The 57,671-nt window shown below is 33.1% G+C and carries 61 protein-coding genes (1 of these 61 only partly in view); 21 read left to right on the forward strand and 40 right to left on the reverse strand.

Annotated elements, in window-relative coordinates; translation table 11 throughout:
• A protein-coding gene (locus AC2D6V_RS02235) for an Mrp/NBP35 family ATP-binding protein (RefSeq protein ID WP_484646414.1) crosses the window boundary here: on the forward strand, positions 1–41 show its end. The gene continues 1,096 nt to the left of window position 1, outside the view; 41 of the gene's 1,137 nt are visible here — the last part of the coding sequence; the start codon falls outside the window, past its left edge; it ends in the stop codon at positions 39–41.
• 3 nt (positions 42–44) lie between these two features.
• Positions 45–290, forward strand: coding sequence for a NifU family protein (locus tag AC2D6V_RS02240; RefSeq protein ID WP_484646415.1), 246 nt, complete (start codon positions 45–47; stop codon positions 288–290).
• A 116-nt stretch (positions 291–406) separates the two neighbouring features.
• On the opposite strand, the gene AC2D6V_RS02245 is transcribed toward AC2D6V_RS02240, so the two are convergent.
• The 3 genes from AC2D6V_RS02245 to AC2D6V_RS02255 all read right to left on the reverse strand — a co-directional run bounded on the left by AC2D6V_RS02245 (position 407) and on the right by AC2D6V_RS02255 (position 5,090).
• Positions 407–784, reverse strand: a complete 378-nt coding sequence (locus tag AC2D6V_RS02245; protein ID WP_484646416.1) for a HEPN domain-containing protein — start codon at positions 782–784, stop codon at positions 407–409.
• A gap of 103 nt (positions 785–887) precedes the next feature.
• Positions 888–4,418, reverse strand: a complete 3,531-nt coding sequence (gene nifJ, locus AC2D6V_RS02250) for a pyruvate:ferredoxin (flavodoxin) oxidoreductase (RefSeq protein ID WP_484646417.1) — start codon at positions 4,416–4,418, stop codon at positions 888–890.
• Between the two features lie 321 nt (positions 4,419–4,739).
• Positions 4,740–5,090 carry a 4Fe-4S dicluster domain-containing protein gene (locus tag AC2D6V_RS02255; RefSeq protein WP_484646418.1) on the reverse strand — a complete coding sequence of 117 codons (351 nt, stop codon included), beginning with the start codon at positions 5,088–5,090 and terminating at the stop codon, positions 4,740–4,742.
• A gap of 140 nt (positions 5,091–5,230) precedes the next feature.
• On the opposite strand from AC2D6V_RS02255, the gene AC2D6V_RS02260 reads away from it, so the two are divergent.
• Positions 5,231–7,099 (forward strand): 2-oxoacid:acceptor oxidoreductase subunit alpha, encoded by a 1,869-nt coding sequence (locus tag AC2D6V_RS02260; RefSeq protein WP_484646419.1) that lies wholly within the window; start codon positions 5,231–5,233, stop codon positions 7,097–7,099.
• 2 nt (positions 7,100–7,101) lie between these two features.
• Positions 7,102–8,115, forward strand: coding sequence for a 2-oxoacid:ferredoxin oxidoreductase subunit beta (locus tag AC2D6V_RS02265; RefSeq protein WP_484646420.1), 1,014 nt, complete (start codon positions 7,102–7,104; stop codon positions 8,113–8,115).
• A 12-nt stretch (positions 8,116–8,127) separates the two neighbouring features.
• Here the strand turns inward: AC2D6V_RS02265 and AC2D6V_RS02270 are convergent, their stop codons facing one another.
• From AC2D6V_RS02270 to AC2D6V_RS02300, 7 genes are read right to left on the reverse strand one after another with little or no spacing between them, the layout of a single operon-like run.
• The gene (locus tag AC2D6V_RS02270) at positions 8,128–8,703 is read right to left on the reverse strand and encodes an electron transport complex protein RnfA (RefSeq protein WP_484646421.1); all 576 of its coding nucleotides are present in this window, start codon (positions 8,701–8,703) and stop codon (positions 8,128–8,130) included.
• A gap of 2 nt (positions 8,704–8,705) precedes the next feature.
• On the reverse strand, positions 8,706–9,311 hold the full coding sequence (locus tag AC2D6V_RS02275; RefSeq protein ID WP_484646422.1) for an RnfABCDGE type electron transport complex subunit E: 606 nt from the start codon (positions 9,309–9,311) through the stop codon (positions 8,706–8,708).
• A 5-nt stretch (positions 9,312–9,316) separates the two neighbouring features.
• Positions 9,317–9,913 carry an RnfABCDGE type electron transport complex subunit G gene (locus AC2D6V_RS02280; protein ID WP_484646423.1) on the reverse strand — a complete coding sequence of 199 codons (597 nt, stop codon included), beginning with the start codon at positions 9,911–9,913 and terminating at the stop codon, positions 9,317–9,319.
• Positions 9,914–9,915: 2 nt separating this feature from the next.
• The gene (locus tag AC2D6V_RS02285; protein ID WP_484646424.1) at positions 9,916–10,926 is read right to left on the reverse strand and encodes an RnfABCDGE type electron transport complex subunit D; all 1,011 of its coding nucleotides are present in this window, start codon (positions 10,924–10,926) and stop codon (positions 9,916–9,918) included.
• 2 nt (positions 10,927–10,928) lie between these two features.
• The gene (gene rsxC / locus AC2D6V_RS02290) at positions 10,929–12,257 is read right to left on the reverse strand and encodes an electron transport complex subunit RsxC (RefSeq protein ID WP_484646425.1); all 1,329 of its coding nucleotides are present in this window, start codon (positions 12,255–12,257) and stop codon (positions 10,929–10,931) included.
• Positions 12,250–13,140, reverse strand: a complete 891-nt coding sequence (locus AC2D6V_RS02295; protein WP_484646426.1) for a Fe-S cluster domain-containing protein — start codon at positions 13,138–13,140, stop codon at positions 12,250–12,252. Before AC2D6V_RS02295 ends, rsxC begins: the two co-directional genes overlap by 8 nt.
• Positions 13,141–13,142: 2 nt before the next feature.
• Complete coding sequence (locus AC2D6V_RS02300; protein WP_484646427.1) at positions 13,143–13,571, reverse strand: SoxR reducing system RseC family protein; 429 nt, start codon at positions 13,569–13,571, stop codon at positions 13,143–13,145.
• Positions 13,572–13,803: 232 nt separating this feature from the next.
• Here AC2D6V_RS02300 and AC2D6V_RS02305 point away from each other — a divergent pair, with 232 nt between their 5' ends.
• Both AC2D6V_RS02305 and AC2D6V_RS02310 read left to right on the forward strand, forming a co-directional pair.
• Positions 13,804–14,133 carry a 2Fe-2S iron-sulfur cluster-binding family protein gene (locus AC2D6V_RS02305; protein WP_484646428.1) on the forward strand — a complete coding sequence of 110 codons (330 nt, stop codon included), beginning with the start codon at positions 13,804–13,806 and terminating at the stop codon, positions 14,131–14,133.
• A 55-nt stretch (positions 14,134–14,188) separates the two neighbouring features.
• On the forward strand, positions 14,189–14,530 hold the full coding sequence (locus AC2D6V_RS02310; protein ID WP_484646429.1) for a YegP family protein: 342 nt from the start codon (positions 14,189–14,191) through the stop codon (positions 14,528–14,530).
• A gap of 6 nt (positions 14,531–14,536) precedes the next feature.
• Here the strand turns inward: AC2D6V_RS02310 and AC2D6V_RS02315 are convergent, their stop codons facing one another.
• The 3 genes from AC2D6V_RS02315 to AC2D6V_RS02325 all read right to left on the reverse strand — a co-directional run bounded on the left by AC2D6V_RS02315 (position 14,537) and on the right by AC2D6V_RS02325 (position 17,866).
• On the reverse strand, positions 14,537–15,436 hold the full coding sequence (locus AC2D6V_RS02315; RefSeq protein WP_484646431.1) for a metallophosphoesterase family protein: 900 nt from the start codon (positions 15,434–15,436) through the stop codon (positions 14,537–14,539).
• A 32-nt stretch (positions 15,437–15,468) separates the two neighbouring features.
• The gene (locus AC2D6V_RS02320) at positions 15,469–16,647 is read right to left on the reverse strand and encodes an acyl-CoA dehydrogenase family protein (protein WP_484646432.1); all 1,179 of its coding nucleotides are present in this window, start codon (positions 16,645–16,647) and stop codon (positions 15,469–15,471) included.
• Positions 16,648–16,777: 130 nt separating this feature from the next.
• Positions 16,778–17,866 (reverse strand): SRPBCC family protein, encoded by a 1,089-nt coding sequence (locus tag AC2D6V_RS02325; RefSeq protein ID WP_484646433.1) that lies wholly within the window; start codon positions 17,864–17,866, stop codon positions 16,778–16,780.
• Between the two features lie 74 nt (positions 17,867–17,940).
• Between AC2D6V_RS02325 and AC2D6V_RS02330 the strand changes: the two genes are divergently transcribed.
• Together AC2D6V_RS02330 and AC2D6V_RS02335 are read left to right on the forward strand one after the other, a co-directional pair.
• The gene (locus tag AC2D6V_RS02330; protein ID WP_484646434.1) at positions 17,941–19,248 is read left to right on the forward strand and encodes an amino acid permease; all 1,308 of its coding nucleotides are present in this window, start codon (positions 17,941–17,943) and stop codon (positions 19,246–19,248) included.
• Positions 19,249–20,127, forward strand: coding sequence for a dimethylarginine dimethylaminohydrolase family protein (locus AC2D6V_RS02335; RefSeq protein ID WP_484646435.1), 879 nt, complete (start codon positions 19,249–19,251; stop codon positions 20,125–20,127). It abuts the gene before it with no gap.
• Here AC2D6V_RS02335 and AC2D6V_RS02340 read toward each other — a convergent pair whose 3' ends face one another.
• The 7 genes from AC2D6V_RS02340 to AC2D6V_RS02370 all read right to left on the reverse strand — a co-directional run bounded on the left by AC2D6V_RS02340 (position 20,128) and on the right by AC2D6V_RS02370 (position 27,788).
• Complete coding sequence (locus tag AC2D6V_RS02340; protein ID WP_484646436.1) at positions 20,128–20,865, reverse strand: tRNA1(Val) (adenine(37)-N6)-methyltransferase; 738 nt, start codon at positions 20,863–20,865, stop codon at positions 20,128–20,130.
• Between the two features lie 86 nt (positions 20,866–20,951).
• The gene (gene rimM, locus AC2D6V_RS02345) at positions 20,952–21,476 is read right to left on the reverse strand and encodes a ribosome maturation factor RimM (RefSeq protein ID WP_484646437.1); all 525 of its coding nucleotides are present in this window, start codon (positions 21,474–21,476) and stop codon (positions 20,952–20,954) included.
• 30 nt (positions 21,477–21,506) lie between these two features.
• Positions 21,507–23,276 (reverse strand): MutS-related protein, encoded by a 1,770-nt coding sequence (locus AC2D6V_RS02350; protein WP_484646438.1) that lies wholly within the window; start codon positions 23,274–23,276, stop codon positions 21,507–21,509.
• 77 nt (positions 23,277–23,353) lie between these two features.
• Complete coding sequence (locus AC2D6V_RS02355; RefSeq protein ID WP_484646439.1) at positions 23,354–24,049, reverse strand: zinc metallopeptidase; 696 nt, start codon at positions 24,047–24,049, stop codon at positions 23,354–23,356.
• A gap of 81 nt (positions 24,050–24,130) precedes the next feature.
• Positions 24,131–24,382: a SemiSWEET family sugar transporter gene (locus tag AC2D6V_RS02360; RefSeq protein WP_484646440.1), complete on the reverse strand. Its 252-nt coding sequence runs from the start codon at positions 24,380–24,382 to the stop codon at positions 24,131–24,133.
• Between the two features lie 11 nt (positions 24,383–24,393).
• Positions 24,394–24,699, reverse strand: coding sequence for a DUF6370 family protein (locus AC2D6V_RS02365; protein WP_484646441.1), 306 nt, complete (start codon positions 24,697–24,699; stop codon positions 24,394–24,396).
• Between the two features lie 116 nt (positions 24,700–24,815).
• On the reverse strand, positions 24,816–27,788 hold the full coding sequence (locus tag AC2D6V_RS02370; protein ID WP_484646442.1) for a leucine--tRNA ligase: 2,973 nt from the start codon (positions 27,786–27,788) through the stop codon (positions 24,816–24,818).
• A gap of 152 nt (positions 27,789–27,940) precedes the next feature.
• On the opposite strand from AC2D6V_RS02370, the gene AC2D6V_RS02375 reads away from it, so the two are divergent.
• From AC2D6V_RS02375 to AC2D6V_RS02385, 3 genes are all read left to right on the forward strand, one after another.
• Positions 27,941–28,846, forward strand: coding sequence for a DMT family transporter (locus tag AC2D6V_RS02375; RefSeq protein WP_484646443.1), 906 nt, complete (start codon positions 27,941–27,943; stop codon positions 28,844–28,846).
• 103 nt (positions 28,847–28,949) lie between these two features.
• Positions 28,950–29,828 carry a cell division protein FtsX gene (locus AC2D6V_RS02380; protein ID WP_484646444.1) on the forward strand — a complete coding sequence of 293 codons (879 nt, stop codon included), beginning with the start codon at positions 28,950–28,952 and terminating at the stop codon, positions 29,826–29,828.
• Between the two features lie 69 nt (positions 29,829–29,897).
• Complete coding sequence (locus tag AC2D6V_RS02385; protein ID WP_484646445.1) at positions 29,898–30,152, forward strand: DUF3098 domain-containing protein; 255 nt, start codon at positions 29,898–29,900, stop codon at positions 30,150–30,152.
• 47 nt (positions 30,153–30,199) lie between these two features.
• On the opposite strand, the gene AC2D6V_RS02390 is transcribed toward AC2D6V_RS02385, so the two are convergent.
• The 5 genes from AC2D6V_RS02390 to AC2D6V_RS02410 form a co-directional block, all read right to left on the reverse strand.
• Positions 30,200–31,324, reverse strand: coding sequence for a glycerate kinase (locus AC2D6V_RS02390; RefSeq protein WP_484646446.1), 1,125 nt, complete (start codon positions 31,322–31,324; stop codon positions 30,200–30,202).
• 18 nt (positions 31,325–31,342) lie between these two features.
• Positions 31,343–32,989: a sodium:solute symporter family transporter gene (locus AC2D6V_RS02395; RefSeq protein ID WP_484646447.1), complete on the reverse strand. Its 1,647-nt coding sequence runs from the start codon at positions 32,987–32,989 to the stop codon at positions 31,343–31,345.
• 10 nt (positions 32,990–32,999) lie between these two features.
• Complete coding sequence (locus AC2D6V_RS02400; protein ID WP_484646448.1) at positions 33,000–33,605, reverse strand: GNAT family N-acetyltransferase; 606 nt, start codon at positions 33,603–33,605, stop codon at positions 33,000–33,002.
• A gap of 6 nt (positions 33,606–33,611) precedes the next feature.
• The gene (locus tag AC2D6V_RS02405; protein ID WP_484646449.1) at positions 33,612–34,913 is read right to left on the reverse strand and encodes an MGH1-like glycoside hydrolase domain-containing protein; all 1,302 of its coding nucleotides are present in this window, start codon (positions 34,911–34,913) and stop codon (positions 33,612–33,614) included.
• Positions 34,914–35,009: 96 nt separating this feature from the next.
• Positions 35,010–37,727 carry a TonB-dependent receptor domain-containing protein gene (locus AC2D6V_RS02410; RefSeq protein ID WP_484646450.1) on the reverse strand — a complete coding sequence of 906 codons (2,718 nt, stop codon included), beginning with the start codon at positions 37,725–37,727 and terminating at the stop codon, positions 35,010–35,012.
• A 125-nt stretch (positions 37,728–37,852) separates the two neighbouring features.
• On the opposite strand from AC2D6V_RS02410, the gene AC2D6V_RS02415 reads away from it, so the two are divergent.
• Genes AC2D6V_RS02415 through AC2D6V_RS02430 form a run of 4 tightly spaced genes read left to right on the forward strand, consistent with a single transcriptional unit; the run spans position 37,853 to position 41,212 of the window.
• The gene (locus tag AC2D6V_RS02415) at positions 37,853–38,875 is read left to right on the forward strand and encodes a LacI family DNA-binding transcriptional regulator (protein ID WP_484646451.1); all 1,023 of its coding nucleotides are present in this window, start codon (positions 37,853–37,855) and stop codon (positions 38,873–38,875) included.
• A gap of 51 nt (positions 38,876–38,926) precedes the next feature.
• Positions 38,927–39,721 (forward strand): undecaprenyl-diphosphatase UppP, encoded by a 795-nt coding sequence (uppP, locus tag AC2D6V_RS02420; protein ID WP_484646452.1) that lies wholly within the window; start codon positions 38,927–38,929, stop codon positions 39,719–39,721.
• A gap of 1 nt (position 39,722) precedes the next feature.
• Entirely contained in the window at positions 39,723–40,439 is a 717-nt protein-coding gene (gene truB, locus AC2D6V_RS02425; protein ID WP_484646453.1) for a tRNA pseudouridine(55) synthase TruB, read from the forward strand.
• A gap of 53 nt (positions 40,440–40,492) precedes the next feature.
• Positions 40,493–41,212 (forward strand): hypothetical protein, encoded by a 720-nt coding sequence (locus tag AC2D6V_RS02430; RefSeq protein WP_484646454.1) that lies wholly within the window; start codon positions 40,493–40,495, stop codon positions 41,210–41,212.
• Here the strand turns inward: AC2D6V_RS02430 and AC2D6V_RS02435 are convergent.
• Positions 41,196–41,813, reverse strand: a complete 618-nt coding sequence (locus tag AC2D6V_RS02435) for a thioredoxin family protein (protein ID WP_484646455.1) — start codon at positions 41,811–41,813, stop codon at positions 41,196–41,198. The two genes, AC2D6V_RS02430 and AC2D6V_RS02435, sit on opposite strands and share 17 nt — an antisense overlap.
• Before the next feature lie 131 nt (positions 41,814–41,944).
• Here AC2D6V_RS02435 and AC2D6V_RS02440 point away from each other — a divergent pair, with 131 nt between their 5' ends.
• Positions 41,945–42,508 carry a DNA-3-methyladenine glycosylase I gene (locus AC2D6V_RS02440; protein ID WP_484646456.1) on the forward strand — a complete coding sequence of 188 codons (564 nt, stop codon included), beginning with the start codon at positions 41,945–41,947 and terminating at the stop codon, positions 42,506–42,508.
• 86 nt (positions 42,509–42,594) lie between these two features.
• Here AC2D6V_RS02440 and aat read toward each other — a convergent pair whose 3' ends face one another.
• The 3 genes from aat to AC2D6V_RS02455 form a co-directional block, all read right to left on the reverse strand.
• A complete protein-coding gene (gene aat, locus AC2D6V_RS02445; RefSeq protein WP_484646457.1) occupies positions 42,595–43,224 on the reverse strand; it encodes a leucyl/phenylalanyl-tRNA--protein transferase in 630 nt (209 codons plus the stop codon).
• A 98-nt stretch (positions 43,225–43,322) separates the two neighbouring features.
• Positions 43,323–43,700 carry a DUF3127 domain-containing protein gene (locus AC2D6V_RS02450; protein WP_484646458.1) on the reverse strand — a complete coding sequence of 126 codons (378 nt, stop codon included), beginning with the start codon at positions 43,698–43,700 and terminating at the stop codon, positions 43,323–43,325.
• Positions 43,701–43,744: 44 nt separating this feature from the next.
• Positions 43,745–44,614, reverse strand: coding sequence for a flavin reductase family protein (locus AC2D6V_RS02455; protein WP_484646459.1), 870 nt, complete (start codon positions 44,612–44,614; stop codon positions 43,745–43,747).
• Positions 44,615–44,734: 120 nt separating this feature from the next.
• On the opposite strand from AC2D6V_RS02455, the gene AC2D6V_RS02460 reads away from it, so the two are divergent.
• Complete coding sequence (locus tag AC2D6V_RS02460; protein WP_484646460.1) at positions 44,735–45,889, forward strand: sensor histidine kinase; 1,155 nt, start codon at positions 44,735–44,737, stop codon at positions 45,887–45,889.
• Between the two features lie 2 nt (positions 45,890–45,891).
• Complete coding sequence (locus tag AC2D6V_RS02465) at positions 45,892–46,242, forward strand: hypothetical protein (protein ID WP_484646461.1); 351 nt, start codon at positions 45,892–45,894, stop codon at positions 46,240–46,242.
• On the opposite strand, the gene AC2D6V_RS02470 is transcribed toward AC2D6V_RS02465, so the two are convergent.
• Both AC2D6V_RS02470 and greA read right to left on the reverse strand, forming a co-directional pair.
• Positions 46,237–46,626, reverse strand: a complete 390-nt coding sequence (locus AC2D6V_RS02470; RefSeq protein ID WP_484646462.1) for an HIT family protein — start codon at positions 46,624–46,626, stop codon at positions 46,237–46,239. The genes AC2D6V_RS02465 and AC2D6V_RS02470 overlap by 6 nt on opposite strands.
• A gap of 7 nt (positions 46,627–46,633) precedes the next feature.
• Positions 46,634–47,107, reverse strand: coding sequence for a transcription elongation factor GreA (gene greA, locus AC2D6V_RS02475; protein WP_484646463.1), 474 nt, complete (start codon positions 47,105–47,107; stop codon positions 46,634–46,636).
• Positions 47,108–47,362: 255 nt separating this feature from the next.
• Between greA and AC2D6V_RS02480 the strand changes: the two genes are divergently transcribed.
• Positions 47,363–47,785 carry a hypothetical protein gene (locus tag AC2D6V_RS02480; protein WP_484646464.1) on the forward strand — a complete coding sequence of 141 codons (423 nt, stop codon included), beginning with the start codon at positions 47,363–47,365 and terminating at the stop codon, positions 47,783–47,785.
• 51 nt (positions 47,786–47,836) lie between these two features.
• On the opposite strand, the gene AC2D6V_RS02485 is transcribed toward AC2D6V_RS02480, so the two are convergent.
• The 8 genes from AC2D6V_RS02485 to AC2D6V_RS02520 all read right to left on the reverse strand — a co-directional run bounded on the left by AC2D6V_RS02485 (position 47,837) and on the right by AC2D6V_RS02520 (position 55,175).
• A complete protein-coding gene (locus AC2D6V_RS02485; RefSeq protein WP_484646465.1) occupies positions 47,837–50,086 on the reverse strand; it encodes a TonB-dependent receptor in 2,250 nt (749 codons plus the stop codon).
• 369 nt (positions 50,087–50,455) lie between these two features.
• The gene (gene arfB, locus AC2D6V_RS02490; RefSeq protein WP_484646466.1) at positions 50,456–50,863 is read right to left on the reverse strand and encodes an alternative ribosome rescue aminoacyl-tRNA hydrolase ArfB; all 408 of its coding nucleotides are present in this window, start codon (positions 50,861–50,863) and stop codon (positions 50,456–50,458) included.
• Positions 50,863–52,416 carry a DUF4301 family protein gene (locus AC2D6V_RS02495; protein WP_484646467.1) on the reverse strand — a complete coding sequence of 518 codons (1,554 nt, stop codon included), beginning with the start codon at positions 52,414–52,416 and terminating at the stop codon, positions 50,863–50,865. The genes arfB and AC2D6V_RS02495 overlap by 1 nt, the downstream gene beginning before the upstream one ends.
• Positions 52,413–52,982: an AAA family ATPase gene (locus tag AC2D6V_RS02500; protein WP_484646468.1), complete on the reverse strand. Its 570-nt coding sequence runs from the start codon at positions 52,980–52,982 to the stop codon at positions 52,413–52,415. The genes AC2D6V_RS02495 and AC2D6V_RS02500 overlap by 4 nt, the downstream gene beginning before the upstream one ends.
• On the reverse strand, positions 52,943–53,575 hold the full coding sequence (gene pnuC, locus AC2D6V_RS02505; protein ID WP_484646469.1) for a nicotinamide riboside transporter PnuC: 633 nt from the start codon (positions 53,573–53,575) through the stop codon (positions 52,943–52,945). Before pnuC ends, AC2D6V_RS02500 begins: the two co-directional genes overlap by 40 nt.
• Entirely contained in the window at positions 53,559–53,819 is a 261-nt protein-coding gene (locus tag AC2D6V_RS02510) for a hypothetical protein (RefSeq protein WP_484646470.1), read from the reverse strand. Before AC2D6V_RS02510 ends, pnuC begins: the two co-directional genes overlap by 17 nt.
• Positions 53,820–53,822: 3 nt before the next feature.
• Positions 53,823–54,548: a phosphoglycerol geranylgeranyltransferase gene (locus AC2D6V_RS02515; RefSeq protein WP_484646471.1), complete on the reverse strand. Its 726-nt coding sequence runs from the start codon at positions 54,546–54,548 to the stop codon at positions 53,823–53,825.
• Positions 54,549–55,175 (reverse strand): 4'-phosphopantetheinyl transferase family protein, encoded by a 627-nt coding sequence (locus AC2D6V_RS02520; protein WP_484646472.1) that lies wholly within the window; start codon positions 55,173–55,175, stop codon positions 54,549–54,551.
• Between the two features lie 134 nt (positions 55,176–55,309).
• Between AC2D6V_RS02520 and ahcY the strand changes: the two genes are divergently transcribed.
• Positions 55,310–56,626, forward strand: coding sequence for an adenosylhomocysteinase (gene ahcY / locus AC2D6V_RS02525; RefSeq protein ID WP_484646473.1), 1,317 nt, complete (start codon positions 55,310–55,312; stop codon positions 56,624–56,626).
• Between the two features lie 133 nt (positions 56,627–56,759).
• On the opposite strand, the gene AC2D6V_RS02530 is transcribed toward ahcY, so the two are convergent.
• Complete coding sequence (locus tag AC2D6V_RS02530) at positions 56,760–57,032, reverse strand: hypothetical protein (RefSeq protein WP_484646474.1); 273 nt, start codon at positions 57,030–57,032, stop codon at positions 56,760–56,762.
• Between the two features lie 95 nt (positions 57,033–57,127).
• Between AC2D6V_RS02530 and AC2D6V_RS02535 the strand changes: the two genes are divergently transcribed.
• On the forward strand, positions 57,128–57,598 hold the full coding sequence (locus AC2D6V_RS02535; RefSeq protein WP_484646475.1) for a DUF1569 domain-containing protein: 471 nt from the start codon (positions 57,128–57,130) through the stop codon (positions 57,596–57,598).
• Positions 57,599–57,671: the final 73 nt, after the last annotated feature.

Genomic DNA, 57,671 nt, shown 5'->3' on the forward strand with positions numbered 1-57,671 from the left:
AAATAACCACTATGGCTGGATGTTCAGCGGTTAAAAAATAAAATATGACTTCAGAAGAACTTAAAATAAACGTTGAAAAAGCTTTAGATGAAATTCGTCCATTTCTTCAAAGTGATGGAGGTGATATTTCATTATTATCTATTGAGGAAAACAATACCTTGGTTAAAGTTCAATTGTTAGGTGCATGTGTTGGCTGTAGCGTAAATCAAATGACATTAAGGTCGGGAGTTGAAATGACTATAAAAAAATACGCACCTCAAATTAAGCAAGTTGTTAATATTCAAACTTAAATTATTAGTTCAAAATATTTATGCATTGAAAGCCGATAGGTTTAAAATGAAATAACCAATTAAATAATAATTCCTTTCAAAATCACATTTTTTATTATTCTAAAAAACGTTCTTGATTAAATTATTTTTTCTCTCCTAAGAAACGAATCTAAACTATCAGCTGCATCAAAGCATTTATTGACTTTTGAAACTGAATTGCAGAAGTTTGCACTTAAATCTTTATAAGATTTGCAATCAAAATCTGATAAATCAACTTTTTCAAAACCTTTATTGATTCTTACACATTGTTCATAAAGACTGTTTATAGTTTTGTAATCTCTTGGTTCAAAACCTTTTTTTAAAAGATAACCTCTTAAATAATTTTCAATGGCATACTGGGAGTTTTTGCAGACTAAAAAAGTTACAATATCTTCTTCTGGTTTGAATAACTCTTTGTTCGCTTGATTCAATTTTTGAGCAGCCTTAACAAAGAATTGGATGGCTTCGGTTTCCATAATAAATTAATAAATAGTTAATAATTAATAGTCTTCATTCACCATACTGTATTATAGAATGGTGAATGAATTTTACACATAACATGCCTTAAACAAAGGATGTTTACATATCTCTATAAAGTTCTAAACGTTCCCATTTAGAATTTACTTCACTTTGAGCTTGCTCAAGAAGCTTAGCTCCAAGTTCTGCATCATCTTTTACTACTCTAGAAAAACGTGTTTCATTATACATGAAGTCTTTTAGAGGAATAGAAGGTGCTTTAGAATCTAATTTAAACTTCTTCCCTTTTGGCTTAGAAGGATCAAATCTAAATAATGGCCAATATCCGCTCTCTACAGCTTTTTCTTGTTGTGAAGCGCCATTTGCTAAATCGTATCCATGTTCTCCACAATGCGAGTAAGCAATTATTATTGATGGTCCAGGGTATGCTTCAGCTTCTTCAATAGCCTTAAGGGTTTGAAGATCTTTAGCCCCAATAGCGATTTGAGCAACATAAACATTTTCATAAGAAACAGCTTGTAATGCCAAACTCTTCTTGCTAGTACGCTTACCAGAAACTGAAAATTTCGCACTAGCTCCTAATGGTGTAGCTTTAGACGTTTGTCCACCTGTGTTAGAATACACTTCGGTATCCAATACCATAATATTGATATCCTCTCCAGTCGCTAAAATGTGATCTACACCACCATATCCAATATCGTAAGCCCATCCATCTCCCCCTAATATCCACACTGATTTTTTACGAAGATATTCCGTTAGTTGAGACAATTTTTTTGCCTTATCGTTGTCGATACTAGCTAGTTTAATTTTTAATTTGTCTAAGTTTTTGAAGTTTTCTGCCTTTTCAGTTTCTGTTTTTTCAGAATTATTTAATATCGCATCAACTAGTTCTTTTCCAACTTCATTTTCAATCGATTTAAGTAAGTTAGCCGAAATTTCTTGTTTTTTACTTAAAGCTAATTTCATACCTAAACCAAATTCAGCGTTGTCTTCAAACAAAGAATTAGCCCAAGCGGGGCCTCTTCCAAATTCATTCGTTTTATACGGTGTTGTTGGTAAATTACCACCATAAATTGAAGAACATCCTGTTGCATTTGCAATCAATATGCTATCTCCGTAAAGCTGCGTGAGTAATTTAATATATGGTGTTTCACCACAACCAGAACACGCTCCAGAGAATTCAAATAAAGGCTCTAGGAATTGAGATCCTTTTACGTTTGTTATTTGTAACTCTGCTCTATTATAATCAGGTAAATCAATAAAGTAATCCCAATTGGCGTCTTCTACAGCTTCAACTTTAAGCTTTTTGTGCATATTAATTGCTTTAAAATCTGGATCTTCTTTACTTACGGCAGGGCAAACAGCAACACAAAGGTCACAGCCTGTACAGTCTTGAGGCGATACTTGAAGCACATAAGATTCTTCATCTTTATTAAAAGGTCTACCTTTTGCTGCAACTGCTTTTAAGGAAGCGGGTCTATTTGCTAATTCGTCATTATTAACAACTTTTGCTCTAATGGCAGCATGCGGACAAATAGCAACACACTTATTACATTGTGTGCATAAATCTATATCATCCCATACTGGAACAATATCAGCAATACCACTTTTTTCATATTGCGTGGTTCCTGTTGGAAATGTGCCATCTACAGGAAACGCACTTACTGGTAATTCATCTCCAAATCCACCTAATATTTTTTCGAGTACTTCAGTAACAAATCCATCAGGTGCATTGTGCATTGCCGTTTCTAAATATCTTTCGCTAGTAGCTTCTTTTGGATATGCTACTTTTTCAAGATTAGCAAGCGAATTATCAACCGCTGTAAAATTCATTTTAACTATACTTTCTCCTTTATGAGAGTAAGATTTTACAATGGCATCTTTAATCCTTTGAATGGCTTGCTTTTTTGGTAAAATCCCTGAAATTGCAAAGAAACAAGTTTGTAATACGGTATTAGTACGCTTACCAAGCTTAGATTCTGCAGCTACTTTTGTGGCATCAATCACATAAAAATTAGCTTCTTTTTCGATAATTTCTTTTTGAATTCGCTTTGGTAAATGATTCCATATTTCATCTTTGGAATATGGTGAGTTTAATAAGAAGGTGCCTCCATGTTTTAAATCTGCAACCATATTATACTTTTTAATAAACTTATATTGATGACTAGCAATAAAATCTGCTTTATCAATTAAGTATGAAGAGTAAATTGGTTTTGGACCAAAACGTAAATGGGAAATGGTTTGAGCTCCAGCTTTTTTAGAGTCGTATACAAAGTATCCTTGTACAAAGTTATCTGTAGTATCTCCAATAATTTTAATAGAGTTTTTATTAGCTCCAACAGTACCATCTGACCCTAATCCATAGAACATACAATTAATAGTATTACGTTCTATGGTGAAAGATTCGTCAATTGGTAAACTTGTATAAGTTACATCGTCATTAATGCCAACGGTAAAATGATTTTTAGGCTTGTCATCTAATAATTCGTCATAAACACCTTTAACCATTTGAGGCGTAAACTCTTTTGAAGATAGTCCGTAACGGCCACCAACTAAAACAGGCATGTCTCTGTCACTTTCAATCAATGCGGTTACAACATCTTGGTATAGAGGTTCGCCAACACTTCCTGGTTCCTTAGTTCTGTCAAGAACAGCTATTTTTTTAACGGTTTCAGGTAATTCTTTAACAAAGTGTTTGATTGAAAATGGTCTAAACATGCGTACAAATAACACCCCTACTTTTTCACCGTTCTTTACCATAGCTTCCACAGTCTCCCTTGCAGCACCTTCACCAGAACCCATAAGTATAATTACACGTTCTGCTTCTGGATGACCTTCATAATAGAATAAACTATATCTACGACCAGTATGACTATAGAATTCATTCATTGTTTCTTCAACAATATCAGGAACTCTTTCGTAAAACGTATTAGCAGCCTCTCTTGCTTGAAAGAATACATCTGGGTTTTGAGAAGTTCCTCTAATTACTGGATGATCTGGATCAAGAGAGCGTTTTTTGTGCTCCATAATAGCCTCTTCTGGCATCATAGCTGTAATAACTTCATCAGTAATACCGTCTATTTTAGAAATCTCGTGAGATGTCCTAAAGCCATCAAAAATGTTTAGGAAAGGGACTCTGGATTTTAATGCTGCAACCTGAGAAATAAGAGCAAAATCTTGCGCTTCTTGAACAGACCCTCCAAATAACATAGAGAATCCTGTTTGTCTAGTAGCCATAACATCTGAATGGTCTCCAAAAATTGAAAGTGCGTGGGTAGCAACTGTTCTTGCGGCTACATGTATTACTGTTGGTAATAATTCACCTGCCATTTTATACATATTGGGAATCATTAATAGTAACCCCTGCGATGCTGTAAATGTGGTTGTTAATGCACCTGCTTGCAAAGAACCATGAACGGCTCCTGCCGCACCACCTTCACTCTGCATTTCAACAATTCTTGGGATATTGTCCCAAATATTTTTCTGTCCTTTCGAGCTGTAAACATCTACATGTTCGCCCATAGGTGATGCCGGTGTTATTGGATAAATAGCACATACCTCATTTGTTTTATGAGCAACTCTAGCAACTGCCTCATTAGCATCACAAATTAGTTTAGGAAAATTTTTTTTCATAATATGATATCTTATTAAATAAAATTTACAAAAAGTCACATTAAATGCTCTTTGCAAAACTTTTAATTGTGTCTAGGCCTAAGAAGAGATTTTGATAGTCCAAAACCAATAGACCTTTCAAATAAATTGACTATAAAGTTAAATATGTTATAGTAAATAGTTTATGATAATTGTCATGTGAACATGATAATTAAAAAAAACTGAGAGTGTTATCATATGATAACACTCTCAGTTTTTTCGAATAGATTCAATCGTTATAAAATTGAAAGTTTACGTCAAAAATTTGACCTAACTGTTTAAATAATTTAGTGTTTCAAAAAGTCATTCCGCATGTAACCAAGCTTTTTTCTCTAATAAAGCCTCTTCGGTTTCAACATGATCTTCATCAGGCACACAACAGTCAACTGGACATACTGAAGCACATTGAGGTTCGTCATGAAATCCTTTACATTCCGTGCATTTTTCAGGTACAATGAAATAAAATTCATCAGATACGGGGTCATTCATAGCATCTGCATCGGCTTCATCTCCATTAGGAAGAGTTATTCTTCCACTTAGTTCAGTTTCATCTGCATAAGCCCATTCTTGATCGGGCTCATAAATCGCATTATTAGGACATTCTGCAATACAGGCGTCACAATTAATACATTCGTCGGTTATAATAATCGCCATAATATAAAATTTTTAGATAGGTAAAAGTATATTTCATTTTATAATTTAAATATGATTTTTATCACATTTAAATTATAAAATGTGATTTATATTTACATATGATGTCTAGTTTTATGATGTTTTTTATCAATTAATTTCTTATGATAACTAATAAAATTACCGATAATAAAAATCTTCAGCACGAAATATTAGATGCTGTAGTTATAAGATTTGTAGGCGATTCTGGTGATGGCATGCAATTAACAGGTACACAATTTTCAGATACATCTGCCATGTTTGGTAATGATGTCGCTACTTTTCCTAATTACCCATCAGAAATAAGGGCGCCACAAGGAAGCTTATATGGTGTTTCAGGGTTTCAAGTTCATATAGGAAGCATTGAAATTAGTACGCCCGGAGATGATGTAGATTTGTTGGTTGCGATGAATCCGGCAGGTCTGAAAACTAATTTATACTCCGTAAAACCAGGCCATACGATAATTGTAGATGTAGATTCATTCTCAAAGAAAAATTTAGAAAAAGCCAAATATGAAACTAATCCGCTTCAGGATGGTAGTTTAGAAAATTATAGAGTAATTGAAGTATCAATGTCTTCATTAACGAAAGAGGCTTTAAAAGATATTGAGAATTTAGATAACAAAAGTATTATTCGAAGTAAAAACATGTTTGCTTTGGGTATAGTGTATTGGATGTATGATCGTTCCCCAGAGCATACCATTGATTTTTTTAAGAAAAAATTTGCATCCAAACCACATTTAATTAAGTCAAATACTAAAGTTTTAAACGCAGGATATTATTATGCGGAAACATTAGAGTTAATCCCAAATGCCTACTCCATTTCACCAGCTAAAATGGAATCAGGAACTTACAGGATAATTGGAGGAAATACAGCAACTGCCTGGGGGTTTTTAGCTGCCGCTGAGAAATCGGGACTAGAATTATTTCTTGGATCTTATCCAATTACTCCTGCCACCGACATATTACATGAACTTGTTAAACATAAACATTTTGGAGTAAAAGCTTTTCAAGCTGAAGATGAAATAGCAGGTATAACTTCTGCCATTGGAGCCTCATTTGCAGGTGATTTAGCAATTACAACAACCTCTGGTCCTGGCTTAGCGCTAAAAAGTGAAGCATTAGGTTTAGCTATGATGGTAGAGTTGCCTTTAGTTGTGGTAAATGTGCAACGTGGTGGACCATCAACAGGTTTACCAACTAAAACAGAACAATCAGATTTAATGCAGGCCATGTATGGCAGAAATGGAGAAAGTCCAGTTATCGTTTTGGCAGCTAGCACCCCTTCTAATTGTTTTAATTATGCTTATCAAGCTGCAAAACTAGCTTTAGAACATATGACACCCGTTATTTTATTAACGGACGGGTATATTGCGAATGGATCTGAGCCTTGGAAAATAAAAAGAGTTGCTGAAATGCCAAAAATTAAAAACAATAAAGTTACTAAGCTGATTGAAAATTGGCATCCATATGATAGAAATAAAGAAACCCTAGCTCGTAACTGGGCTGTTCCAGGTACTTATGGGTTAGAGCACAGAATTGGGGGTTTAGAAAAAGATAGAACAACAGGTGATGTTTCACATGTTCCAGAAAACCATGAATTCATGACAAAAGTTAGAGCTGAAAAAATTGAGCGTGTACAAAAATATATCCCTGATTTAACCACAGAATTTGCCGATTCAGGAGATTTACTAGTTATTGGATGGGGAGGAACTTACGGGAGTTTACATTCGGCAGTAAAACAATTAAACAATGAAGGCTATGATAAAATAGGCTATGCCCATTTTAATTATATAAATCCACTACCAAAAAACACGGAATACATTTTAAGTAATTTTAAAAAAATTGTGGTTTGTGAATTAAACAATGGTCAATTTGTAAATATTTTAAAAATGAATTTTAATATAAAGGGATTGTTACAGTACAACAAAATACAAGGGTTGCCATTTGGAAATAATGAGTTGGTCACAGAATTCAAAAAATTAGTACAATAATAATGGAAACAACAGCTATAAAAAAATATACATTTAAAGATTTTGCAAGTAATCAAGAAGTGCGCTGGTGTCCCGGCTGCGATGATTATGTTATTTTACGTTCTATGCAAAAAGCACTTCCAGAAATGGGTGTAAAAAAAGAAGATGTAGTCTTTATTTCTGGGATAGGGTGCTCGTCACGATTTCCATATTACATGGATACTTATGGTATGCATGGAATTCATGGAAGAGCACCAGCAATAGCTTCTGGTGTTAAGTTGGCAAATCCCGATTTAAGTGTTTGGGTAATTACTGGCGATGGTGATTCTATGGCTATTGGTGGTAATCATTTTATTCATGTATTGCGTAGAAATATAAACTTAAATATTATATTGTTTAATAATGAAATATATGGTTTAACTAAGGGCCAATTCTCGCCAACATCCCTTGTTGGTCAAAAAACAAAATCATCACCTTATGGAAATACGCAACCACCTTTTCAGCCTGGAGAATTAGCTATAGGTGCACAAGCTAGATTTTTTGCAAGAATAGGAGGGAATACTCCAAAAGAAATGACAAAAGTTTTTATTGAAGCCGAAACATTTAATGGCACTTCCTTAATAGAAGTATTACAAAATTGCGTGATCTTTAATGATGGCTGTTTTAGTCAATATACCGATAAAAATATCCGAGAAGACAAACAATTGTTTGTTGAGCATGGCAAACCTATGATTTTTGGAAAAAATAGAGATAAAGGATTGACATTAAATGGTTTAAAATTAGAGGCTGTAACTATTGGGGAAAATGATATAACAGAAGCCGATATTTTACTTCATAATGCAAAAGAAGAAGATCCAACCTTGCACCAAATGTTGGTTAGATTGGAATACCCTTTAGTAACAGGTATTATAAGAAGTTTTGATGATGTTACATTAGAAGAAAGAGAGGATGCTTTAACTAGAGAAGTAAAGTCAAATTCAAAATCCACTAAAACTGATGATCTCTTCTTCTCAGGAGAAATATATGAAGTGACATAGGTAACGTAACGTTTAAACCAAAGCGGTAAAACCTAAAAAAGCTAAAGATAAAAGCCCTGCAACTAGTAAATTAATGGGTACACCTTTCATCCCTTCAGGAATATCTGCAAGTTCTAATTGCTCTCTGATACTTGCAAAAACAATTAACGCTAAAGCAAATCCAATAGAGTTTGATATAGCAAAAAATACAGCTTTAATTAAACTATTATTGTCTAATCCTAATGCCAAAATAGCCACACCCAAAACTGCGCAGTTAGTTGTAATTAAAGGTAAGAAAACACCTAGCGCTTGATATAGAGGCGGACTCACTTTTTTTAGAATAATTTCTACCATTTGCACTAAAGCAGCAATCACTAAAATAAAAGTGATGGTTCTTAAATAGTTTAATCCAGCTGGGACTAAAACATATTGATGTAATAAATAGGTAACCGTGGTAGCAATAGTCATAACAAACAATACAGCTCCGGACATTCCGACAGATGTAGAAACTTTGTTAGAGACTCCTAAAAAAGGGCAGATGCCTAAAAATTGAGATAAAACAATATTATTGACAAATACAGCAGCTATGAGTATAATTACATAATCCATATCTAAGTTGTTTTAGTTGATAATTTGTTAAAAATCATGCTTAAATAAGCGAGAGCAATAAAAGCACCTGGGGGTAAAATAAATAGTATAAAAGTATTTGCATTCTCGGGAACAAATTTAAATTCAAACAAACTTCCGCTACCTAAAATTTCACGAACTGCGCCTAAAATAGTTAATGCGAAAACAAACCCTAAGCCCATTCCTAAGGCATCTAGAATAGAAGCCATCAAGTTGTTTTTTGAAGCAAAAGCTTCGGCTCTTCCTAAAATTAAGCAGTTCACAACAATTAGTGGAATAAAAATACCTAATTGCTCATATAAAAAAGGAATGAATGCTTCTAGAACCATTTCTACAATGGTTACAAAAGATGCTATAATGACAATAAATGCTGGAATACGTACTTTGTTTGGTATTTGAGATTTTACCAATGACACCACAATGTTAGACATTAATAAAACAAACAAAGTAGCTACGCCCATACCCAAACCATTAAAGGCGGATGAGGTAACTCCTAATGTGGGACACATACCTAAAAGCATCACAAAAACAGGGTTCTCTTTAATAATGCCTTTTAAGAAATTTTGCTTTTGATTTATTTTTTCTGCCATAATTCTTAATGTTTCGAGGTGTTGATAGTCTCAGGGTTTTCCATGAATACATCATACGCTAATTTAGCAGATTCGCTAAATGCTCTGGTGCTAATTGTAGCACCAGTTATAGCATCTACTTCTCCACCATCTTTTTTAACCTTTAAATTAAAATTAGAAGGGTTTTTGTCTCTAAATTGTTTTAAGAAAGATTCGTCTTTCATTTTTGTGCCTAACCCAGGAGTCTCTTTCTGATCTAAAACAGCAATGTTTTTTATGGTTCCATCTGTTGTAAAACCAACCATAATTTTAATTAATCCACTAAAGCCTTTTTTAGAAGAACCAATAACAGCTGCTCCAATAAATTCGCTATTCTTATAAGCTGGATATACTTCTATACTATCTTGTGTGAATTCTGGTTTAACCATTTTTAATTCTGCTACAGGATTGTTATCAAACTCAGGTAGCACCAATTTTAAGGCATTTATTTTTTTCCCTAATTTGGCCTTTGCTATGGGTTCAATGGTTAAATCATTTACAAAACCTAATGCTAATCCAGAGATGAGCGTTATCAATAAAAGAGATAATACCATGCTTATAAATGTTGATTCTTTTTTACCCATGATTATACTATTTTAGATTTTATTTTGGTTCCAAATCTTCTTGGTTTAAAATATTTATTGATTAATGGAACAAAGGCATTCATTATTAAAATAGCAAAAGAAATCCCTTCAGGATAGGCTCCAAAAAGCCTAATTAAAACCGTAATTACACCAATTCCAATGGCGAAAATCACCATGCCTTTTTTTGTCATTGGGCTTGTAACCAAATCGGTCGCCATAAAAAAGGCTCCTAAAATAGCCCCGCCTGATAGAATATGAATTAAAGGGTTGGCATATTGCTCTGGATTAATAAACCAAAATATTCCCGTCATGAAAGCCATGGTAACTAATAGAATTACAGGAATATGCCAAGAAATCACTTTACGTATTATTAAATATAAACCACCTAAGAGTAATGCTAAGCCAGATATCTCTCCCAAGGAACCCGCAGTAAAACCAAACAACATATCTATTGCAGAAGGAATTCTTGTACTAATTTCAGTCATGGTGTCACCAGACATCAGTCCTTCTTTTATAGCGCCTAAAGATGTAGCGCCGGTAACGGCATCAACAACGGTTGTATTGTTTTCAATAGCTGTAGGCCACATCGTCATTTGTACAGGAAAAGACACCAATAAAAACACACGACCAACCAGAGCCGGGTTGAAAATATTAAAACCTAAACCTCCAAAAGAGAGTTTTGCTATGCCTATGGCAACTAATGCACCAACAATAACCATCCAGATTGGTAAATTGGAGGGTACATTGAATGCCAATAAAATACCAGTTATTAATGCAGAACCATCCGTTATAGTTACTTGTGTTTTTAATAAATATTTCTGAATTAAATATTCAAACAACATACATGATGCAATGGCAACTGAAGTCACTATCAAAGCACTTATTCCGAATACATATATGGAAACTAAAAAAGCTGGTATTAATGCTATAACGACATCATACATGACTTTTTTTGAAGTCCTGTCTGAATGAACATGCGGTGAAGCAGATACAATTATGGGTTGGTTGCTCATATTTAATTTTTAGAGGTATTCATTTTTTTGACAATACTTTTACCAAACCGTATATAGTCTAATAATGGACGATGCGAAGGACATACGTAGCTGCAGGATCCACATTCAATACAGGTCATTATATCCTCAAAACTTGCTTTTTCATACTTGCCTTTTTCTGATAGATTCATTAAAAGATGAGGTTCTAATCCCATGGGGCATACAAATACACATTCCCCACAGCGAATGCAGTTTTTTTGTTCACCTCTACTAGCTTCGTCTTCAGAAATCACTAAAATACCAGAAGTTCCTTTTGTAACAGGAACCTCAAGGTTTTTGATGGCTTTTCCCATCATTGGGCCACCATTAACAATTTTACGTGTCCCTTCTGGTAACCCTCCAACTTCTTCTACTAAATCCTTTATTGGAGTACCAATTTTTATCCAAAAGTTAGAAGCGTTTTCTATTTTTTTACCTGTTACCGTTACAACTCTCTCAATTAATGGTTGATCGTATTGTACAGCCTGATAAATGGCGAAAATAGTTCCAACATTATGAACGATTACACCAACATCCATTGGTAATCCGCCTTTAGGAACTTCACGTTTTATAATGGCTTTTATAAGTTGTTTTTCACTGCCTTGGGGGTATTTTACCTGAAGTGCTGCTACATTAATTCTTTTGTCAGATCGAGCCGCTTGTTTTAAAACTTTAATAGCATCCTTTTTGTTGTTTTCAATACCAATAACGGCTTCTTTAATGTGTAATGCATGCATCAAAATTTGTATACCAACAATAATTTCATCTCCTTTTTCAAGCATCAATCTATGATCTGCAGTTAAATAAGGTTCGCATTCCACACCATTAATAATAAGACAATCTACATGATTATCATTTTTAAGGTCTAATTTAACATGAGATGGAAATGTCGCTCCACCTAAACCTACAATACCGTAGTCATTTATTTTTTTTAAAATTTCTTCTGATTGTAAGTCAATTTTTGTTTTTAAAGGATATTCAATGTCTTGAAAGTTTGATTCATTTTTAGCATCAGTTCTTATAACTATACATTGCTTTTTGTACCCGCTAGTATCAACAATCATATCAAGTTTTGTAACTGTTCCAGCAACAGGAGCATGTATATTAGATGATACAAATCCACCAGACTTGGCTATAACTTGTCCGATTTCAACTTTATCCTTTCTGTCAACAATTATTTCAGAAGGAATTCCAATATGTTGCGCTATGGGAACATACACAACCTTTGGTACTGGCATTCTTTTAATCTCTTTTGAAGACGTTATTTTGTTTTCTGGAGGATGAATACCACCTTTTGGAAATGTTTCAAGCATCGGTCTTTGGTTTTGCAGATTCAACATTTGCTTCGACTTTTGAGACAACCTTTTTTACTTTCTTTGGTGGAAAGTTTGTTTCTATAATAGAATGTGTTGGGCAAACATCAACACATTTTCTGCAAAGCGTGCAAGATACTGGATCTATGTATGCTAAATTGTTAATCATTATTACAGCATCTTTAGGACATATATCATCACATTTAGAACAACCAATACAGGCTACGCTACATGATTTTTTTGCAATACCAGCCTTATCTTCATTTAAACATCCAACGAATATTTTTAAATCTCTTTTATGTTTTGGGCGCATTTCAATAATATCCCTTGGGCATGCTTCTACACAGGCACCACAAGAGGTGCATTTATCAGAAATAATAACTGGTAAACCGGTTGTTTCATCCATATACATAGCATCAAACTTGCATACAGCTACACAATCACCATCACCCAAGCATCCATATTGACAATCAGTTTCGCCACTATAAATCATAGCAGATATGGCACAATTTCTTGGGCCTTGATACTCTGTGGTTTTAGGCCTGACATCGCAGGCACCTTGGCATCGTAAAACAGCAAGCGTTGGGTCCTTTTCTGTAATTTCTTTACCCAAAACAGTTGCTACTTGTTTCATGACATCATTCCCGCCTACAGGGCAAAATAAATCCGCTATATCCTCTGTTTTAACGAGCTTTTCAGCAAACGCTTTGCAGCCTGGAGATCCACAACCACCGCAATTAGCAGCAGGTAATAATTCATCAATTTTAGCTATCAAAGGGTTTTCATAAACATAAAATTTTTTGGATACTATATATAAAATTATCGCTGCAATTCCACCTAAAGAAGTTAATAAAAGGATACTATGTAAAACTGAATTCGGCATGCTCAATTATTTTTTAAAATTGAAATTTGGAATACCTTTTTAAACTTATCTTTTTGAAAATAGAGCATTAAATAATATGGAATTAAGATAAAAAGAGACAGTAGTCCTGCTAGCAAATCTTCCAAAAATCCAGATGCAATTATCAAGGTAAAAAACATTAATATAAAAGGAAATATATAAGCCCAAAACACGGCTTTTAAACCTAATGTTTTTTTTAAAACAACATTTACTTCCTCACTAATTTTAAAAGAATCCTTATAATTTAATATTTCAACTTCTTTAGTGTTAGACTCTGAAATACCGCATGAGCTTTTTGCACGACAAGATTCACAATGTATATTCTGTTCTAAATTAACAGTAATAGTTTGACCACTGATTTTAGAAACAAAACCAGAGTGAACAAATGTGTCGTTTTTTTGTATTGAACTCATTGCTCGTTCTATTAAATTCAAAAAAGATGCTAAACGAAATTAACCAATTCATTAAGGGAATTATATGATTTATGTCAGGTTTAAAACCATCTACTATTCAAGCTTTGAAGTTAAACCTGAATAAAAAGTAAATTATCCAAAATACCATTATAGGTTTTTTAAGTCTATTAAATTGGTAGGAATTATAGTTTGTTAAACATATTTACTTATTTTTGCACGTAAAAAAATTTGAATGGTGGATATTACAATTAAAATAACAGATAGAGAAGGTGTTCCACATACTGTATTAGCACCTACCGATATGGCTATGAACTTAATGGAAGTAGTAAGGTCTTATGAACTTGCACCAGAAGGTACTATTGGTGTTTGTGGGGGTATGGTTATGTGTGCCTCCTGTCAATGTTATGTTTTGAGTGAAACTAAATTACCTGAAATGAGTGATGATGAAGAGGCCATGCTATCTGAAGCTTTTGACGTCAAAGATACTAGCAGATTAGGTTGCCAAATACAAATGACTCCAGACATGGAAGGTCTAGAAGTAGAACTCGCTCCAGAAAACTAAATACATGTGACATTTTTGAATAATTTGGGTCTAAATTTTAAATGTAAAAGTTTAAATGGCTCAGTTCAAAATATTCAGGGATAAGTTAGGTCGCTACAGGTTTTTGTTTAAACCAAATAGCCATCTAATCACGTTGACTAGCGAGCCTTATAATTCCATGGTTATCTGCCTTCAGAATATTCACTATTTTAAAAAACACGCTTTTAACGATTGTTATTTTGTTAGACAAAAAGCTAGTTGTGGAAGTCCCTATTTTACTTTTGAAAAACTATCTAACAGTGAATTAATTGGAACAAGTGAAAGCTTCTTAACTTTTGGTGTTATGGAAAAAACGATTACTTCCATAAAAGCTAACGCCAAAACAGCAAAAATCGATGACTTAGTTTATGCTATATAAAGTCTATTAAGAAGTTTGATAATCAGCTAACTTGCTTGGTCCTTCGAGAAGAATTCTAACAATTTGAAGTGTGCCATCTTCTTTTGTAGCAATTTGCCATTTAATCAAAGATATTTTACCGTTTTCGATTTCGATACCTGTTATGCTTCTTGGGTGTACACAACTACCATCGTTAAAAAAAGCAATATCACCAGGTTCGGGAAAACGTGGTCTATGTGTATGGCCAACAATCGTGAGTAAGTTATTATTTTCTGAAATCCATTTTTTCGTTCTTCGCTCTACTTTAATAAGTTCTTTGTAATTTTTGGCAGGACTTGTTGGGTCTGCTATCCCCATAACATTTAGTGGCTTCCATAGTACTCTAACCATAAAACGGCTCCATTTCCAAAATAAGAAATTCCACCAATCTGATTGATGCCCATGTGTTAAAAATACTTCTTGTTCTGTTAGACAATGCTTTAAAATAATGCCTTCATGATATTTAATCTTACCAAAAAGCTCCACCTCTTCTCCTGTTTTGGGATCAAAATATGTTGACAAATGTTTCTTTACATATTCAAGGTTTCTATACACCATATCATGGTTTCCCCAGATCATATGTAATCTTTCTGCTTTATGAAAAAGCTTCATAACCATGAACACATTCTTGTGCGCATTTAGGATGGAATCAAACGAACGGTTTTCCCATAACTCATCGCCGTCTCCTAATTCGCAATACTGAAAACCTTCTTCGTAATAATGCTTTAAAGCGTGAAAGTAAATATTTCTATTATTAGCAAAATCATCAGCAAAACTATTATCTCCGCGATGGCAGTCACTAAAAAGAATAAACTTGCTGTCATCATCAAAATCAATGACTTTAGCATTTTTGTAAGCATTATCTAATCTTTTTTTGGATGAATACATAAAGTAAATGTAAACAAAAAATGTACTTTATATTATTTAAAAGCATTCAAACCAGTAATGTCCAAACCAGTAATTAATAAATGAATATCATGTGTGCCTTCATAAGTAATAACGCTTTCTAGATTCATAGAATGGCGCATTATTGAGTATTCGCCAGTAATCCCCATACCTCCAAGCATTTGCCTAGCCTCTCGTGCAATATTAATAGCCATATCTACATTATTACGCTTTGCCATAGATATTTGTGCCGAAGTTGCTTTGCCATCATTACGCAGAACTCCTAAACGCCAAGTTAATAACTGTGCTTTGGTAATTTCGGTAATCATTTCAGCGAGTTTCTTTTGCTGTAACTGAAATTGTCCTATAGGCTTCCCAAATTGTATACGTTCTTTGCTATATCTAAGTGCTGTATCGTAACAATCCATCGCAGCGCCAATTGCACCCCATGCAATACCATACCTTGCCGAATCTAAACAGCCTAAAGGCGCGCCTAAACCAGATTTGTTAGGCAGTAAATTTTCTTTTGGCACTTTAACATTGTCAAAAATAAGCTCACCAGTTGCAGAGGCTCGCAACGACCATTTGTTATGTGTTTCTGGAGTAGTAAAGCCTTCCATACCGCGTTCAACAATCAGTCCGTGAATACGCCCACTTTCATCTTTTGCCCAAACAACAGCAACTTGCGCAAAAGGGGCATTAGAAATCCACATTTTTGCGCCATTTAATAAATAATGGTCGCCTTTGTCTTTAAAATTGGTAACCATACCGCTAGGGTTGCTTCCATGATCTGGTTCGGTTAAACCGAAACAACCAATCCATTCACCACTTGCAAGTTTTGGCAAAAACTTTTCACGCTGTTCTTCGTTACCATATTTCCAAATAGGGTACATAACTAACGATGACTGTACAGATGCCGTACTGCGTACTCCAGAATCACCACGTTCAATTTCTTGCATTATTAAACCATAGGAAATTTGATCTAATCCGGCACCTCCATACTCCATTGGAATATAAGGACCAAACGCTCCAATTTCTGCTAAGCCTTTTATAATTTGAGTTGGAAATTCTGCTTTTTGAGCGTACTCTTCTATAATTGGAGAGACTTCTCGTTTTACCCATTCGCGAGCGGCATCTCTCACTAATTTATGCTCATCTGTAAGTAGTTCATCTAAGTTGTAATAATCTGGTGCTTCAAATAAGTCTGGTTTCATAAAGACTAGGTTTTAATGTATTTTAGAATAAAATTATCAATAAAAACATTCTTTTTTTAATAATTCAATATTTTTTACTGCTCAAATTTAATTAAAGCAACTGAATCAATAAGTGTTTTTTAAGAGAATTTTAAAGATTTAGAAACTGAGCAAGTAAACTATGAAAATGATGCACGCCTTGCTCTCTTTTAGGCGAATATCGCCCAGATTTATAGAAAGTCGAATTCACTCCTTTTTGAACATTTTCCACAATTTCTTCATCTTCTTTTTCTACCTTTTCCAAACCACTGCCTGCACCTTGTTCTAATTTAGAAGCATCAAGAACATAAGAGATAAATGACACCTTCGTTTTTTTGAGCCCAAGCGGTTGAACAATATTTAAGGACAACCCCCAAGGATAAAAATTAAACATCATATTAGGAAATACCCAATAATAGTAAGCTGCAACATTTTTACCATAATCTATATGGTCTTCTGGTAAATTGAAAGTATTGGTTGCTTCATCCGAATATCCAATTTGAAGGTTACAGTATTCATAAGTTTCTGTTTTATAACTACCATAATCTAAAACGGCATCCAAATCGTTATGAACAAATGGTACATGGAATCCCTCTAAATAATTATCACAATACAAAGCCCAATGTGCATTTACAACAAAGTCTTTATTTAATGTTTCGTCTACTGAGAAATTATCAAAAGGAAGAAACCCGATTCGTTCATTCATTTTATCAATTACTTGTTGAAAATTGAACAATGGATTTAACCCAACAAATAATAAGCTTCCCCATTTTATTATAGGGAATTCATATAAATTATCACATGGTTTAGGAAAGTTAAGCACCTCTTTAAATTCTGGCATGAATTCAAATTCACCTTTAAGGTTAAATTTTCTACCATGATAACCACAGATAAGTTTTTTTGATTTTCCAGATTCTAAGACTACTAGATTACCTCTATGTGTACAAACATTGGAAAGGCAGTTTATATTATTACCGCCGTCTCTAGTTAATAATAATGGTTCTGACAGAAAGTTATCTAATAATGTAAAAGGATATACAGATTCCGTTTCATTCAATAAGCTTTCATCACCTATAAACTGCCAAGATTTAAGAAACACATTCTCTTTTAAAGCTTCAAAAGTGTTTTTGTCTTTATAAAAAACAGCAGGAAGTGTTTCTGCTTTTCTAATATCTAAATCAATTGTATATTTTTTTGTCATAAATATTATAATTGTACATTCGCTTTTCGTCTCTAATTTACTCAATTAATTTTTACCACTTTTAAAACAAAAGAATGAATTCTAAACCGCAAAAAATTGGATTAATTACAACAACCTCATTAGTTGTAGGAAATATGATAGGTGTGGGTATTTTTGTGCTCCCAGCAGCTTTAGCTAAATATGGAAGCATCAGTCTTTTAGGATGGGTATTTACAGCAATTGGAGCGATAATACTTGCTAAAATATTTAGCAATTTTAGTAAAATAATTGTTAGCAAAAGTGGTGGACCATATGCTTATGCCAGAGCTGGATTTGGAGATTTTATTGGGTTTTTGATGGCTTGGGGATATTGGGTTTCATGTTGGGTTGGTAATGGAGGGATTGCTATTGCTATAGTAGGTGCATTAAGTTTCTTTTTTCCGGTTTTAGAAACACATTCTATATACCAAGTAAGTATTGGTTTAGCATTAATATGGGTTTTTACATGGGTAAATTCAAGAGGAATTAAAGAATCTGGCAGAGTACAAGTTGTTACTACAGTATTAAAAATTTTACCATTAGCATTTGTAATTATAGTAGGTTTCTTCTTTTTTAAACTTGAAAATTTCCCAGCTTTCAACTTAACTGATGAAAGTGATTTTGCTACGATACCTGTGGTTGGTGCTTTAACTTTGTATGCCTTTTTAGGCATTGAATGTGCTACTATCCCTGCTGCTAATGTTGAAAATCCAGAGGTAACAGTACCTAAAGCGACAATGATGGGTACAATTTTAACAGCTATAATTTATATATTAAGCACCATTGTTTTGTTTGGAATATTACCAATGAATGTCTTACAAAATTCTGCAGCTCCTTTTGCTGAAGCCGCTAAATTAATAGCTGGTGATTTTGGTGGTTACTTTGTTGCTGTTGGGGTTATAATATCTGGTTTAGGGGTTTTAAACGGTTGGGTTCTAGTTACAGGACAATTACCAATGGCAACGGCAAAAGATAATTTATTTCCTAGGCTTTTTAAAAAGGAAAATAAAAAGGGAGCACCAGTAATAAGTTTAGTTGTTGGTAGTGTATTGTCTTCTCTGGTTATGCTTATGAATTTTACTGAAGGACTAGTAGATCAGTTTCAAATAATTGTAGAGGTGGTTGTATTTGTTGCTTTAATGCCTTATTTGTTTACAGCTGCTGCCTATATTCTAGTAATTATTGAAAAAAAGCTTCACGCAAACAGTTGGGTAAAGACTTTATTATTAGGAGGTTTAGGCATGGCCTTTTCTACTTGGGCCATTTACGGTACTGGTTCAGAAACTGTTTTTTATGGTTTTTTATTATTAATGTCTGGGATTCCATTCTATATTTTAATGCAATGGAATAAACGTGAAAAATAAATGAAAACTACACACCATACTGAATACAAAAAACTTGAATCGGTATATATTAAATCAGTAAAAAATGCTTTTATATCTGATGCTCATTTAGGAAATCAATGGCAGAAACTAAATTATTTGTCTCGCCCAGATCTTGAAAAGGCATTGGCAGAATATTCACTGTTTCAGAAGTATTTATTAGATAACAATGTAAAAGTTAAACAATTCCCGTTTAATCAAAATGTCTTGATTGATTCAATTTATTGTAGAGATGCATCTATTGCCACAAATTTTGGAATGATTATTTGTAATATGGGAAAAGGCGGACGCATTAATGAACCTCAATCTCATCTAGAAATTTATAAGAAGCATAACATTCCTATATTAGGTGTTATTGAAGCACCAGGGTTTTTAGAAGGAGGGGACGTTGCTTGGTTAGACGAAAAAACTTTAGCGGTTGGTCATACGTACAGAACTAATCAAGAAGGAATAATACAGCTTAAAGCACTTCTTGAACCTAAAGACATACAAGTTATTGTTGCTGAGTTGCCACATTACAAAGGCAAAAATGATGTATTTCATTTAATGAGTATTTTGAGTCCTGTAGATAAAGATTTGGCTGTTGTATATTCTCCTCTTATGCCAATTAAATTTAGAAATGAGCTTATTAAAAAAGGTTTTGAATTGATTGAAGTTCCAGATGAAGAGTTTGAATCTATGGGTTGTAATGTATTGGCAATTGCACCAAGAAAATGTATTATGGTTAAAGGCAATCCAAAAATTCAAAAATTATTAGAAATAGCTGGATGTGAAGTATCCACATATAAAGGCGAAGATATTAGTATTAAAGGCGGAGGCGGCCCAACCTGTTTAACAAGGCCACTAAAAAGATCTTATTAACTACATTTTCAAATAGAAATCCTTTGTCAAATTAATATAATCTTGAGTGTATTGATGCCTTTCAGTTTCAATAATTAATTCACCTATTTCTAGATCGTTACCACGACTTCGTTCAATAAAGGTTTCTCGGAAAGAAAACGCCACTAAACTTCTTTTTATTTCTGAAGTCGGATTTCCTCTTACATGCAAAATGCTACTAGGGTGGAGATTTGATTTTGAAGCTAAACTTATAAAATTAGCTTCTTCATTAAAAGGAATAATTACTGTAAAAATGCCATCCTCTGATAGCAATTTTGAAACAGACTCCAGAAGGTGTTCAAAAGGCATCGCATCTTGAAAACGGGCTAAATCCCGTTGCGTATTTTCTGTTTTATAATCTTCACTATAAAAAGGAGGGTTACAAACTATTAAATCGTATTTATCTTCAATCTCATTTACAAATTCTTTTAAAGAAGCATGGTAACAAAATAATCTATCACCCCAAGAGGATTGCTCAAAATTATCAACACACTGCTCATAAGCATTATCATCTATTTCAATGGCATCAATGAGTTCAGCATGACTTCTTTGTGCCAACATTAAAGAAAGAAGGCCTGTACCAGCTCCAATATCTAAAATAGAAAATAGATTATCCTTAACAGGAGTCCAAGCACCCAAGAGAACGCTATCTGTACCTATTTTCATGGCACATTGGTCTTGATTAATGGTGAATTGTTTGAATTTGAATGGCTTATTCATACTTGTCATTCCTGCGAAGGCAGGAATCCATGTTTTTATTAAGTTTAATTTATAAGATTCCTGCCTTCGCAGGAATGACAAATAATTTATAGGTATAAATCTATCAATCCCTCAGGAGTTTCAACAAAAATGGTTTTATTATCTCGATCAACTTTCAAAATAAATTCATCATTCATGGGGATTAAAATTTCAACACCATCTCTATCAATCTCAAAAAGTGATTGTGCTGTAGAATCATTTATAGCTTTAATAACTCCTACTTGTCCAAAGTTTTTATCCTCAATTTCAAAACCAATAACCTCATGAAAATAAAATTTATCGCCTTCTAACTTTGGCAATAAGTCTAATGGTAAATACAAACCACTCTTCATAATAGCATCGGCATCTGCTTCCGTATCTACATCTTCAAACTTGATACGTAATAACTCCGATTTATGCAATTGTGAACTTTCAACAAAAAAAGGAACCAAGTTGTTCCTTAGTTCTAAAAAAATAGCATCCAAATGTTCGTATATATCTGGTTGATCGGTATCCAATTTAGCAAGTACTTCACCCTTGAAACTATACTTTTTTACAATTTTACCTAAGTAAAAACAATCTTCTATTTTCATTTAATTAAGTCAATTAAGATTACAAAAATATTAAACGATATTCATCTTCTTTAAAAGAAATGATGCATTCATATTTTTACAAATTCCTTTTTTGAATTTATAATCAAAATGAAGTTCATCATTAATAATTTCGGCATCAAAATAATAATTTTTAACATCATCTAACGCATTCTCAATTTCACACAAACTTAAATCGTGCGTTGCAATTATTCCTGTGGCATTTGAAGCTACTAGTTTTTCAACAAACTTTTTAGACCCTATGGCTTTATCTGTACTATTTGTTCCTTTTAAAATCTCATCCAAAACAATGAAATAAGGTTCTTGCTCAATCGCATCTACAATATATTTTAAACGCGTCAATTCTGAAAAGAAATACGAACTATCATCGGTCAAAGAATCTGAAGTACGCATACTAGTAATTAATTTAACAGGCTCATAACTGCTCGATTCTGCGCAAATAGGTAAGCCTACATTAGTCATAACAATATGTAATGAAACAGTGCGTAAAAAAGTGCTTTTCCCTGCCATATTAGCCCCTGTTACTATAAAAAATTGTTCCTTATTTATTAATAAGTCACTACTTACACGTTTTTCTTTATCTAATAAAGGGTGTCCTAAATTTTGAGCATTTATAATAGCCTGATTTTTGGCTATTTTGGGGAACACAAAATTAGGATGATTAAACGCATAATTACCTAAGGAATTATATGCATCGAAAAAAGATACGACTTCAAACCAATCGGATACTTTATCTTCATATAGCGTAATCCATTTCTCAATTTGATAGCTATTCTTGATATCGGTTAAAAAAAATCCATTCCCAAAAATAGCACCAATTAAATTATTTCTATTATCTAGCGCATCCAAAGCTTTTGAAAATTGCTTGAAAATATTTGATGCTTTTTTATCTCCAGATTGAATCTGTTGCTGTTTTTGATTCAATAAATCTGAAGAAAAAGACTCATTTTCTATAAGGTCTAATAAATCGGCATATTGCCTAAAAGTATCTCGAACCTTATCTGTATTCGTAGACAACACGTTTATCTTTTTAAGATAAACACCTGTAATCCCTAAGCCAAGTAGTAACCAATAAACAATTAATGATGGTATGCTTATAAACTCTAATATTATAAGTACAATAATGATGATTGATGCTACCCCAAAAACATTTGGCACCCAAGTCATGGATTTAGGTAAAAATGTCCTATGTGCTTTTAACCAACTAATAATTCGCTTCGCTGGTGTTTCAACTGTGACCAAATTAGAAGTTGCCGAATAATTTTGACGCCATTGTGGTTTTGAGGCCAATTCCTTTATAGCGTTTTGTCGTAATTCAATATTGTTAATGTTATTAGCTTTTAACGCTTCGGCTAAAACGCTGGCTCCTTCCTTAATGGTCGTTCTATTTATAAACTGAAAAAACGACCCACGTCCAAACAGATCAATATCTAAGGAATAAAAATGATTAGGGTCTTGAAATTGTAAGCCTTTATCTCTGTCAAGAAAATTACCAGATGCTACTCTAATTTCATCTTTATTTATATCGACGAGCGCTTTATTAAAAGCTCTTAATCTTTTAATATCGGTATATTTTGATAATAAATAAATGAATACAGCAACCCCTAAAAACCCTATTATTAAAGCGATTTTCCACCATTGAAAAAGCATATAAACACCAAATCCTGTAGCCACGAAAACACCCAAACGAAGTAAACTAAGCGCGGTCATTTGTTTATAAAGACGTTGCGCTTCAGATTTGTATTTTTCTAAATGCCTATGGTAATAGTCTATAAAATTCATTCGAATGATTGATTGAGTATAAAGAAACAAAAAAGCCCTGAAATACTTCAGAGCTTACATGTTTTATCAATTAGTTTTTAATCTCGTCCTCCAAATACTTGAAGTGCCCAATACACTAGAGATGCCAGCGCACCTATAGCTGCTACAAGGTATGTTCTTGCTGCCCATTTAAGAGCATCTTCAGATCCAGCATATTCTTGTTGAGATACCATGTTTTTATTTTTTAACCAAGCTAGAGCACGATTACTAGCATCGTATTCTACAGGTAATGTGATAAAACTAAACAAAGTAGCAAATCCCATCATGACTAAACCTGCAACGGCTACATAATAACCGAAACCAAGTCCTGCGGCAGCTCCTAACAATAAACCACCAATAACGACCCATTGCGACATTCCAGAGGTTACACTCACTACTGGCACCAATGCAGATCGCATTTTTAACCATTCGTAAGCTTGGGCGTGCTGTACTGCATGCCCACATTCGTGTGCAGATACTGCAGCAGCAGCGGCGTTACGTTGATTGTAAACCGACTCACTTAAATTTACTGTTTTGTTTTTTGGGTTATAATGGTCTGTTAGTTGACCCGGTGTAGAAATAACCTCAACATCATTAATACCATGGTCTGCTAACATTTTTTCGGCAATTTCTGCACCACTCAAACCATTACGCAACTGTACTTGTGAATACTTCTTAAACTTACGTTTTAATGTGCTACTCACTAACCAGCTAACTAAAGTAATAGCTCCAATTAATATATAATATCCTATCATTTTTTAAAATTTTTAATTCTGAATTAAATATAGCAATAATTACACCAATGTTTAACGCTGAAAGTTTGTCAGTCGTATTAATTATTTCTTAGTGTATTTTATTTTGAAATAGACTAGTAAAAAAGAAGAAACTACTGTTATAGAATTTGCAAAAATCATTGACGGGCTTTCCATTAAAACCCCATAAACCAACCAGCCAACAATACCAATAAAAAAGATTAAAAGCATGGGTAAAGACAAACCAGAAACATCTTTTGTTTTCCAAGTTTTATAAACTTGCGGTAAAAAAGCTCCAGTAGTTAAAATGGCAGCAGTAAAGCCAATTATTTCCATATCTTAAATGATTAATCCAATAATTTAACTGAACTTACTTTAAATCGATTTCCTTCCAATTTACCATCTATCTCAGCTCTCCTAATTACTTCACAAAATCCAGTATTTTCGTCGTGAGCATCACCAAATTCGTCAATATCTGCACCATCTACAAAGTAAGAGTTACCATCAATTCGCACTGCTAAATCACAGCCTTTTTGAGAGGTAAGTCCAAACTGGCATTGACCACAAGACAATTCTACTGTTTGTTTTTGTGTTTTCTTATTTTGACATGCAAAACCTAGAAACAAAGCCAAAACTATAATTATTCTTTTCATATTTTAAATTTAATATTGAATGTCTCTTCGAGTGATTTTTGAAAAAAATTGTATCGAGAAGTTATTTTAAACAAGTTCTCGATACATCACGCTAAGGCGCGACACTCGAACTGACGTTAACCTACAATATTTACAATCTTCCCCGGTACAACAATCACTTTTTTAGGTATGCGCCCTTGCAATTGTTCTTGGGTTTTTTCATTGGCCAAAACCGCTTCCTCGATAGCCTCTTTACCTAAATCTAAAGGTAATTCCATAGTAAAACGCATTTTACCATTAAAGGATATAGGATAGTTTTTACTACTTTCTACCAAATGACTTTCATCAAACTGCGGAAATGAAGCCGTTGAAATGGACCCCGAATTACCTAAAGCTTCCCAAAGTTCTTCTGCAATATGAGGTGCATAAGGCGATAATAAAACTAATAATGGCTCAAGAATATCTTTTGAAATACACTTTTGCGTTGTTAATTCATTAACCGCAATCATAAAGGTTGATACAGATGTGTTGAATGAGAAATTCTCAATATCTTCTTGAACCTTTTTAATTGTTTTATGGAGGGTTTTTAAGCCGTCTTTTGATGGTTCTGCATCGGTTACTTTTAACCCATTATCATCAAAATATAGTTTCCATAACTTCTTTAAGAAACCATGCACGCCCGTAATACCTGCTGTATTCCAAGGTTTGTATTGCTCTAATGGCCCTAAAAACATTTCGTAAAGACGCAAACTATCTGCTCCGTATCGTTCACAAATATTATCTGGGTTTACTACGTTGTATTTGGATTTGGACATTTTTTCAACGTCCCGTTTTACTTTTAAAGTTCCATTATCATCTCCTACAAAATATGCGTCTTTCAATTCGCTACGCCAATTTATCAAATCATTTAATTCAACCTGGGCACTACTATTTACCAAAGTGACATCAACGTGTACAGGCGAAAAATTCTTATACTTCGCCTTGCTAGTAATATAAATAACATTACTTAGAACATCCTTAAGTTCTTGAGAAAAATACTCTTCAAATCGTTTTTTCTCATGAACAGCATTATCAATTATCTCATAATTAGTATACACAAGAAGAGGTTTCCCGTTCAATATTAAGTTCGTATTCCACTTATAAATAAATGCACTTGTACCAAGTATCATTCCTTGGTTAATCAGCTTTTTAGCGTACTCATCATGATTAACATAACCTTTATCAAACATAAACTTTTGCCAAAAACGAGAGTACAACAAGTGTCCTGTTGCATGTTCAGAACCACCTATATATAAATCTACTTGTTGCCAATAATCAATAGCTTCTTTTGAGAAGATAGCATCCTCATTATTTGGGTCCATGTATCGATTAAAATACTGTGAGCTTCCTGCCCACCCTGGCATAGTATTTAACTCTAATGGGAATATACTAGTGTGATTTATCTTTTCATTCTCTACTACAGAATTAGTTTCAGTGTCCCAAGCCCAAACCGGTGCATTTCCTAATGGTGGTTCACCAGTTTCAGTTGGTAAATATTTTTCAACCTCGGGTAGTTCAATCGGTAAATGCTCTACATCTATCATCTGCGGTAATCCATTCACATAATATACTGGAAATGGCTCTCCCCAATAACGTTGACGACTAAATACGGCATCCCGCAAACGGTAATTCGTTTTTCCTTCACCTTGACCCATTTGTTCCAACTCGTAAATAACACGTTTGGTTGCCTTTTTATAGTTCATGCCATTAATGAAATCACTATTTGCAATAACGGTTTTATCTTTATCTGTAAAGGCTTCTTCAGAGATATCTACACCCTCAAAAATATTAGGAATTGGAATATTAAAATGCTTTGCAAAATCATAATCACGTTGGTCACCACATGGCACCGACATTACTGCTCCTGTTCCGTAGCCAGCTAACACGTAATCGCCAATCCAAATTGGAATCGGCTCTTTTGAAAATGGATGTTCTGCATAAGCGCCTGTAGACGCACCTGTAATAGTTTTTACATCTGCCATTCTATCGCGCTCACTGCGTTTTGCTGTGGCTTCAATATAGGCTTCGACCTCAGCTTTTTGGTCTAGGGTTGTAATCTGTGAAACAAGTTCGTGTTCTGGTGCTAAAGTCATAAAACTAACACCGAAAATGGTGTCGGGGCGGGTTGTGAAGACATCAATAACGTCAGGTGCTTCGACAAGCTCAGCATGACTATCGTTTTCATTATTGGCTATAACATTAAATGATACACTAGCCCCTACCGATTTTCCAATCCAGTTACGTTGGCTTTCCTTTAGTGAATCTGTCCAATCAATAGTATCTAAACCTTGAAGCAAACGTTCTGCATAGGCCGAAATACGCATGCTCCATTGGGTCATTTTCTTTCTAATAACAGGATGCCCTCCACGTTCAGAAACACCATTTACTATTTCATCATTAGCCAACACCGTTCCCAATTCAGGACACCAGTTTACTTCAGCTTCAGCTAAATAGGTAAGTCTGTATTGAAGTAATATTTTTTGTTGTTTTTCAGACGAAAAAGATTGCCATTCTTCCGCCGAAAACGGTTCGATATTATCATCGCAAACTGCATTGACACCAGTATTTCCTTCCGAAGTAAAAATGGCTTCTAAAACTGAAATATCTTCAGCTTTATTAGAATCATTATTAAACCATGAATTAAATAATTGAATAAATACCCATTGTGTCCATTTGTAATAACTTGGGTCACTGGTTCTAACTTCGCGTGACCAATCGAATGAAAATCCAATTTGATCTAATTGCCGACGGTATGTTTTTATGTTTTCAGCGGTAGTAATTGCTGGATGTTGCCCAGTTTGAATGGCATATTGTTCTGCTGGTAATCCGAAACTATCATACCCCTGTGGATGCAATACATTAAAACCTTTATGGCGTTTGTATCTCGCATAAATATCTGAAGCAATATAGCCTAATGGATGCCCAACATGTAAACCTGCACCACTTGGGTAAGGAAACATATCCAATACATAGTATTTTGGTTTGCTACTGTTATTTTCGGCTTTAAAGGTTTGCTTCTTTGCCCAATATTTTTGCCACTTGGCTTCAATTTCGTTGAAATTGTATCTCATTTGTTCTTGTCCCTCTTAATAAAAACGCAAATTTACGTTTTATAAACAAACTGGAAAACCTTTAGTTTTATTAAATAACTGAGTTTGTCCCATTTAAAAAGATATTGTTAAATATTAAATTTACTTTTGAATCTACTTTGAAAATTTAGCTCTTGACAAAAAACATATATAAAGCACATCTAGCACTCCTTGGAGCTAATATAATTTATGGTGTGAATTATATAATAGCTAAAGGTATAATGCCCGATAAAATTGGGCCGTCTGCATTTGTTTTTATTAGACTTTTTTTCGGAACTATTTTGTTCTGGATTATTAAATCTTTTATTAAAGAAAAAGTTAACAACAAAGACATGCTGCGCCTAGCTTTATGCGGTTTATTGGGTGCGGCGGCTAACCAACTTTTGTTTTTTAATGGATTAAACTTAACCTCTCCCATTGATGCTTCTATTATTATGACTAGCACACCTGTACTAGTATTAATTTTTAGTTTTATCATTCTAAAAGAAAAAATAACGCCTAATAAATTGTTAGGAACTACTATTGGTAGTATTGGAGCTATTCTTTTAATTTGGTATGGTAATAGTATAGAGGGGAACAGTTCATTTCTTGGTAATTTATGCGTCTTTTTAAATGCCTCTGCGTACGGCCTTTATTTGGTAATTGTAAAACCTTTAATGAAAAAATATCATGCTATAACAATTATTAGTTGGGTCTTTTTGTTTGGTTTTTTCTTTATGTTACCCTTTGGATTAGGTGATTTTATAGCTACAGATTTCGATTCTTTCGATTTGAACACCTACTTGGTAATTGGTTTCGTTGTTGTTTTTACTACGTTTTTTGCCTATCTATTTAACATATACGCTTTAAACCACGTGTCACCTTCTGTAAGCAGTAGTTATATTTATTTACAGCCAGCAATTAGTTTTATCATGGTAAGCATATATGCCTATGTTTTAATGCAAGATCGATACAATAAAGACATTAGTTTAATTAAAATTCTAAGTTGTATAATGGTTATCTCTGGCGTTTATTTAATTAGTAAATCTTCTAAAAATTAACTTAAGCCTAAAGTCCTTAAACAACATTATTAATATGTTTATGTTTATATCTATGCAGATAAGAGATACTTTATTATTTTTACCAGATTAATCATACCATTCTATGAGTTCATCATTTGAAAAACATCAAAAAAGAAAACTTGTTTCCTCATATTTTTCCGTGGTTTTAAGTATTGCCTTAGTATTATTCTTATTGGGATTATTGGGTCTTTTGGTACTTAATGCTAAAAAAGTTTCAGATCATTTTAAGGAGCAGGTAGTAGTAACTATCTATTTAAAAGATTCTGCTAAGGATGTTGAAAAAAAACAGCTTGAAAAGAGTTTAGCGATGTCGGATTATGTCAAATCCACCGAATATGTATCTAAAGAACAAGCTGCTGAATTTATGAAAGCAGAAAATGGTGAAGACTTCATGGATTTTGTTGGGTATAATCCTCTTCAAAACTCGATTGATGTTCATTTGAAGGCAGATTTTGTAACCTCTGAGCAACTTGAAAAAATTTCTACCGAAGCACTAAGTAAAAACTTTGTTGATGAAGTTTCCTATGACAATGACTTAGTTAATCTCATGAATGATAACGTTAAAAAGATTAGCTTTTGGGTGTTATTTATTAGTGCCATATTTACGTTAATAGCAGTTTTATTAATAAATAGTTCCATTAGGTTGGCGGTATATTCCAAACGATTTACAATTAAAACCATGCAAATGGTTGGCGCTACAAAACAATTTATTAGAAGGCCTTTTGTTTGGAAAAGCATAAAACTAGGCATTATTGGTGCTATTTTAGCACTTATAGGAATGGCTTTTGTATTATACTACTTAAACCTTACATTCCCTGAGCTCGGTTTATTAAACAAGCCTTTTTTGGTTACTCTACTTTTTGCTTTCATTTTTGGTTTAGGTATTATTATCACTTGGATAAGCACTCATTTTGCGACACAACGATTCTTGAATTTGAAAACCGACCAATTGTATTATTGATTTTATAAAAATCTTATGATTGACATATAAATAAATTGAGTTAATTTGCATAGTTGAATATCTAATAAAATGGGAGAGAAAAAACGAAAAGAAGCATCAAAACCAGTTTTTGTTTTTGGAAAGAAAAACTACAAATTTATGTTTATTGGGTTAGCCTGTATAGCAATAGGTTTTATATTAATGTCTGGTGGTGGAAGTGACGATCCAAATGTTTTTAACCCTGAAATATTTTCTTGGAGACGTATTCGTTTAGCACCAACTTTAGTCTTAATTGGCTTTGGTATTCAGATATATGCTATTCTTTTGAATCCTGATAAGAAGTAATTTATTTGCTACCAAATCATTCAAGTTAACAATTAACAAATCGCAGTTCATATCAAGGCATCAGCAAAATTCTGTGCCATTTCCTTAACATAGGCGTAAACATTCTTCATAGCGTCATCCATATCACTAGCATAATCAATTACAGCATCTGAATAATGAATTCCATAATCTTCTGGCTTAATGCCTTCTAAATCTATAGCACCACAAAAAGTGGCAACTTTTATACGTTTAGCTTTCGCCGAAGCTAATACACCTTGAATTGTTTTTCCAGACATGGTTTGAGTATCCAGCTTTCCTTCGCCTGTAATAATCCAATCGGTATTTTCTAGTTTGTCATCAAATTGTGCCAAGTTTTTAATCAATTGAATTCCAGGTTCTAAACTCCCTTTTAAAAACACTTTTGATGCAATTCCCATACCACCTGCTGCTCCAGCACCCATTAATGATTGTGCGTCAATATTAAAAACAGAATTTATAATTTTTGAAAAGTCTTTGAGGCCATTATCTAATATTTCAATATCATTTGACGACGCCCCTTTTTGTGCTCCATACACATAGGCAGCTCCAGTTAGTCCATAAAGCGGATTGGTAACATCGCAAGCCACTCTAAAATCAATTTCATATAATCTATCGTTTACGTTAGCAACATCAATAGATACTATCTGTGATAAATTTGCGCCAATAGGTTTTACTTCATTTTTGTTCTTATCCAAAAACCGATACCCTAAAGCTGTTGCCATTCCAATGCCACAATCGTTAGTGGCACTTCCCCCAATACCTAAAATGACTTTTGAAGCACCTTTTTTAATAGCATCCAATATCATTTCTCCTGTCCCTAAAGTCGTAGCATTAATACAATCAAATTGTTCAGGTTTCAGCACCTTTACACCCGAAGCTTCAGCCATTTCAATAAATGCCGTTTTAGACAATTCAGAATATAGATAAGAAGCTTGAACAGGCCGAAAAAATGGATTGTTTACGGTTGTATGAATCACATCACCTTTTAGATAATAATTCACAACTTCAATAGTACCATCACCACCATCGGCTAAAGGTGATTTTACAATTTCAACATCAGGAGTTATGGTTTTTATACCAGCCTCAACTGCATCACAAAATTCCAATCCAGTTAAAGAATTTTTAAACTTATCTGGCGCTAGTACTATTTTCATAATATGAATCTGAAAATTTTATCCAAAAATAACTGGAATAAAGTAACTAAAAGTTACGATAATTATAAAAAAGACTACTAATATGTATACCTCTTTAATCATAAAGTCTTCTTTTTTAATGCTAACATTAAAATTAGAAATCTTTTTAATCTCTACATTTTTAGTCAAAGCACTTACAACATAAGCAACCACCAATGAAATTACTACACCAGTGAAGTTAAGCCAAATCCAAAAAATATGAATTCCTAAATCGATATGAAATAACTCTTGAATAGTTTTAGAGAATGTGAGGTTAATTAAAACGGCCAATATAATACCAGCGTTCATACCAATATGATTTACTTTTTTTGAAAAGAAAGCCAGAAAAAATGTAACTAATACTGGACCGTAAAAGACAGAACCAATCGCATTAATAATTTCTATAACAGCACTTTTACTACCGCCAAATAAGAAGGCGCTTGCAATACAAACAACTCCCCAAAAAACCACAGATGCTTTTGAAATAACCATGTATTTTTTATCAGATAGTTTTTCTTTACCTCTGTTAAAGAAGTCTTCAACGGTTACAGCAGATAGTGAATTTACTGTAGAGCTTAAAGAAGACATTGCCGCAGAAAGGATTCCTACCATTAAGATACCTATAAGCCCGTGAGGTAAATATTTCATTATAAAAACAGGAATCATTAAATCTGCTTTAATGCCGTTTGCAGCAAATTCTTCAGGAAAATATTTTTGTGTTGTATCTGCTATTTCTTGTAAAAAATCTGGAGCTAATGTTACTAAGCCGCCTATTACTAATCCCATAACACAATATATTAATACCACTGGAAATCTTAATAATCCATTTGCTAATAATAATTGACGTATGGTTTTTTCGCTTTTAGCTGATAACAAACGTTGGGCTTGTGTTTGATCGCACCCGTAATATGATACATACAAAAAGAATCCACCTATTACCATGGGTAAAAACCCATATTCATTTCCTTCACCTATACCTAAATTAGAATCTATGACTTTTAAGCGTTCTGGATTGAATCCTTCAGATAAACCACCAAGGTCTTGTAATAATGACCATCCAAAATATAAACAAATGACTAAGCCAACAAATAGAATAATCATTTGTATAGCATCGCCCCATACTACGGCTTTCATACCACCTTGCCATGAGTAAATAATAGTAATAACGCTAATTATTAAAATAGTATAAACAAAGTCAATATCTAGAACGGCTTGTAAAATAATGGCAATCGTATAAACCATAACACCAGTTGCTAAAGCACGACTCAATTGAAAAACAATACTTAAAACCAATCTTGTAGAAGAGCTAAAACGTTTTTCTACGAACTCATAAATACTAACAACTCCCGATCTGAATAATGGCGGTATTATTACTATCATTATAAAAATCATGGCTAATGGTACTGCAAACTCAAATGTTAGCCATTTCATTCCGCCTCCTAATTTTATACCTACGAATGCTGGTGCCGATATAAAACTAATAGCAGACAATTGGGTTGCCATGGTTGATAAACTCAACGGGAACCAACCCATGCTTTTACCTCCTAAAAAGTAATCTTTAGAATCCTTATTATCCTTAAAAAAGAATCCCATTCCTAAGAAAAATATAATGTAAAATATGACGATACTATAGTCTAGCCAATTCATAATTTTAATTTTAGTGTTTAGTAAGTTTATGCTTTAATTCTGTTTTTACTTTTTCAAACCATTCATCTTTTAGAATGCTTAATAAAATAATATCTGCCCGTCCTTTTCCATTAAGTGATGGGATAAAATTCCGTAATAGACCTTCTTCTTTACATCCTACACTTTTCATGGCGGCGATACTTATTTTGTTTTCGGAATGAGCACCAAAACCTACACGTTCTAGTTCTAAGGTTTCGAATGCAAATTGAAATAGTAAAAGCTTACATCGTTTATTTAATCCAGTACCACGAAAATCCTTTCCATACCACGTATGCCCCAACTTTATTGTTTTTAATTCTGACGAATAATCATAGAATCTCGTTGTGCCAGCATATTGCTTTGTAATTTTATCATAAACCACAAAAGGATATTCCTTTTTATGTTTTCTATTGTTAACTGTGGATGAAATATATGTTGTTAAATCGTCCTGACCACTTCCATTTTCAAGAAAATAAGTCCATAAATTATCTTCTTTTGAAATATCTAGTAAATGCTGAACATGCTCTATTTTAAGCGCACTAAGCTTTATATAATCATCCTCTAAAAAATAGTCTTCTGAATAATCTAAATTTGACACTTGAGTCTAACTTTCTAGTAAATCAATTAATAAAGCAGCACTCCAAGAAAAATTATTTCCACCATAACCTGCTTTTCCATACTGATGCATTTCTTTTCTTGAATCAAAATATTCATAAAAACCATTCTTCTCAAGAATCTCAATAGTGTCTTGTTTTACACGTTCTGCAATATCATACATTTCATACTGTTTCAACCCATTATAAAGAATCCAATTTAAATTAATCCAAACTGGACCACGCCAATATTTCTTAGGGTTAAATCTTTCGCTTGTGGGGTCAAAAGACGCACATAAATATTGATGATCTCCACCAAACTTATCCATCATAACTTTAACCATGGACGCTGCCCTTTCTTCATTTGGAATACCTGCATATAATGGCGAAAATGATGATGATGATAAATACCGAAGTGGTTTTTCATTTCTTAAATCATAATGTACATAAGCTCCAAGTTCTTTATCAAACAACTTTCTATTAAATGACTGAATACTCCTTTCTTGCCAGGTTCTTAGTTGGCTTACCTTTTCAGCATTTCCTAACTTTTCATATAAATTTATTAAACTCTGATTAGACTTAATCAGCATGGAATTAAATAATGGATCTTGCACCAAAAATGGCGATAGTTCTGCTATTTTTTCATCACAATAGTTATGCTCTTTTGCAATATCAATAATATACAAATAATGATCGTATTCTCTTTTTGAAGGCCTTTCTGAAGCGTCAACATGTGTGGTATCTCTTCTTTCAAAAGTATATTCGGGAGAATTCATTGTTTCCCAGATATCATCCCAAATTGGTGAATTATCAGTGCCTGATTCCCAATTATGATAAATATAGACCAACCCTTCATTTTGAGGATCTCTATTTTCATAGAAATACTCATGATTAAAGTATATTTTATCTATAACTTCTTCAATAAATTTTAACGTCGCTTTTTTATTGTCGCTTATGCTATAAATCTCTTCCAGAACAAACCCAGTTACCGGAGGTTGTGTCATACCCGTAGACTTATACTTAATAGATGATTGTGGGTGAAGGTGTGATTGGTGAAAATCTGGCCCTGGAAAATAAGAATCACTCTCTGTATGGAATACAATATGCGGAATAAATCCATTACCCCATTGTGCATCAAGCAATGTTTTTATTTCAGTCTCTGCTTTTTTCATATCAAAATGAGCAAAACCAATAGCAATTAAACCAGAATCCCAAAACCATTGAAATGGATATAGGTTTGCACATGGAATACTAAAACCATCTTTCCAGTTTTTGTTAAGTACATTAATAGCTTTTTCTTTAAGGGGTGTCATCTGTAAAATGTTATTATAAAATAATGATAAAAACTCATCACTTACACTTAGCCGCAAGTGATGAGTAAACAAACAAACTCAAACTAATCAATATGATTAAAAATTAAATGTAGCTGTTAAAAAGAAACGTCTTGGTAATATTGGCCTTCCAAAGAAGAATTCTGCATTACCAGCTTGATTAACATTTCGTGGATCTCCTTCAGTAACGCCTTCATCATCGAATAAATTAAATACAGAGAACCCTAACCTTAAGGTATCATCACTATCTTCACCACCCATTCCAAATTCATACCCAGCTCCAATACGCGCAATTGTAATTGCATCTAATTCAACTGTGTTGTTATCGGCAGCAAATTTGCTTCCTGTATGATTAAAAGAGAATAAGGCATCCCACCCATTGTTATCAAAATACGCACCTATACTTCCTAAAAAGTTTGGTTGTCTTGCTAACTCGTTACCTTCATTAGTGGTAGTTGATGTATTGTTAGTTAAATCTGTAGATACATTTTTTGTAATCTCATGAGATTGATAAGTCGCAGTACCTCTTAAACTTAAGTTATCTGCTACGCCCCAATCAAATGTTGCCTCTAAACCTACAGTTGAAGTACTTTGCTCAGATCTGGTTAAGTCAACTAATGTTCCTCCAACAAAACCTTGATCTATTTTAATTCTATCACTTAGCCCAACATAATATGCGGCAATAGATCCTCTTAGTTTTTCAGTACCAATTTTTGCTCCAGTTTCGAATTGAATAATTTGTTCTGAATCATACTTACTTCCTGTAACTCCAGTTGATATTGGAGAGAACCCTCTTATTTGTGGAAAAAAGAATCCTTTAGAAAAATTGGCATATAAATTAACTTTATCGTTTAATTTATATAATCCAGCCAACGAAACTGCCCAATCTGTAGCACTCACATTTGCTCTTGTAAAGCTCCCATCTGCAAAATTTACATTTGCTAATTCTGGTGTTAAAGTGGCATCATCATAAACCTGACTTTCAACTATATTGCCGTTGCTAAAAGTACCTTCAGTATTTTCAATTCTAAATCCAACATCAAAACGCCATTTATCAAAAACCATCTCATCTGTTAAATAGAATGCTGTTTTATTTTGAGATAAAAATTTATTCGATGTCATCCCTATTCTATTGTAGAGTCCTCCTTGTGAAAAAGTAACATCATTTCCTCCAGCATCAACATAACTTAAGTTTACTAATTTAGGATTGTTATTAAATTCTGATAATACTCTATATTGATAATTAACATCTTCTGCCTCAGTACGAGCCAAATAAACTCCTCCAGTTATATTGTGCGTTCCGTTTGTAACATCTAAAGTTTTAGTTAAAGAAGCTTCACCAGAATAGTCGGTCATTGGTCTTAAACGGTCAATATGTAAATTTTCAACTACCAAGTCAGATCCGCTAATTTGATTTGAAGTTCCTTGATACATAGCAGAAAACCCTTGATTTATTGGAGCAGCTATAGCAACATATTCGCTTAATGGCATTGGATTGCCTAGAGAAATTTCGTCATCAGGATCAGCAGTTAATGGGTTATCTAAAGATCTTCCATTACCGCCAACATATAAAGCAAAATTATGCTTGTAATTGGCATACTTCACTTTTGATTTAAATTTTAAATCATCTGAAAAATTATAGTTAAAATCTCCCATAATGTACCCGCCTTGAGTGAATACACCATCTTCAATTGGGCTTTCATATACACCTCCGGGAGTTAAAAATGACGTGTTTGCTAATTCACCAGATAATAATTGAGATACATCCTCTCCGTCATTACCAGCAATTCTTTTTCTATTACCATCTAAAGGCAGGGGTAAAAAGAACTGTGCTTTATCATTAATAAATTGTCCGTGAACAGTAAATGAACCATTTTCAAATTTCTTTTTAATATTCGCTCTAAACTGAACACCTTTTGTTGGTAATCCTGTTTCTATGGGCCCATCATCTTTTCTAACAAATCCAGTAAAGGCATAATAAGTATTAGAATCTTCTCCTCCTAATTTACCACCAGTGTAAAAATCTGTTTTTAAGCGACCTTTATCTGCCCATTCCAAATTAATAATGTTCTCATCATTAGAATCTCCTGTTTTACTAGTATAGTTAATAATACCCGCTACAGATCCAGCACCATATAATACAGCTGCACCACCACGAACAAACTCAACCCCTTTAAAACCTATATCTGGTCTTGCGTAGACATCATGAGCTGAAGAATTTAAACCGAACGTACTCATTAATGGCATACCATCGTACTGAAGTGGATTAAATACATATTGCCCGCCTGACGGCAAACCTCTTACAAAAACATTTGAAGCTGTTTCACCACCACCACCTTCAGCAGTAATACCAGGAATACTTCTTAAAACGTCTGCTTGACTATTAGCAGAAAGCTTAGTTATTTCTTTTTGTTTAAGTGAACTAATAGACATTGGTGTTTCCTTCTGCGATCTAAAAGTTGCAGATGCAGTTAAGACAACCTCATCTAAAGAATTTCCGCCTTCTTGCATAACAATTGCTAAGGTAATTGGGCTTCCATCTAAAGTTATAGATTGCTCTTGGGTTGCATATCCTAAATAAGATATCTGTAATGTGTGTGCTCCACTAAGACTAGTAGTGAAACTAAAATTTCCATCGAAATCTGATGTAGCACCAGAGGTACTTTCTAATACAAGAATATTCGCTCCTGTAATTGGGACACCTGAATTATCTTTAACATTTCCAGAAATTTCGGTTTGCGAAAACATTCCAGAAATGCTAAACAGGGATAATAATGTAAAAATAGTTTTTCTCATTTTGTTTAAGAATTAGTTAATTTAAGATAAATTTATAATCAAATGCATAAAAAAAGTGCTAAATAATTGCCATATTTGTATGCAAACGATTGCGGGAACGTTTGTTTTTTATAATTATTTTATTTGTGAAAAGAGAAGTTACTACTTTAAAAAAATTAGCACTAGAATTAAAGCTATCTACTTCTACCATATCTCGAGCTTTAAACGACCACCCAGATATTAGTGATGCCACTAAAGAAAAAGTTAAGAAACTAGCCGTAAAATTGAATTATGTGCCAAATATTTTTGCAAAAGGGTTTAGGCTTCATAAAACAAATATAATAGGCGTAATCGTTCCAAATATTACACATTATTTCACCGATACTATATTGAAAGGTATTTTGTCTGAAGCTTCTTTGCGAGGGTATAAGATAATTATCTCTGAATCTAATAACGATGTAGTTCAACAAACAGAAATGTTGAACACGATGTTGCAGTTTAACGTAGATGGCATTTTAATGTCCATTTCAAAAATGACTAGAAATGTAGATAGTATATTGAGTATCATGGACAAAACACCACTTATATTATTTGATAAGGCATCTAATAAGGTTCCTTGTTCACAAATTGTAACGAATGAAGAAGAATTAGCATATAGCGCTATAGAGCATCTAATAAATATTGGAAAAAAAAGAATAGCCATTATAAAAGAGTCTGAATATTCATATACTTCAGAAAGACGATATGCTGGTTATCTTCGTGCTCTAAAAGAATATAATCTTCCCATTGATGAAAAATTAATAATTAGTGTAGACGATATTTCATTAAAACAAGGGAAGCGAATGGCTAATTTATTATTAAGCATAAAAAATAGACCAGATGCTATTTTTTCTATAACTGATAGTGCTGCAATTGGTGTTATTCAAACACTTAAAAAGTTTAAAATTCAAATCCCTGAAGAGATTGCTGTAGTCGGCTTTAGTAATTCCGGTCATTCCACAATTATAGAACCCAATTTGACAACTATCGATCAACCTGGTGAGCGCATTGGTGCTTCCGCTGTAAAATACTTGATAGAAGAAATTAACAACCCTGTTGAAACTATAAGCAACAAAACTATTGAAATTAAAGGAACCTTAATCATAAGAGACTCTACATTTAAAGCTTAACTTTTTCTATTTAACTACTCAATGCTGTATCTATTTTAATATTTTTGCCGCATGGATATTATTGATTCAATCATTCTTGGTATAGTTCAAGGACTTACCGAATTTTTACCAGTCTCTTCAAGTGGGCATTTAGAATTAGGCAAAGCTATTCTAGGTGACAATTCTGTCCCAGAAGAAAGTTTACTATTTACAGTAGTGCTTCATTTCGCCACAGCATTAAGTACCATTGTTGTTTTCAGAAAAGACATATTAGACCTTATAAAAGGTGCTTTAAAATTAAAATGGAACGACGATTTACAATTCATTTCTAAAATTGCCTTGTCAATGATTCCAGCCGTTATAGTTGGCTTATTTTTTGAAGAACAATTGGAAGCTCTTTTTGGGAGTAACATTTTATTGGTGGGTTGTATGTTAATCGTAACCGCTATACTCCTCTTTTTTGCTGATAAGGCTAAAAATACGAATAAAACCGTGTCCTTTAAAAACGCTTTTATTATCGGTATATCTCAAGCGATTGCCATGTTACCAGGTATTTCAAGATCAGGCGCAACAATATCTACTTCTGTATTATTAGGAAACGATAAAACTAAAGCAGCTCGTTTTTCATTTTTAATGGTTGTGCCCCTTATTTTCGGAAAAATCGCTAAAGATGTTTTAAGCGGCGACATATCTATGGAAAGTCAAAATTTAACTGCTTTGTCAGTCGGTTTTATAGCCGCCTTTATTGCGGGTTTGTTTGCTTGTACTTGGATGATTGCACTTGTTAAAAAAAGCAAGCTCACTTATTTTGCCATCTATTGTGTTATCGTTGGTCTTGTTGCTATTATATTTTCATTATTAAATTAATATGAAAACACTAGAAGACTACCAATCTGGTCAAGTTCTTTTAATAGATAAACCCTTAAACTGGACCTCCTTTCAAGTTGTAAATAAACTAAGATGGGAAATAAAACAGGCTTTTAAAATTAAAAAGATAAAAGTTGGGCATGCAGGTACTCTAGACCCTTTAGCAACAGGATTGTTAGTGCTTTGTACTGGTAAAATGACCAAACAAATAGATTCTTTTCAAGCACAGATTAAAGAGTATACAGGCACTTTTGTATTAGGTAGCACCACACCTTCTTTTGACCTGGAAACAGAAATAAACGAACGTTTTACTACTGAGCATATTACAGAAGATTTAATAAAAAAAACTACAAAACAGTTTACTGGTGAAATTCAACAATTTCCGCCTATATTTTCTGCGATAAAAAAGGATGGCAAGCGCTTATACGAATTTGCAAGAGCGGGTCAAGATGTTGAAATAAAACCTAGAACGGTTCATATTTCAGAATTTGAAATTACAAAAATTGACACTTCGACTGCGCTCACTACAAGCTTAATAAATATTGAATTTAAAGTAGTTTGTAGTAAAGGTACTTACATTCGTTCTCTAGCCAACGATTTTGGAAAAGCACTAAAATCTGGTGCTCACTTATCTGCACTTAGACGCACAAAAATTGGTGACTTTTACGTCGATAATGCCCTTAGTATAGAAGACTTCATAACGACGCTAAAAGTCTAGATTCTATAATTTTACGTATATTTCGTGAAGAATTGCTATAAATAAATTTGGATTTGCACCTAACAGATCAACATAAAGCCCTACTTATAACGCTCCTGATTTCGGGAACCGTTGTTATGTCTGTTTTTAATTTAAGCCTTAAAAAACAGAGTGAATTCCTTTCTGAAAGTTATTATGAAGTCGAGCCTGAAGAAGAATTAACAGAAGAAGAGGTTAAGCTACTAAAAGCTTTAGAAAAATTAAATGCCAGTAAAGCTGAAACCAATAATGCATTTAATGAAACCCAACAAAGTAAGCAGTTCGCTCAAGCATACAAACCCATTGCACCTCCTGAAGACTACGAATATCCTAAATCGAATGCCGATGATTTAAGCGATGGAACCCAACAAGCTAAAAAATATGAACCTATAGAGCCATCTATAGACAAAGACAAACTATCATCGTTTGATAAAGTAAACGATTTGCTAAAACAACAACAAGATGATGGTAATAATGCTAAAAGTACTATCAGTTTTTCTTTAAAAGACAGAACAAAAGTTCATATACCTATTCCAATTTATCTATGCGAAGTTGATGGTAAAATTGTTGTTAATATTACTGTAAATGCCAAAGGTGGTGTTACAGATGCTTATATTAACACTTCCTCTACTTCTTCGAACGAATGTTTAATTGAGCATGCGTTGGAATATGCTAAAGAGTCTTTATTTAGCGCAGATGTTTCTAAGCCTACTCAAATAGGCTCTATAACTTTTTACTTTATAGGCAAACACTAGGTTTTAATTCACACAACATCTCAGTAATGTCTTCAATTATATTTTGACCTTTATCTTTATTATACCAATGTTGTAAATCCTCCTTAAAATCTGGAGTCAATTTGCCATGCATCGCCTTAAATCGATTAACATAACTTGTTGCTTCACTTGGTCTTGGCCCGAAAGTATTAATAACATTTCCCGAGGCATCATCAATCATAATAAGTTTTGGGATGGCTCTATTACCATTAGTTAAAAATCCGTCCATTAACTCAGGGTTTTCATCTCTTAAAACTAATCTTAAATCAATATTACCATTAAACTCAGCTACCTTATTTAACACCGGAATCACATGTGCTGCATCGCCACACCAGCTTTCAGTAATCACTAGCCAGGTTACCTTTCCATCAAATGTATTTAAACGTCCTTTAATTTCTTCAGAAAGCTTTACTGTTTTATCCCAACGCTTCATGCGTCTATCATTAAGCTTTGTGTAATTTGCTAAAGCTTCTGTTTTCTCTAAACCTGTAGTAGAATTTTCTTCAGCTAACCGCTTAACTAAATCTCTATATGCTTGATAAGATATACTTTTTTGCAAGCTATTTTTAACAATTGAACTCATAATCTTATTTTTTTGACAATACAAAATTAGTATCTTGGTGTTTCAATTAAGATGATATTTGTCATACTTAGTAGTCAATACTTACTTTATTTAGATAACTGTTTTAAATAAGCTTATAACGTTTACTTATAATGAAAAAACATAGATGTAATTGGTGTGTTGATGACCCTTTATATGAAGCATACCACGATCAAGAATGGGGTGTTCCAGTTTACGATGATGCTACTCTTTTTGAATTCTTAATTTTAGAAACGTTCCAAGCAGGTTTAAGTTGGATTACGATATTACGAAAACGAGAAAACTTTAGAAATGCATTTGACAATTTTGATTATAAAAAAATAGCCCATTACAACCAAGATAAAATTGATGCCTTATTGCAAGACGCTGGTATTATACGCAATAAATTAAAGGTGATCGCAACCATCACCAATGCGCAATCGTTTATGAATATACAAGAAGAATTTGGTTCTTTTAGCAAATATATTTGGGGGTTTGTAGATGGGAAACCTATAAAAAATGCATTCAAAAATTTAAGTGATATTCCTGTTAATACTCCCTTAAGTGATACCATTAGTAAAGATTTAAAAAAACGAGGGTTTAAGTTTGTTGGTTCTACTGTGATTTATGCCCATATGCAAGCCACGGGAATGGTAAATGACCATGAAATTAGTTGTTTTAGGTATGAGGAAGTTTAGGTTGTTCGTTTTATGCTTTTATAATTTAAACCATTTGAATGTTATATCACAAACACTAAACCAAATTGTTATTTCTTCTGACAACGTCAAGCTTTTAAGTTCTCCAAAAAATCATCTCTAGAGATCTCCTCTGCTCCTAAACTAGCTAGATGATTGGTATAAACTTGACAATCTATTAATTTATAATCTGTATTTTGAATAAACGTTATTAATCCTACTTTACTGGCATTACTTTCTTTTGTGAACATACTTTCTCCACAAAATACTTTATTGCCTAAATCTATTCCGTAGAGCCCTGCAACTAGTTTATCTTCTTTCCAAACCTCAATGGACTTTGCAAATCCCAATTCGTACATTTTCATGTAGGCTTCTATCATGTTTACAGTAATCCAAGTACCAGCTTGTCCTTGTCTTTTAACTTTAGAACATTCGGTAATTACATCTCGAAAGGCTTTATTAATGGTTACTTTATAATCTTTATTTCGAAGCACTTGTTTCATACTTTTAGAAACCTTTAGTTTTTTAGGAAACAAGACAAAACGCGGATTGGGCGACCACCACAAAATAGGTTCTTCTGCTTCAAACCATGGAAAAATACCGCTTCTATATGCCAATAATAATCTTTCAATAGATAAATCGCCACCTATAGCCAATAAGCCTTCTTGGGTTGCTTCTGTAACATCTGGGAATACTATTTTATTTGACAAGAAATTCATACTTTAAAAATAAAAAACCTTTCAATAGAATATACTGAAAGGTTTTTCTTTTGATTCCTTCCTGATAGTTATCGGAATTAACAGGAGTGACAAAATATTTAGAAAGGTAAATCGTCGTGATCTTCTTCTTTTAAATCACCTGCAGGCTCAAAAGCATCCATTGGTGGTACGGGCGGTAAGTTCTCGCCTCCAGCTTCTGCCTGTGAAGCTTCAATTCTCCAGCCTTGAATTGAATTAAAATACTTAGTTTCACCCTGCGGATTTACCCATTCTCTCCCTCTTAAATTAATATTAACTTTAACTTGTTGACCAACCTGATAACTGTCTAATAAATCTGTCTTATCTTGAACAAACTCAACCATAATATGTTGTGGGTATTGCTCCTCTGTTGTTACTACTAATTCCCTTTTTCTGAAACCATTTGCTCCAAACGTTTGTGTTTCACCAATTACTTTAATTCTTCCTTGAACTTCCATTTAATCTATTATTTAATCTTTAATTTATACTGTTCGTTTATCTTTCAACTTAATAAAATATTCCAAGCGCTTTCAACATCTCCATAACTTAAATAATTCTGCGCTAATTTATGTTTTTCTCGATGTGTTGCATTTTTAATATTTATATAATTACTACCAACTTCTTCTAAAAAAGCATCTACTTTATCTTGCATTGGTAAGGCCTCAACATTTGCTAACATTCCTAAATCGTTCCCTGTTAGTACCATACTGTTTCTAACATGCTCTGGCAAACTATCTACTCCTATTCCTAAGGTAGATAATGGCTTTGGAATTTCAAAAAATCCTTTATTTGCACGACTGTAATAATTGCCTCCTGCTCTCGATACCAAATCTAATTTCTCTTGATCGATTGCGCCGTTTGCATCTAAAACATCATTGTCTATATGAAATTTTACAACTTCACAAATTATTAAATTTCCTGCACCACCCTCTGTTCCTAGTTTAATAATATCTTTTACCTTACATTCAAACTGAACTGGCGATTCTGCCACTCGAAAAGGTTTCACGACATCCGACTCTAACATGGTTAGACCAGTTTTTTCAAATTCATTTACGCCCTCAGCATATTCTGTGCTACTTAAAGACATTTGATGAACCAGATCGTAATTAACCACATTTATAACGACCTCCCTAGTTGTTTCGGCATTTAGCAAAGTATGTTTTACCGTATTATCTCTTACCCTTCGTGCTGGTGAAAAAATCATCACAGGTGGATTTGCGCTAAACACATTAAAGAAACTAAATGGCGATAAATTAGGATTCCCATTAACATCCATGGTACTTGCAAAAGCTATAGGTCTTGGTGCCACAGAACTCAACAAATAACTATGTAATTTCCCTGTCGCTAATGCTTTAGGGTCGAATGATGTCATACCAATTTTTAATTTGAACAAATGTAACTAATATGCTATATAACTAAAAACCGATTTACTAACAACTTGCACAATAATATTAACAGATTTGCATTATATTACATGTAAAAATTAATATTCATGATTTTCATAAAGTACAAAAACTCTTTGCGCTGGGTAATGATAGCAATTTCATTTGTTATTGTATCGCTTATTTTATGGAATACCTATGAGTTCTTTCAGAATTTTAAAGCTGAAGAACGTGTGAAAATGCAAAATTGGTCGTTTGCACAAAAAGAATTGAATAAAACCTCTGATTTAAATACTGATATTGGTGAACTACCTATAGAAATTTTACAAAGCAACAAAACCACCCCAATGATAATTGTAAATCAAGACGGGAGCTATGAAACGAATAATATTGAAGAAAAGAAAGCTAATGATTCAATTTATATAGGGAAATTAATTACAAAATTTCAGAATGAATACAGACCAATAGAAGTTATATACAACAACGAAGTTTTATCAACCATATACTACGGTAATTCACCTTTATTAAATAAACTAAAGTATTATCCTTTGGCGTTACTCCTTATAATTTTTCTTTTTGGGGCTGTAGTTTATTTCTTTTACAGAAGTAACAAAAATGCTATTCAAAATAAATTATGGTCGGGAATGGCAAAGGAAACAGCACATCAAATAGGCACACCATTATCTTCTCTAATAGGTTGGACAGAAATATTAAAAAGCGAAAATATTAACCCCGATTATATTACCGAAATTGAAAAAGACATCGACCGCTTGCAAACTATCACCGAACGTTTCAGTAAAATAGGTTCTGTAACAGCTTTAGAACCACTAGATATTGTAAAAGAAACTATTGATTCTTACGAATATTTAAAAACGAGATCTTCCAAGCTAATTGAGTTTAATCTGCTAACGCCAAATGAAGAGATAAAAGTAAACCTCAACAAACAACTTTACAGTTGGACTATAGAAAATTTGGTGAAAAATGCTATTGATGCCATGAAAGGCCGTGGCAAACTTACTGTTGAAATTTCTCAACTTGAAGATAATGTAAAAATTAATGTGACTGACACAGGTAAAGGTATCTTAAAAAAGAATTTTAATAAAGTATTCGAACCCGGTTATACTACCAAAAAGAGAGGTTGGGGATTAGGTTTATCTTTAACAAAACGGATTATAGAAGATTTTCATGATGGAAAAATAAGAGTTTTAAGCTCTGAAAAAGACAAAGGCAGTACCATACAAATTAGTCTAAAAAGCGCAAATTAGATATGTCTGAAAGGCTTATAAACATAAAAGAAGTTACTCTAAAAAACAACTGTCCCGAGTGCTACAGTAGTGATGGATTACGTTTAAATTTTAAGCAAAAAATAAAAGAATCTAAATTCTACAAATCTATTACTCCCGAAGTAATAAATGAACTTAGTTGTATAACATGCGACTCGGTTATTTACCCCGTGCAATGGACAGATGATATTGAACGTGTTGTATCCTATCAAAAAAGAGCTTTTACTCCTAAGAAGTCTTCAACCTATCTAAAAAAAATGACTTGGGTTGTTTTTTTAATTATTGCTATTGCCATAGCTTTAATAGTATTTCTAATACTATATGCAGAATTATAAATGCGATTTAATTGCATCAGCAATTTGTTGAAACTCTTCCGTGCTCAAGGTTACTTTTTGAATGAATCGAGCATCTTCCATAGATTGTAACGGAATTAAATGCACGTGCGCGTGAGGTACTTCTAGTCCAATAACACTTACTCCAATTCGCTTACAGGGTACTGCCTTTTCTAAAGCTAATGCTATTTTTCTAGCAAATGACATTAAACCATTATAAGCGGCTTCATCTAAATCGAAAATTTTATCAACCTCATTTTTAGGGATGCAAAGCGTATGTCCTTTGGCATTGGGGTTAACATCCAAAAACGCCAAAAAGTCTTCAGTTTCTGCAACTTTGTAACAAGGTATTTCTCCGTTTACTATTTTAGTAAAAATAGACCCCATAGTTTAATTATCTTGAAATTTCAATAATATTAAATTTCATCACGCCATTAGGCACTTGAATTTCAGCAACATCACCAACCGATTTTCCTAGCAATCCTTTTCCAATTGGAGAATTAACAGATATTTTTCCAGAGGCCAAATCAGCTTCACCATCTGCAACCAAAGTGTAATTCATTTCCATGCCATTGGTTTGATTCTTTATTTTTACTTTAGATAAAACCAATATTTTAGAATTATCCATTTGAGATTCATCAATAACTCTCGCTCCTGCTAAAGCATCTTCAAGTTTAGAAATACGCATTTCTAACATTCCTTGTGCTTCCTTAGCTGCATCATATTCTGCATTTTCACTTAAATCGCCTTTATCTCTGGCTTCAGCAATTGCTCGAGACGCTTTTACACGTTCTACATCTTTTAATTGCTTTAACTCGTCTCTTAATTTTTTTAATCCTTCAGGTGTATAGTAAGATACTTTACTCATAACTTCATCGTTTACTTAATAAAAAGATTCCGAAACACACTTCATTTTATTGTAGTGAAAAATTCGGAATAAAAAAATCCCGCTTCCACGAGATTGTATAACAAAAGTACAAAATTTTAATGACATATTTAAGAATGGAAAAAAGTACTTTAGCCTATATTATCATGGGAACAAAAAATGATATTAAGAATTATACTTAACATTAATGCAATTTACTTTTTGTTGTAAATTGCAGCTTAAATTTTAATTAACTAAATGAAATACTTTATTTTAACATTTGGAATACTATTTCTGCTTTCATGCAGCAGTAATAGAGAAGAAAATGAAAATTGTAAATTTCTCTTTGATATTCCTATAAATGAAGTTATTAATTTAAACTTCTATCAAGAATTACTATTTTCAGGCAACTCAGTTAGAATTCCTAATGTAGGCAATGGAGGCATTATTATTGCATTCACTGGTGCTGATTATTTAGCTTGGGATGCTAGTGACCCAAATCATGTCCAAAGTACATGTTCTGTGCTTGAGCCTTCAGGCTTAAATGCAACCTGTGGTTGTGAAGATAAGAACGAGTATAGTCTGGTGAACGGACAACCCCTAAAAGATGGCACCTTACGATGTGTATTAAGAAATTATCGTGTTGAACAGAGTGGAAATACGCTTATTATATCAAATTAAAAAGCGTAGTTAAAAATAATAACTACGCCTTAAATTTCTTCTAAATGAAGTTTAAAATTTTAATGTCGCTCCAACTAAAAAATTAGTAGTGGCTTGCGGATAATATCCGGCACCTTCAATAGTTGTAATTGTTCCTGGGTTAGAAAAATTGTCATCATAAGTATAGTAATACCCATTAGAATTATACTCTTCTCCAAAAATATTATTCACTAATCCTGATAATACAATTGATTTAAAAATTGCGTTTGTCTTAATTTCATAAGTGATATTAAAATCATTAACAAAGTAACTCTCTAATTTAGAAGCTTCAGAGTCTGTGTTTCCCATAAACTGTTCCCCAACATATTTACTTAAAAATGATACTTGCAAATTCTTACTAGGTTGAAAAACTAAAGTATTTGCAGCAACAAACTCTGGAGAAAACGAAATGTTAGTTGCTCCTAAATTTTCAAGCAGACCATCTTTTTGAAAAAAGGTATCTTTATTTTTATTCGAGCTAATCGTGAAATTAGGTTGAATAGCAAATTGTTTAGATATTTGCAAAGTAGCATCAACTTCTAGTCCTAATCTATAACTTTCACCACTATTAGTCCTTATAGGCCCTCCAGAATTATCTAAGGCTCCCGTTAACACCAATTGCTCATTGTAAAGCATATAGTAAGCATTTGTGCTTATTCTAAATTTTTCAGTAGTATATCTCCAGCCTAATTCAAAATCATTTAACTGTTCTGGTTTTATATCTGGATTACTTTCAAAATCACCGCGACTTGGTTCTCGATTTGCGCGAGCATAAGAAAGATAAAAGTTATTCTTTTTATTCAGCGTGTAAGTTACCCCAACCTTTGGGTTGAAAAAATTATATGATTCAGATATATTGAAAGGTGCAACATCCGAGTTTTGACCAGTAATTTTATAGTTTATATTTCTTAATTGTAAATCCCCATACAAACTAATTTTATCATTTAATCTATACGTTGCTTTAGAAAATAAACTAGCATCAATTTTCTTTCCTTTTCCTTCATAATATCGATAATTATTATTAATATTATTCGAATATTCTGCCCAAATTACTTCACCAAAATGATCGCCTTCATAGTTGCTATAAGACCCTCCAAAAGCAATGTTTAAAAAATTATTTTTATAATTTACATTCGCATTTACAACATAAAAATCATTGTCTAACCAACGACGTCTTACATAATCCATAGAATTAACAACTTCTCCATTTACGTTAATAGGGGTCAACCCTAAAAAATCGAAAGTAGCATCTGGGGAGAAATATATGTTTGAGTACAAATAATCATCAACATATTCTTCAAAAAAACCACGACCATAGGTATAATTTAAACCAACATTTGTTGACCAATTATTACTATAACGCTCATTCCAATGAAGTTGGTAATGGTCCTGCTTGTAATCGTCGACTTGATTGTTATAATACTCATCAAAATTTCCTGAATCATCAAATTGAATTCCTGCAATGTTAAATTTTCTATTTTCATCGATATTTGGATTTTCACCAATTGCCGAAATGGTTGCTGGATCGAAACCATACCATGATTGATAAGTCACTTCTGCTCCTCCAAATGCAATGGCTTTAATGAAAGTATTGCCATCAACATAAGCACCTTGAAGAAAATATGATTTTAAGTCGGATGTTGCTCTATCAATATAACCATCAGAATTAATTTGAGATAACCTGCCTGATAATTCTAAGTGATTATTCAATAATCCTGTACTAAATTTTATAGTATGTTTTCTGGTGTTGAAACTACCAAAACTATTGGAAATTTCACCCGAAGCTTTATCTGAAACAGCATCAGTCAAAATATTTAGACTAGCTCCAAAAGCTCCTGACCCATTAGTTGATGTACCAACACCACGTTGCAATTGAAGGTTCTCGACCGAGGATGCGAAATCGCCCAAATTCACCCAAAATGTTCCTAAAGATTCTGCATCGTTATAAGGGATGCCATTAATAGTAATATTTGTTGATTGCGGACTTATACCCCGAACACGAATACCTGTATAACCTATTCCAGCACCTGCATCGCTAGTAGTGACTACAGACGGCAAATAATTAAGCAAAACTGGAATATCCTGTCCTAGATTACGTTTCTGCAAATCCTCTTTACTAATATTAGAATGGGTAATAGGAGATGTTGCTTCAACTCGTACTGCTTTAACTAAAACTTCATCTAATTTCTCCGTTTTAGTTGAATCTTGGACTTTCTGATTTTGTTGCGCATAAGCGCCAACCGATGACACTATTAGTGTTAAAAAAAGAAAAATGTTTTTCATGTCGATTACATAAATGTTATAATCGAATAAAAAGAGGTAATTATTCTTTGTTGTTAATACATTATTTTTGAGCTCTTTGCTTGTACGATATTGTTAAGTTAATTTCCAATTCAAATCCTTAAATCCATAATTTAAGACTCATTGAGATTCGGAAGTAAAAACCAACATTGATGACCTTATCGCACTCGCTAAAAAATGTCCAGAGGACATTTTATTTACGCTCGATTCCTAAACAGCATTACCTGTTCTAGGTTCAATGGGTATGATCTCAGCCTGCCGATAATTATCGGGATTAGGCACCCCTTTTTTGAGAACGGTACAAATGTAATAAGCAAATATCAATTATCAATTGTCTATTACCAATTATTTTCAATCGAAGTCAGGTTTTTTCCTATTAGCCTTTTTCTCGGATAAATTTTTTTTATTCTTTAGTCGCTTTTGAATAACCGATTTAGGTGTTTTAGTTTTTTTACGCTTTTTGGGAATTATTAAAGACGTTCTAATTAATTCTAAAAAACGATTGATAACAATTTCTTTGTTTTTATGTTGACTTCTACTTTCTTGACATTGTAAAATAAGAATACCTTCTTTTGTTATTCTATTCTGAAGCTTATTAATTATTCTTTCTCTTTCTTCTTCAGTGAAAACTTCTGAATTTAAAACATTGAACAATAGCTCAACTTTAGAAGAGACTTTATTCACATGCTGCCCACCGCTACCAGAACTTCTTACAGCTTTAAATGTAAGTTCTTGCAATAAGGTTTCTGCATTAATCATTATAAAAATTGATGTGGTGCTTTTAGTAAATCGTTAACCGTTTTAACTGGGTTAAAAGTCATGAGCGGTACTTCAACAAAAATTGAATTCCAGTGAGCCATACTTCCATTCCATAGACCAGGACGTTCAAGAGCTTTTATGTCTTGGTCGAAAATGGATTTCTGAGTAATAAAATTGGCATTAGGGTCTATAAATTCTTTTAAGTCGAATAATTCGTCTTTATAATTTTTAATACCACAAACAAAATCAGTAGGATTAAAATGAGTTGCATTTTTAACTATTTCTTTTTGACTATTATTAGTAAAATCAATTTGAGCAAACTCCACCACTTGCAGAGATATATTGTCGTCTAAGTCTTTTACCCAAAAAGGGCCTCCGCCAGGTTCTTTTTCATTCTTTACAATTCCTCCCACTCTAATAGGTCGATTAAGCTTATTTTTTAGATATTCAGCTTTCTTTATTAATGAATATGATTGAAATTCATCCGGAATAATGTGATTAAATCTATCAGTTAAAAACTCTGAGATTAAGCTACATGTTTCCTCATTTACACTCCCTTTATCAAGTTGATGTAGAAATTCGAAAACATCCTTCTGGGCCTCTATTAAAACCCCTGCTAATATTTTCTTGTACTTTGCCAGTTCTTTATGGTGCTTTGAAACTATAACATTATCAATGTTTTTAATGAAAATCAAATCAGAATCCAATGCATTAAGATTTTCTAATAATGAACCATGACCCGCTGCTCTAAATAATAATTCTCCGTTAGAATCTCTATAAAGTTCATCATCTAAGGTAAGTGCAATTGTATCAGTTGATTTTTTTTGATTTGAGAATGAAATATTAAAGGCTGTCTGGGTATGTTCTTCTACATCTTCCTCTATAAATTTAAATTCTTTGTCAAACTCCTTATTATGATCTGGAGAAATAGTAAAATGTACATTTGCTATATTTTTTGAAGAAGAATATAACGAAGCTTCATATAAGTGCTCTTCAAAAGCAGTTGCTACATGATATTTATATCTGTGAAAAGGTAATAACCCTTTTGGGAAAAACCCGTAATTTAAGCGGTCTTCATTTAGCATTGTTTTAATAAATTCGACACGTTTTTCATCATACGAAAGGGAATTAAAATTAGGAACAACCTCATGTACTTTATGAACAACTTCTTCAAAAAAAGGCAACTTTTCTAATCCCGCAAAAAATATAGCAAGTCCAGATCCTTTATTTTTATTTATATATCCATTGATGGTATCCTCTACAACATTATAATCTGTTAAAAACTGAAATAAAAACTTAAACATCCTCGTAGCTGCTCCAGATGCAGGAACAAATTTAACTAAGGATAAGTGATTTCTATTTTCTTCAAAAACACTAACATAATGGTTTTGCTCATTGGAATCTAAACGTACAATTCCGTTCCCAATGGCTGCTGCCTCAACCAGATTTGTAAAGGACATGCCTTTTTTTATAATTTCAATCTGTTCACTAACCTCCTCTATGGTTAAATTGTGATTATGTATTTGTTCTATGTCTTTATCTAAAAATTTCAATTTCTTATTTTTAAAAGTTTGTCAACATGTTTTACTGCTTTTTGTAAACGCTCATTTTTATCGCCTTTAAGTAAAACGTAAGGTTTTTTATTGGCGATTAAAGAATTTTCAAAAACTTCAAACATTCGCTTTCGTTCATGGGGCTTATCTCTTAAATCATCAGCTTCCCATGGCGTATCAATATAAGTTAAAAAATATAAATCGTACGTGTTTTCAATTGCAAATCTATCTAAAACAGGATCGCAAGTTCCAAGATAATAAGCTTCAGAATAAACTTTGGTTTCTAATAAGTCTGTATCGCATATTAAAATCGTATCTGTTTTTTTAGCAAGCTTGTTTTCTAATTTCATTTGCCCTTCTGCGATTGGCAACAAATCAGCAGGTTCACAGGTCTTTCTTTCATTATTCCACTTGTTTTGTAAATATTCACGTGCATATTCAGGCACCCAAACTGAATTATAATGTCGTGCCAATTGCCTTGACAATGTTGTTTTCCCAGTAGATTCTGGGCCAAACAAAACGACCTTTATACAGTTTGAAGGTTGTTGCTTATACTTTTCTTCCATGCAATATATCCTTGAACAGCTAATATAGTAAAGATTAAATATTGAAGTGATAACATTCCTAAACCACGATATGCATAAAGTGGAATAGTAATTAAATCTCCAATAATCCATAAGGTCCAATTCTCTAGCTTTTTATTTGCCATATACCACATGGCGGTAAAGAAAATACCCGAGGTAAAAATATCTATATAGTTCGGAATTTCTAATTCATAATCAAACCCCTTATATACTAAATAAGTAACAAGCATAGTTAATATAAACCACAAGAACCCAACCTTCTTTTCTCTTGTTGTTGTTCTTGAAATTGGCAAAACATATTTATCTTCTTTCTTTCGAGACCAATTCCACCAACCATAAATACTCATTACTGAGTAATAAAAGTTCATCATCATATCTCCAAAATATTGATTTATATACAGAAGATACACGGTAATAACGGTACAAATAATGCCTGTTGGGTACACCAAAATATTTTCCTTTTTAGCGTACCAAACACTTAGAATTCCAAACACAAAAGCTATCGCTTCAAGTATTATTTGATACGTCGGGGCATTGCGATATGCATCAACGAAAAAATCAAAAATAGGGCTCATAATTGTATCTATCTGTTTTTACAATTTTCATATGGAGTAAGCCATTTTCTATGAGATTAAAAGCCTCTTTTATTTCAGAAGTAAGCAAACCCATAACCTCATCATAATCTCCATAAACTTGAGTGCTTAAAGGGTTTTCTAAAACCTTAAGGTTTGATTTCCGCAATTTTTTAATTAAATGAATAATTGCTGGTTCGAAGTCATCTTGCAAGGGTGTTAAAGTTAACTCTACTGATATTTTCATTATTTACTTTATTAATTCATCAAAAAACGATTCGTCTTCCTCAAAAGCTGTGCCTATAACAACTATATCTGCCCCAGCATTATAGGCCATTTCCAACTGCTGTTTGTTCTTGATTCCTCCACCAACTATTAATGGAATATTCAATTCATTTTTAACCGCGGAAATTGTACCAGTGTTAATTGGCTGCATTGCGCCACTTCCCGCTTCCAAATAAATTAATTTCATTCCTAAAAACTCTCCAGCTTTAGCTGTGTCTTTAATGCTTGGAATATCGTTTCTTGAAATTGGTTTTGTATTTGTTACTTTCTCGACGGCCGTTATTTTTCCATTCTCAATTAAAATATAACCCGTTGGAATGACTTCAAGCTCCATTTTATTTAGTTTTGAAACTGCTTGCACATGCTTCCCTATTAAATAATCTGGATTTCTACCTGAAAGAAGTGATAAAAACAACACCCCATCTGCTTCATTAGTAAGTTGTGTAATATCTCCTGGGAAAAGTAAAATAGGTAATTCAGTATACTTTTTTATTTCAGCAATCAAAATACCAGTTTCACTTTCATCAACATAACTTCCACCGACAAAAATATGTGTTGCAATAGATGCATTAACTTTTTGTATAAAGGTATTTGTATCTACAATGACGAATTTATCGGGATCTATTAAAACCGCAAGTAATTTTTCATTTTTTTTAATTGAAGATTCTATGTTCTGGTATATTTTTCCCATTTATACTGTGGCGTATGCACAAGTAAAACCTTCGAATTCTAGACTCTGTACATTAAACCTAGATTTCATACTATTATAATCAATCCAAGCAGTAGTTTCAGCAGAGTCATCAGAAAAAGGGATTATCAAACAATGTTCTTTAAAGCTTAATCCAGGAGTTGCAAATAACTTATATAGTGATTCTTTTACGCACCAAATAGTAGTAAGTTTCTTAATATAATCTTCAGCATTGTCATCTAAATAATTGAATTCATAATCTATAAACTTATGCGCTATTACTGTTATCTTGTTTCTCTGTTTTTCAATGTCAATGCCTACAAGTTTATCACTTATTATAACTGAAGAAAAATTAAACGAATGTGTTATAGAAATATGCTTTCCGCTTTTTAAATGAGGCTTTCCGTTTTCATCATAAAACAAATCTGAATCTTGATAACCAAAAGCTCGCAATAAATGTCTAATGCTTAAAAAACCTCTTCTATGCACTTCACTTTTCATTCCCAAAACGCGCTCTAAACTTTCTGGTTTTAATTCAAGTTCACTTAACAGAACATCATAGGATTCTGTTATTTTCCAGATTTTAACAGTTGTTTGTGAATTTGGGCTAATAGTTTTATAAAGTGGCATTTAATATTCTGAAAGTTATTGATTACCTTTGCACTTCCTAAAACAATACAGTGCTTTTTGATAAGCGAATTTAAGTATTTTAAAGTACTAATCACAATGAAGTTTAGGTTTTAAAAACAAAAAAAAAAATTGATATGAGTACAAAAACAATTCCTTATGTTGCTAACAAAGTAAAAGATATTTCACTGGCCGATTGGGGTAGAAAAGAAATAGAATTGGCCGAAGCAGAAATGCCTGGTTTAATGAGTTTGCGTGAAGAATATAAAGAATCACAACCACTTAGAGGAGCAAGAATTGCTGGATGTTTACATATGACTATCCAAACAGCTGTTTTAATAGAAACTTTACAAGCATTAGGTGCTGAAGTTACTTGGAGTTCATGCAACATTTTCTCAACACAAGACCAAGCTGCCGCCGCAATTGCTGCTGCAGGAACTGCTGTTTATGCATGGAAAGACATGACCGAAGAAGAGTTTGATTGGTGTATTGAGCAAACCTTATTTTTTAGTGAAGACAGACAACCACTTAACATGATTCTTGATGACGGAGGTGATTTAACAAATATGGTTTTAGATAAATATCCAGAATTAGCTTCCGGAATAAATGGTTTATCTGAAGAAACCACAACTGGGGTTCACAGACTTTACGAGCGTGTAAAAAACGGAACACTACCAATGCCGGCAATTAATGTAAACGATTCTGTTACTAAGTCTAAATTCGATAATAAATACGGCTGCAAGGAAAGTGCTGTAGATGCGATTCGTCGTGCAACAGACCTTATGCTAGCAGGAAAACGTGTAACTGTTTGTGGTTATGGTGATGTTGGTAAAGGAACTGCCGCTTCTTTTAAAGGCGCTGGAAGTATTGTAACCGTAACAGAAATAGATCCTATATGTGCGCTTCAAGCCGCAATGGACGGTTTTGAAGTTAAAAAACTAGAGACAGTTATTGGTAATACAGATATTGTAATTACAACTACAGGAAATAAAGATATTGTTCAAGGGCGTCATTTTGAAGCTTTAAAAGACAAAGCCATTGTTTGTAATATTGGGCATTTTGATAATGAAATTGATATGGCTTGGTTAAATGAAAATCATGGCCATACTAAAAACACAATTAAGCCACAAGTAGATAAGTATACTGTTAATGGAAAAGACGTTATTATACTTGCTGAAGGGCGTTTGGTAAACTTAGGTTGCGCTACAGGTCACCCTAGTTTTGTAATGAGTAACTCGTTTACAAACCAAACTTTAGCTCAAATAGAGCTTTGGAATAATGCTGATGCATACCAAAATGATGTATATATGCTACCTAAGGCATTAGACGAAAAAGTAGCAAAATTACACTTAGCTAAAATTGGTGTGGAATTAACAGAACTTCGTGAAGAACAAGCAAGTTACATTGGTGTAACTGTTGATGGTCCTTATAAACCAGAACACTATCGTTATTAGTATAACGAAAATTTCGAAAAAATAAAATCAAGATCCCAAGCAGACATGTTTGGGGTTTTTTATTTTACAGATTAATCATATACATCAATTCGAGTGATTACAAATCATCATGAATTATATCGAGAAGATTATATCATTCATCAACCAAATCTTCTTCAAAATACCACCAAAGGCTAGAATCGATTGATTGTTTCATATTATTAATATCAACACCGTCTTTCAAGAATACCGTAATATTTTCACCAACACGATTTTGGCCAATACTTTCTCTCAATTCTATTAGCTCAATTTCTTTAAAATGCTCTAGGTGTTTTTTAATTCTAGAATCCAAGGATTCATCTGTCAAAAATATTTTGATAGTTTGTTGACTTGGTGAGTTTCTAATTTCTGATCTAAATGGAAGCATAAGCATAAATTTTAAATAAGACAATAGATAATTGCAAATGCAATAGCCTAAAGTTAAGAATTTAATTAATATCTTTTGAAATTAAATTATTAATAATGTGTCATCAAAAAATTAACACCTTAAAAGCACTACTAACAGAAATAGAAAAAAACATTCCTCTAAAGGATAAAAGAAACCCAGCAATTACGAAAACTGATATTGGTTGGCAACTAGATCATAGCTTAAAAGTAATAAACGGGGTTTCAACTATTTTAGCAAAAACAGATCCAAAGAAATATAAAAAAGATTTCAATTTTAAGCGAAGTGTTCTCTTCACACTATCCTTTATACCTAGAGGTCTTGGAAAAGCACCAAAAATAGTAATGCCACCAGACAACATAACCGCGGAAGATTTACATGCACAATTACATAGCGCCAAAAACCATATTGATAGCCTGGATCAAGTTAATGCAAAAGCTTATTTCAATCATCATATATTTGGAACCCTAAACAAAGCTAACACATTACGCTTTTTAGAAGTACATACCAAACACCATTTAAAAATTGTAAATGGTATTTTGAGGTAATATAAAACCCTTTCTGTTTCCAGAAAGGGCTTAGTTTCCTTCGATAAACTCAGGACAAATTAATTTTAAAGAA

The organism is Algibacter sp. YIN40, assembly GCF_057219435.1.

Coding starts and splice junctions, on each gene's coding strand:
- AC2D6V_RS02395 (WP_484646447.1), bottom strand. CDS start 32,989: ATGAATTGGCTAGACTATAGTATCGTCATATTTTACATTATATTTTTC.
- AC2D6V_RS02305 (WP_484646428.1), top strand. CDS start 13,804: ATGGTGGATATTACAATTAAAATAACAGATAGAGAAGGTGTTCCACAT.
- AC2D6V_RS02515 (WP_484646471.1), bottom strand. CDS start 54,548: ATGGGAAAAATATACCAGAACATAGAATCTTCAATTAAAAAAAATGAA.
- aat (WP_484646457.1), bottom strand. CDS start 43,224: ATGAATTTCTTGTCAAATAAAATAGTATTCCCAGATGTTACAGAAGCA.
- pnuC (WP_484646469.1), bottom strand. CDS start 53,575: ATGAGCCCTATTTTTGATTTTTTCGTTGATGCATATCGCAATGCCCCG.
- AC2D6V_RS02405 (WP_484646449.1), bottom strand. CDS start 34,913: ATGACACCCCTTAAAGAAAAAGCTATTAATGTACTTAACAAAAACTGG.
- truB (WP_484646453.1), top strand. CDS start 39,723: ATGAAAACACTAGAAGACTACCAATCTGGTCAAGTTCTTTTAATAGAT.
- AC2D6V_RS02265 (WP_484646420.1), top strand. CDS start 7,102: ATGGAAACAACAGCTATAAAAAAATATACATTTAAAGATTTTGCAAGT.
- AC2D6V_RS02510 (WP_484646470.1), bottom strand. CDS start 53,819: ATGAAAATATCAGTAGAGTTAACTTTAACACCCTTGCAAGATGACTTC.
- AC2D6V_RS02255 (WP_484646418.1), bottom strand. CDS start 5,090: ATGGCGATTATTATAACCGACGAATGTATTAATTGTGACGCCTGTATT.
- AC2D6V_RS02435 (WP_484646455.1), bottom strand. CDS start 41,813: ATGAGTTCAATTGTTAAAAATAGCTTGCAAAAAAGTATATCTTATCAA.
- AC2D6V_RS02365 (WP_484646441.1), bottom strand. CDS start 24,699: ATGAAAAGAATAATTATAGTTTTGGCTTTGTTTCTAGGTTTTGCATGT.
- AC2D6V_RS02520 (WP_484646472.1), bottom strand. CDS start 55,175: ATGCCACTTTATAAAACTATTAGCCCAAATTCACAAACAACTGTTAAA.
- ahcY (WP_484646473.1), top strand. CDS start 55,310: ATGAGTACAAAAACAATTCCTTATGTTGCTAACAAAGTAAAAGATATT.
- AC2D6V_RS02460 (WP_484646460.1), top strand. CDS start 44,735: ATGATTTTCATAAAGTACAAAAACTCTTTGCGCTGGGTAATGATAGCA.
- AC2D6V_RS02465 (WP_484646461.1), top strand. CDS start 45,892: ATGTCTGAAAGGCTTATAAACATAAAAGAAGTTACTCTAAAAAACAAC.
- AC2D6V_RS02330 (WP_484646434.1), top strand. CDS start 17,941: ATGAATTCTAAACCGCAAAAAATTGGATTAATTACAACAACCTCATTA.
- AC2D6V_RS02480 (WP_484646464.1), top strand. CDS start 47,363: ATGAAATACTTTATTTTAACATTTGGAATACTATTTCTGCTTTCATGC.
- AC2D6V_RS02410 (WP_484646450.1), bottom strand. CDS start 37,727: ATGAGAAAAACTATTTTTACATTATTATCCCTGTTTAGCATTTCTGGA.
- AC2D6V_RS02370 (WP_484646442.1), bottom strand. CDS start 27,788: ATGAGATACAATTTCAACGAAATTGAAGCCAAGTGGCAAAAATATTGG.
- AC2D6V_RS02335 (WP_484646435.1), top strand. CDS start 19,249: ATGAAAACTACACACCATACTGAATACAAAAAACTTGAATCGGTATAT.
- uppP (WP_484646452.1), top strand. CDS start 38,927: ATGGATATTATTGATTCAATCATTCTTGGTATAGTTCAAGGACTTACC.
- nifJ (WP_484646417.1), bottom strand. CDS start 4,418: ATGAAAAAAAATTTTCCTAAACTAATTTGTGATGCTAATGAGGCAGTT.
- AC2D6V_RS02530 (WP_484646474.1), bottom strand. CDS start 57,032: ATGCTTCCATTTAGATCAGAAATTAGAAACTCACCAAGTCAACAAACT.
- AC2D6V_RS02500 (WP_484646468.1), bottom strand. CDS start 52,982: ATGGAAGAAAAGTATAAGCAACAACCTTCAAACTGTATAAAGGTCGTT.
- AC2D6V_RS02355 (WP_484646439.1), bottom strand. CDS start 24,049: ATGATAGGATATTATATATTAATTGGAGCTATTACTTTAGTTAGCTGG.
- greA (WP_484646463.1), bottom strand. CDS start 47,107: ATGAGTAAAGTATCTTACTATACACCTGAAGGATTAAAAAAATTAAGA.
- AC2D6V_RS02310 (WP_484646429.1), top strand. CDS start 14,189: ATGGCTCAGTTCAAAATATTCAGGGATAAGTTAGGTCGCTACAGGTTT.
- AC2D6V_RS02485 (WP_484646465.1), bottom strand. CDS start 50,086: ATGAAAAACATTTTTCTTTTTTTAACACTAATAGTGTCATCGGTTGGC.
- AC2D6V_RS02295 (WP_484646426.1), bottom strand. CDS start 13,140: ATGCCGAATTCAGTTTTACATAGTATCCTTTTATTAACTTCTTTAGGT.
- AC2D6V_RS02390 (WP_484646446.1), bottom strand. CDS start 31,324: ATGAAAATAGTACTAGCGCCAGATAAGTTTAAAAATTCTTTAACTGGA.
- rsxC (WP_484646425.1), bottom strand. CDS start 12,257: ATGCTTGAAACATTTCCAAAAGGTGGTATTCATCCTCCAGAAAACAAA.
- AC2D6V_RS02240 (WP_484646415.1), top strand. CDS start 45: ATGACTTCAGAAGAACTTAAAATAAACGTTGAAAAAGCTTTAGATGAA.
- AC2D6V_RS02385 (WP_484646445.1), top strand. CDS start 29,898: ATGGGAGAGAAAAAACGAAAAGAAGCATCAAAACCAGTTTTTGTTTTT.
- AC2D6V_RS02360 (WP_484646440.1), bottom strand. CDS start 24,382: ATGGAAATAATTGGCTTTACTGCTGCCATTTTAACTACTGGAGCTTTT.
- AC2D6V_RS02245 (WP_484646416.1), bottom strand. CDS start 784: ATGGAAACCGAAGCCATCCAATTCTTTGTTAAGGCTGCTCAAAAATTG.
- arfB (WP_484646466.1), bottom strand. CDS start 50,863: ATGATTAATGCAGAAACCTTATTGCAAGAACTTACATTTAAAGCTGTA.
- AC2D6V_RS02320 (WP_484646432.1), bottom strand. CDS start 16,647: ATGAAACCAGACTTATTTGAAGCACCAGATTATTACAACTTAGATGAA.
- AC2D6V_RS02455 (WP_484646459.1), bottom strand. CDS start 44,614: ATGACATCATTCGACCCTAAAGCATTAGCGACAGGGAAATTACATAGT.
- AC2D6V_RS02440 (WP_484646456.1), top strand. CDS start 41,945: ATGAAAAAACATAGATGTAATTGGTGTGTTGATGACCCTTTATATGAA.
- AC2D6V_RS02275 (WP_484646422.1), bottom strand. CDS start 9,311: ATGGCAGAAAAAATAAATCAAAAGCAAAATTTCTTAAAAGGCATTATT.
- AC2D6V_RS02325 (WP_484646433.1), bottom strand. CDS start 17,866: ATGACAAAAAAATATACAATTGATTTAGATATTAGAAAAGCAGAAACA.
- AC2D6V_RS02340 (WP_484646436.1), bottom strand. CDS start 20,865: ATGAATAAGCCATTCAAATTCAAACAATTCACCATTAATCAAGACCAA.
- AC2D6V_RS02315 (WP_484646431.1), bottom strand. CDS start 15,436: ATGTATTCATCCAAAAAAAGATTAGATAATGCTTACAAAAATGCTAAA.
- AC2D6V_RS02450 (WP_484646458.1), bottom strand. CDS start 43,700: ATGGAAGTTCAAGGAAGAATTAAAGTAATTGGTGAAACACAAACGTTT.
- AC2D6V_RS02285 (WP_484646424.1), bottom strand. CDS start 10,926: ATGAGCAACCAACCCATAATTGTATCTGCTTCACCGCATGTTCATTCA.
- rimM (WP_484646437.1), bottom strand. CDS start 21,476: ATGAAAATAGAAGATTGTTTTTACTTAGGTAAAATTGTAAAAAAGTAT.
- AC2D6V_RS02270 (WP_484646421.1), bottom strand. CDS start 8,703: ATGGATTATGTAATTATACTCATAGCTGCTGTATTTGTCAATAATATT.
- AC2D6V_RS02280 (WP_484646423.1), bottom strand. CDS start 9,913: ATGGGTAAAAAAGAATCAACATTTATAAGCATGGTATTATCTCTTTTA.
- AC2D6V_RS02380 (WP_484646444.1), top strand. CDS start 28,950: ATGAGTTCATCATTTGAAAAACATCAAAAAAGAAAACTTGTTTCCTCA.
- AC2D6V_RS02535 (WP_484646475.1), top strand. CDS start 57,128: ATGTGTCATCAAAAAATTAACACCTTAAAAGCACTACTAACAGAAATA.
- AC2D6V_RS02350 (WP_484646438.1), bottom strand. CDS start 23,276: ATGAATTTTATAGACTATTACCATAGGCATTTAGAAAAATACAAATCT.
- AC2D6V_RS02260 (WP_484646419.1), top strand. CDS start 5,231: ATGATAACTAATAAAATTACCGATAATAAAAATCTTCAGCACGAAATA.
- AC2D6V_RS02300 (WP_484646427.1), bottom strand. CDS start 13,571: ATGAGTTCAATACAAAAAAACGACACATTTGTTCACTCTGGTTTTGTT.
- AC2D6V_RS02470 (WP_484646462.1), bottom strand. CDS start 46,626: ATGGGGTCTATTTTTACTAAAATAGTAAACGGAGAAATACCTTGTTAC.